57 protein-coding genes and 1 pseudogene (2 of these 58 cut by a window edge) are annotated in these 57,671 nt (G+C 50.4%); 35 read left to right on the top strand and 23 right to left on the bottom strand.

Features of this window, described 5'->3' with window-relative positions:
• The 4 genes from JZI27_RS11120 to JZI27_RS11105 form a co-directional block, all read right to left on the bottom strand.
• A protein-coding gene (locus tag JZI27_RS11120) for a tetratricopeptide repeat protein (protein ID WP_245997245.1) crosses the window boundary here: on the bottom strand, positions 1-134 show its start. It extends 283 nt beyond the left edge of the window; 134 of the gene's 417 nt are visible here — the first part of the coding sequence; its start codon is at positions 132-134; the stop codon falls past the left edge of the window.
• Complete coding sequence (locus JZI27_RS11115) at positions 131-361, bottom strand: hypothetical protein (protein WP_280207550.1); 231 nt, start codon at positions 359-361, stop codon at positions 131-133. The genes JZI27_RS11120 and JZI27_RS11115 overlap by 4 nt, the downstream gene beginning before the upstream one ends.
• Positions 362-467: 106 nt before the next feature.
• Positions 468-1,259, bottom strand: a complete 792-nt coding sequence (locus JZI27_RS11110; protein WP_122910969.1) for a DUF2935 domain-containing protein — start codon at positions 1,257-1,259, stop codon at positions 468-470.
• A gap of 49 nt (positions 1,260-1,308) precedes the next feature.
• Positions 1,309-2,037 (bottom strand): LysM peptidoglycan-binding domain-containing protein, encoded by a 729-nt coding sequence (locus JZI27_RS11105; protein WP_280207549.1) that lies wholly within the window; start codon positions 2,035-2,037, stop codon positions 1,309-1,311.
• Positions 2,038-2,243: 206 nt separating this feature from the next.
• On the opposite strand from JZI27_RS11105, the gene JZI27_RS11100 reads away from it, so the two are divergent.
• Positions 2,244-2,654 carry a TIGR02328 family protein gene (locus JZI27_RS11100; RefSeq protein WP_280207548.1) on the top strand — a complete coding sequence of 137 codons (411 nt, stop codon included), beginning with the start codon at positions 2,244-2,246 and terminating at the stop codon, positions 2,652-2,654.
• Positions 2,655-2,706: 52 nt separating this feature from the next.
• Here JZI27_RS11100 and JZI27_RS11095 read toward each other — a convergent pair whose 3' ends face one another.
• The gene (locus JZI27_RS11095; protein WP_280207547.1) at positions 2,707-2,874 is read right to left on the bottom strand and encodes a hypothetical protein; all 168 of its coding nucleotides are present in this window, start codon (positions 2,872-2,874) and stop codon (positions 2,707-2,709) included.
• A 164-nt stretch (positions 2,875-3,038) separates the two neighbouring features.
• On the opposite strand from JZI27_RS11095, the gene JZI27_RS11090 reads away from it, so the two are divergent.
• The 9 genes from JZI27_RS11090 (at position 3,039) to JZI27_RS11050 (ending at position 12,158) form a co-directional block, all read left to right on the top strand.
• On the top strand, positions 3,039-3,563 hold the full coding sequence (locus JZI27_RS11090) for a GNAT family N-acetyltransferase (protein ID WP_122910971.1): 525 nt from the start codon (positions 3,039-3,041) through the stop codon (positions 3,561-3,563).
• Between the two features lie 14 nt (positions 3,564-3,577).
• Complete coding sequence (locus JZI27_RS11085) at positions 3,578-4,606, top strand: coiled-coil domain-containing protein (protein ID WP_251242999.1); 1,029 nt, start codon at positions 3,578-3,580, stop codon at positions 4,604-4,606.
• Between the two features lie 148 nt (positions 4,607-4,754).
• The gene (gene cysK, locus JZI27_RS11080; protein ID WP_280207546.1) at positions 4,755-5,669 is read left to right on the top strand and encodes a cysteine synthase A; all 915 of its coding nucleotides are present in this window, start codon (positions 4,755-4,757) and stop codon (positions 5,667-5,669) included.
• 411 nt (positions 5,670-6,080) lie between these two features.
• On the top strand, positions 6,081-8,342 hold the full coding sequence (locus JZI27_RS11075; RefSeq protein WP_280207545.1) for an immune inhibitor A domain-containing protein: 2,262 nt from the start codon (positions 6,081-6,083) through the stop codon (positions 8,340-8,342).
• 196 nt (positions 8,343-8,538) lie between these two features.
• On the top strand, positions 8,539-9,369 hold the full coding sequence (locus JZI27_RS11070) for an electron transfer flavoprotein subunit beta/FixA family protein (RefSeq protein ID WP_251242996.1): 831 nt from the start codon (positions 8,539-8,541) through the stop codon (positions 9,367-9,369).
• Positions 9,366-10,388: an electron transfer flavoprotein subunit alpha/FixB family protein gene (locus tag JZI27_RS11065; RefSeq protein WP_280207544.1), complete on the top strand. Its 1,023-nt coding sequence runs from the start codon at positions 9,366-9,368 to the stop codon at positions 10,386-10,388. The genes JZI27_RS11070 and JZI27_RS11065 overlap by 4 nt, the downstream gene beginning before the upstream one ends.
• Positions 10,381-11,676, top strand: coding sequence for an FAD-dependent oxidoreductase (locus JZI27_RS11060; protein WP_280207543.1), 1,296 nt, complete (start codon positions 10,381-10,383; stop codon positions 11,674-11,676). Before JZI27_RS11065 ends, JZI27_RS11060 begins: the two co-directional genes overlap by 8 nt.
• Positions 11,676-11,972, top strand: coding sequence for a ferredoxin family protein (locus tag JZI27_RS11055; protein ID WP_122910978.1), 297 nt, complete (start codon positions 11,676-11,678; stop codon positions 11,970-11,972). Before JZI27_RS11060 ends, JZI27_RS11055 begins: the two co-directional genes overlap by 1 nt.
• 9 nt (positions 11,973-11,981) lie before the next feature.
• A complete protein-coding gene (locus tag JZI27_RS11050) occupies positions 11,982-12,158 on the top strand; it encodes a hypothetical protein (protein WP_280207542.1) in 177 nt (58 codons plus the stop codon).
• A 33-nt stretch (positions 12,159-12,191) separates the two neighbouring features.
• Here the strand turns inward: JZI27_RS11050 and JZI27_RS11045 are convergent, their stop codons facing one another.
• The 5 genes from JZI27_RS11045 to JZI27_RS11025 form a co-directional block, all read right to left on the bottom strand.
• On the bottom strand, positions 12,192-12,695 hold the full coding sequence (locus tag JZI27_RS11045) for a CotH kinase family protein (RefSeq protein ID WP_280207541.1): 504 nt from the start codon (positions 12,693-12,695) through the stop codon (positions 12,192-12,194).
• 201 nt (positions 12,696-12,896) lie between these two features.
• Positions 12,897-13,298: a M67 family metallopeptidase gene (locus tag JZI27_RS11040; protein ID WP_280207565.1), complete on the bottom strand. Its 402-nt coding sequence runs from the start codon at positions 13,296-13,298 to the stop codon at positions 12,897-12,899.
• Between the two features lie 418 nt (positions 13,299-13,716).
• Complete coding sequence (locus JZI27_RS11035) at positions 13,717-14,808, bottom strand: coiled-coil domain-containing protein (protein WP_280207540.1); 1,092 nt, start codon at positions 14,806-14,808, stop codon at positions 13,717-13,719.
• A gap of 169 nt (positions 14,809-14,977) precedes the next feature.
• Entirely contained in the window at positions 14,978-16,222 is a 1,245-nt protein-coding gene (locus JZI27_RS11030) for a BMQ_0737 family morphogenetic spore coat protein (protein WP_280207539.1), read from the bottom strand.
• 137 nt (positions 16,223-16,359) lie between these two features.
• Positions 16,360-17,244, bottom strand: a complete 885-nt coding sequence (locus JZI27_RS11025; RefSeq protein WP_280207538.1) for a glycosyltransferase — start codon at positions 17,242-17,244, stop codon at positions 16,360-16,362.
• A 140-nt stretch (positions 17,245-17,384) separates the two neighbouring features.
• Between JZI27_RS11025 and JZI27_RS11020 the strand changes: the two genes are divergently transcribed.
• The gene (locus JZI27_RS11020) at positions 17,385-18,800 is read left to right on the top strand and encodes a hypothetical protein (RefSeq protein ID WP_280207537.1); all 1,416 of its coding nucleotides are present in this window, start codon (positions 17,385-17,387) and stop codon (positions 18,798-18,800) included.
• Between the two features lie 42 nt (positions 18,801-18,842).
• Here the strand turns inward: JZI27_RS11020 and JZI27_RS11015 are convergent, their stop codons facing one another.
• Positions 18,843-19,928, bottom strand: a complete 1,086-nt coding sequence (locus JZI27_RS11015) for a peptidoglycan-binding protein (protein WP_280207536.1) — start codon at positions 19,926-19,928, stop codon at positions 18,843-18,845.
• Positions 19,929-20,024: 96 nt separating this feature from the next.
• Here JZI27_RS11015 and JZI27_RS11010 point away from each other — a divergent pair, with 96 nt between their 5' ends.
• The gene (locus tag JZI27_RS11010; RefSeq protein WP_122910986.1) at positions 20,025-20,372 is read left to right on the top strand and encodes a DUF1360 domain-containing protein; all 348 of its coding nucleotides are present in this window, start codon (positions 20,025-20,027) and stop codon (positions 20,370-20,372) included.
• A gap of 60 nt (positions 20,373-20,432) precedes the next feature.
• On the opposite strand, the gene JZI27_RS11005 is transcribed toward JZI27_RS11010, so the two are convergent.
• Entirely contained in the window at positions 20,433-22,376 is a 1,944-nt protein-coding gene (locus JZI27_RS11005) for a glycosyltransferase (RefSeq protein WP_280207535.1), read from the bottom strand.
• A 147-nt stretch (positions 22,377-22,523) separates the two neighbouring features.
• On the opposite strand from JZI27_RS11005, the gene JZI27_RS11000 reads away from it, so the two are divergent.
• The 5 genes from JZI27_RS11000 (at position 22,524) to JZI27_RS10980 (ending at position 27,747) form a co-directional block, all read left to right on the top strand.
• Positions 22,524-23,375, top strand: coding sequence for a hypothetical protein (locus tag JZI27_RS11000; protein ID WP_280207534.1), 852 nt, complete (start codon positions 22,524-22,526; stop codon positions 23,373-23,375).
• 169 nt (positions 23,376-23,544) lie between these two features.
• Positions 23,545-24,945 (top strand): sugar phosphate nucleotidyltransferase, encoded by a 1,401-nt coding sequence (locus tag JZI27_RS10995; RefSeq protein WP_251242982.1) that lies wholly within the window; start codon positions 23,545-23,547, stop codon positions 24,943-24,945.
• Positions 24,935-26,020 (top strand): CDP-glucose 4,6-dehydratase, encoded by a 1,086-nt coding sequence (rfbG, locus tag JZI27_RS10990; RefSeq protein ID WP_280207533.1) that lies wholly within the window; start codon positions 24,935-24,937, stop codon positions 26,018-26,020. The genes JZI27_RS10995 and rfbG overlap by 11 nt, the downstream gene beginning before the upstream one ends.
• 31 nt (positions 26,021-26,051) lie before the next feature.
• Positions 26,052-26,822 carry a glucose-1-phosphate cytidylyltransferase gene (gene rfbF, locus JZI27_RS10985; RefSeq protein ID WP_280207532.1) on the top strand — a complete coding sequence of 257 codons (771 nt, stop codon included), beginning with the start codon at positions 26,052-26,054 and terminating at the stop codon, positions 26,820-26,822.
• Positions 26,823-26,832: 10 nt separating this feature from the next.
• Positions 26,833-27,747 (top strand): NAD-dependent epimerase/dehydratase family protein, encoded by a 915-nt coding sequence (locus JZI27_RS10980; protein WP_251242979.1) that lies wholly within the window; start codon positions 26,833-26,835, stop codon positions 27,745-27,747.
• Between the two features lie 105 nt (positions 27,748-27,852).
• Here JZI27_RS10980 and JZI27_RS10975 read toward each other — a convergent pair whose 3' ends face one another.
• The 6 genes from JZI27_RS10975 to JZI27_RS10950 are packed head-to-tail and all read right to left on the bottom strand — an operon-like array spanning position 27,853 to position 33,631.
• Positions 27,853-28,626, bottom strand: coding sequence for an FkbM family methyltransferase (locus tag JZI27_RS10975; protein ID WP_251243070.1), 774 nt, complete (start codon positions 28,624-28,626; stop codon positions 27,853-27,855).
• A 26-nt stretch (positions 28,627-28,652) separates the two neighbouring features.
• On the bottom strand, positions 28,653-29,291 hold the full coding sequence (locus JZI27_RS10970) for a class I SAM-dependent methyltransferase (RefSeq protein ID WP_280207531.1): 639 nt from the start codon (positions 29,289-29,291) through the stop codon (positions 28,653-28,655).
• Positions 29,292-29,303: 12 nt separating this feature from the next.
• Positions 29,304-30,419 (bottom strand): glycosyltransferase family 4 protein, encoded by a 1,116-nt coding sequence (locus tag JZI27_RS10965; protein WP_280207530.1) that lies wholly within the window; start codon positions 30,417-30,419, stop codon positions 29,304-29,306.
• A complete protein-coding gene (locus tag JZI27_RS10960; RefSeq protein WP_280207529.1) occupies positions 30,416-31,372 on the bottom strand; it encodes a GDP-L-fucose synthase family protein in 957 nt (318 codons plus the stop codon). The genes JZI27_RS10965 and JZI27_RS10960 overlap by 4 nt, the downstream gene beginning before the upstream one ends.
• Before the next feature lie 31 nt (positions 31,373-31,403).
• Complete coding sequence (locus tag JZI27_RS10955; protein ID WP_280207528.1) at positions 31,404-32,648, bottom strand: glycosyltransferase family 2 protein; 1,245 nt, start codon at positions 32,646-32,648, stop codon at positions 31,404-31,406.
• The gene (locus tag JZI27_RS10950; RefSeq protein WP_280207527.1) at positions 32,645-33,631 is read right to left on the bottom strand and encodes a GDP-mannose 4,6-dehydratase; all 987 of its coding nucleotides are present in this window, start codon (positions 33,629-33,631) and stop codon (positions 32,645-32,647) included. Before JZI27_RS10950 ends, JZI27_RS10955 begins: the two co-directional genes overlap by 4 nt.
• Positions 33,632-33,911: 280 nt before the next feature.
• Between JZI27_RS10950 and JZI27_RS10945 the strand changes: the two genes are divergently transcribed.
• A complete protein-coding gene (locus JZI27_RS10945) occupies positions 33,912-34,622 on the top strand; it encodes a hypothetical protein (protein ID WP_280207526.1) in 711 nt (236 codons plus the stop codon).
• Positions 34,623-34,627: 5 nt separating this feature from the next.
• Here the strand turns inward: JZI27_RS10945 and JZI27_RS10940 are convergent, their stop codons facing one another.
• On the bottom strand, positions 34,628-36,367 hold the full coding sequence (locus tag JZI27_RS10940; protein ID WP_280207525.1) for a phospho-sugar mutase: 1,740 nt from the start codon (positions 36,365-36,367) through the stop codon (positions 34,628-34,630).
• A gap of 151 nt (positions 36,368-36,518) precedes the next feature.
• On the opposite strand from JZI27_RS10940, the gene gmd reads away from it, so the two are divergent.
• The 9 genes from gmd (at position 36,519) to JZI27_RS10895 (ending at position 47,967) form a co-directional block, all read left to right on the top strand.
• Positions 36,519-37,484, top strand: coding sequence for a GDP-mannose 4,6-dehydratase (gmd, locus tag JZI27_RS10935; protein ID WP_251242972.1), 966 nt, complete (start codon positions 36,519-36,521; stop codon positions 37,482-37,484).
• 266 nt (positions 37,485-37,750) lie between these two features.
• Positions 37,751-38,773, top strand: a complete 1,023-nt coding sequence (locus tag JZI27_RS10930) for an asparaginase (protein WP_251242971.1) — start codon at positions 37,751-37,753, stop codon at positions 38,771-38,773.
• 67 nt (positions 38,774-38,840) lie between these two features.
• Entirely contained in the window at positions 38,841-40,520 is a 1,680-nt protein-coding gene (locus JZI27_RS10925; RefSeq protein ID WP_122910280.1) for a peptide ABC transporter substrate-binding protein, read from the top strand.
• A 69-nt stretch (positions 40,521-40,589) separates the two neighbouring features.
• Positions 40,590-42,674 (top strand): sigma-54 interaction domain-containing protein, encoded by a 2,085-nt coding sequence (locus JZI27_RS10920; protein WP_122910281.1) that lies wholly within the window; start codon positions 40,590-40,592, stop codon positions 42,672-42,674.
• Positions 42,664-44,085 carry a dipeptidase PepV gene (gene pepV, locus JZI27_RS10915; RefSeq protein WP_122910282.1) on the top strand — a complete coding sequence of 474 codons (1,422 nt, stop codon included), beginning with the start codon at positions 42,664-42,666 and terminating at the stop codon, positions 44,083-44,085. The genes JZI27_RS10920 and pepV overlap by 11 nt, the downstream gene beginning before the upstream one ends.
• A gap of 15 nt (positions 44,086-44,100) precedes the next feature.
• Positions 44,101-45,033, top strand: a complete 933-nt coding sequence (locus JZI27_RS10910) for an ABC transporter permease (RefSeq protein WP_122910283.1) — start codon at positions 44,101-44,103, stop codon at positions 45,031-45,033.
• 20 nt (positions 45,034-45,053) lie between these two features.
• Positions 45,054-45,977: an ABC transporter permease gene (locus JZI27_RS10905; protein WP_412850162.1), complete on the top strand. Its 924-nt coding sequence runs from the start codon at positions 45,054-45,056 to the stop codon at positions 45,975-45,977.
• 20 nt (positions 45,978-45,997) lie between these two features.
• A complete protein-coding gene (locus tag JZI27_RS10900) occupies positions 45,998-47,017 on the top strand; it encodes an ABC transporter ATP-binding protein (RefSeq protein WP_280207524.1) in 1,020 nt (339 codons plus the stop codon).
• On the top strand, positions 47,017-47,967 hold the full coding sequence (locus tag JZI27_RS10895) for an ABC transporter ATP-binding protein (RefSeq protein WP_251242968.1): 951 nt from the start codon (positions 47,017-47,019) through the stop codon (positions 47,965-47,967). Before JZI27_RS10900 ends, JZI27_RS10895 begins: the two co-directional genes overlap by 1 nt.
• 4 nt (positions 47,968-47,971) lie before the next feature.
• On the opposite strand, the gene JZI27_RS10890 is transcribed toward JZI27_RS10895, so the two are convergent.
• Together JZI27_RS10890 and JZI27_RS10885 are read right to left on the bottom strand one after the other, a co-directional pair.
• The gene (locus JZI27_RS10890) at positions 47,972-48,352 is read right to left on the bottom strand and encodes a DUF3899 domain-containing protein (RefSeq protein ID WP_122910287.1); all 381 of its coding nucleotides are present in this window, start codon (positions 48,350-48,352) and stop codon (positions 47,972-47,974) included.
• Positions 48,349-48,555 (bottom strand): type 2 periplasmic-binding domain-containing protein, encoded by a 207-nt coding sequence (locus JZI27_RS10885; RefSeq protein ID WP_280207523.1) that lies wholly within the window; start codon positions 48,553-48,555, stop codon positions 48,349-48,351. Before JZI27_RS10885 ends, JZI27_RS10890 begins: the two co-directional genes overlap by 4 nt.
• 118 nt (positions 48,556-48,673) lie before the next feature.
• Between JZI27_RS10885 and JZI27_RS10880 the strand changes: the two genes are divergently transcribed.
• Both JZI27_RS10880 and JZI27_RS10875 read left to right on the top strand, forming a co-directional pair.
• Positions 48,674-49,489 carry a PhzF family phenazine biosynthesis protein gene (locus tag JZI27_RS10880; protein WP_251242965.1) on the top strand — a complete coding sequence of 272 codons (816 nt, stop codon included), beginning with the start codon at positions 48,674-48,676 and terminating at the stop codon, positions 49,487-49,489.
• Between the two features lie 16 nt (positions 49,490-49,505).
• Entirely contained in the window at positions 49,506-50,447 is a 942-nt protein-coding gene (locus JZI27_RS10875; RefSeq protein WP_280207522.1) for a M20/M25/M40 family metallo-hydrolase, read from the top strand.
• 79 nt (positions 50,448-50,526) lie between these two features.
• On the opposite strand, the gene JZI27_RS10870 is transcribed toward JZI27_RS10875, so the two are convergent.
• Positions 50,527-51,588: a superoxide dismutase gene (locus JZI27_RS10870; protein ID WP_280207521.1), complete on the bottom strand. Its 1,062-nt coding sequence runs from the start codon at positions 51,586-51,588 to the stop codon at positions 50,527-50,529.
• Between the two features lie 170 nt (positions 51,589-51,758).
• Between JZI27_RS10870 and racE the strand changes: the two genes are divergently transcribed.
• Positions 51,759-52,583: a glutamate racemase gene (racE, locus tag JZI27_RS10865; RefSeq protein ID WP_122910290.1), complete on the top strand. Its 825-nt coding sequence runs from the start codon at positions 51,759-51,761 to the stop codon at positions 52,581-52,583.
• A gap of 106 nt (positions 52,584-52,689) precedes the next feature.
• A complete protein-coding gene (locus JZI27_RS10860; RefSeq protein ID WP_122910291.1) occupies positions 52,690-53,742 on the top strand; it encodes a GerMN domain-containing protein in 1,053 nt (350 codons plus the stop codon).
• Here JZI27_RS10860 and JZI27_RS10855 read toward each other — a convergent pair.
• Positions 53,739-54,131, bottom strand: a pseudogene (locus JZI27_RS10855) (hypothetical protein); the annotation flags it as partial. The gene JZI27_RS10860 and the pseudogene JZI27_RS10855 overlap by 4 nt on opposite strands.
• A gap of 186 nt (positions 54,132-54,317) precedes the next feature.
• Here JZI27_RS10855 and rph point away from each other — a divergent pair.
• The 4 genes from rph to tig all read left to right on the top strand — a co-directional run.
• On the top strand, positions 54,318-55,100 hold the full coding sequence (gene rph / locus JZI27_RS10850; protein ID WP_122910293.1) for a ribonuclease PH: 783 nt from the start codon (positions 54,318-54,320) through the stop codon (positions 55,098-55,100).
• Positions 55,093-55,698, top strand: coding sequence for an XTP/dITP diphosphatase (locus tag JZI27_RS10845; RefSeq protein ID WP_280207519.1), 606 nt, complete (start codon positions 55,093-55,095; stop codon positions 55,696-55,698). The genes rph and JZI27_RS10845 overlap by 8 nt, the downstream gene beginning before the upstream one ends.
• Positions 55,699-55,727: 29 nt before the next feature.
• A complete protein-coding gene (locus JZI27_RS10840; protein ID WP_122910295.1) occupies positions 55,728-56,252 on the top strand; it encodes a metallophosphoesterase family protein in 525 nt (174 codons plus the stop codon).
• A 141-nt stretch (positions 56,253-56,393) separates the two neighbouring features.
• A protein-coding gene (gene tig / locus JZI27_RS10835; RefSeq protein ID WP_280207518.1) for a trigger factor crosses the window boundary here: on the top strand, positions 56,394-57,671 show its 5' portion. It continues 15 nt past the right edge of the window; 1,278 of the gene's 1,293 nt are visible here — the first part of the coding sequence; its start codon is at positions 56,394-56,396; its stop codon lies off the right edge, out of view.

Raw genomic sequence — 57,671 nt, 5'->3', positions numbered from 1 at the left:
GACAATGCATCGGAAGAGATTGCCTGTTCATAATAGGGAACGGCTTCCTTCTCATGCCCAAGCATGTCGTGTACGCCTGCACACTCGTACGAGATTTTTGCATGGTCCGGATAGAGGGTGGAAAGTTCAATCAACCGTTCCTTCGGGTGCCAGTAGGGAAATCAAGCAGAGGAATGCCACGAGTCGTAATATTCTCACCCATCTGTCCATACGAAACGTCAAAGCCTGCCAGGCGCAGCTCTTCATGCAATTCGGAGTGAATCAGGTGCACTTGGCGCAGGTTGGGTTGAGTCGGGTCCTGAGCTACGCGAGATCGGTGTTTGACGGTCTCACCCAGGTGAGCATCGCCTTCAACTCCCAACCCTGCAAGAAGACGGATAGAGGTTTGATTCGAAGGTGATGGAATTAGTATGGGCTTGTATGGAAGAGAAAAACCCCCGGTAAAGGGGGCGGAGAGCGAGTGATCCCTACTTGGTTGCAGATAATTCGAGCTCAAAGGAATCCAGAATCTCGAGAAAATGCGAGGCTTCTCGAAAGACGTGATCTGCCAACAGGGGAGGGATGATGCTTTTAATCCGGCACGCTTCTATCAATTCGTAAGCAGTCTTCTTGAAATCACGCAACTGGCGGACAGAAACGCGATTTTGATCAACAAACTGATCCAGTAAGGGCTGGGTGAGGGACTCGGGACGCATGGAGTCAAGATCGATGGCCTGGAATAGGAGCTGATCAAAGTCGTGACTAAAATCTCTCGCTTGCTCTACCAATTTTCGTTCTGAGGGATCGAGCAAATGGTTAATAAACTTTGCGTGGTCTGCCATGATTTTAAGGAAGAAGACGTTTTCATTGATAACCGCATCAGGCAAGGGATCAAGGGTCCCGGTATTTAATTGCTCGAGCCGCTTCATGAAATATGCGGCTTCCCGGCTGACATGGTCGACGAGTAAAGGAAAGTTGTTGCCCAGAATTTTGCAATGAATGATCAATTCGAGGACCTTACGCTTGAAGGCCCAAATATGGCAGACGGCTCCATGAACGACTTTGTTAAAATCATAAATCGTTTGTGGATCTGTATCGGATGAGTATGCGAGGGATTGGTTTTCAATGTTTTCGAAAATGCTGTAAAAACGATCAGCTTCCCTGATTAATTGGGTGTCATCACAATTGAAGCCCAATTTGAGAAAGAGGGAATGTTCTTTCATGATCCTGGACCAAAAACGAATTTCTTCTAACGACCGATCAACAAAATGATCTGCCATGTCCTACCTCCGTTTTGTCATTTTTGGGGTGGCGCCTGATTCCAAGCAGCTATTCACAGATAAAATAATTGGGGAATTGCCTGACAATGCCCATGGTGAAAGCATCGGCCATCTCGAGCGCTTGACGTTTAACCTTATCGAACGTAGCAATGTCTACAGCAAAATTACCTGTCAATCGATTGACGGCTTCCGTTTTGGTGAGGGCAAGATGCTCGTGCAGCATGGCTCTAAATGCTTCCTCGGACCAGTAAGGATTGACTCGTTGCAGAAAAACCGCTACTTCATTCGCATTTTCGTACCAGTTTTTTTCGGCTTCAGCTGCAGCCCTGTTATCGCCGGCTTTTGCGGCCTTGACGAGTTGAGCTGCGAAGATGAAATGATCTCTGAACAAAGCTTCAAACGTGGAGGCAATGGCATCGCCATAAAAGGATTTCATTACATTTGCCATATCAACAGCATTTCGAAGCAAGCGTTTGGTTACGAGTTCTTCATCTGACAAGCCTGCCGCAATACTGATGATGAGCATTCTTGTCCATGCGACATGCTGCTCCCAAAGTGTTCGCATCAGATTGTTCAAATCGAGGTAGGCTTTGGTGATACACATGCAAGAATGATGCTGTGAATAGGAGGGTTCAAAGGAAGCAGCGGACTTAGGGTATACCGGTGAATGAGGCTGATTTAGGGAGGGCATAAGCTGGTAAAAGGGATTTCCAGCAAAAGGCACCGGGGGGAACCTTCTCATCTGGTTTAATCCTCCTTTCTTTTGAATGAAATTCATCTATTCAAGCTGCAAGTACAATCGAGGGTTGACTACCTTGCAACAAAAGGGTGAATGCCTAAGCAGTATATGTAAGAAACAGGAACTGGGTATGGGCAGATGTCTATGCTGGTGAAAGGAATTGACAAAAGTCTTGTCTGGTTGATTGGCTTGACATCTCCCCAACCATTGATCATTCTTGAAAAGGAGAAAGGAATGATTTCACCATGCGACTCTGGCATCAGGCATTACTACCAAAGCTGCCCAGACAGCAGCTGCTTGGACAGCATCGAGAATGTGCAGCCTTACGCGGAGCCGGATGGGGGAAGAGACATGCAACTGTAAATTATGTGTTCAATCACAACCCATACAAGCTTTTTCTTTACCATCAGCTTGTCATGCAGGAGATGGCGGCAAGAGGGAATACGCCTGATGCTGTATGGTTCGACCCCATGTATAGAGGGAAGGTCGCAGAACCTTGGGGAGAATCTCAACTGGATGACAGCTTCCAAAGAGGTGGTCTCATCTATGCGGAGCATGACGATACTTACATGCATGAATGTCTGGAAAATTTATCCCAAAAAGGAATTGTGATAGAAGAAGGTTCGGAAAGCGGTGCCTCCGCCCACCAAAAATGAAAGAACCAGCGCTCCCTTGTTTGGGGGAACAGCTGGTTTTTTACAGTCATGTTCAAGAAAACCATTGAATGGCCCAATAAATCACACCACTGACGACAAAAAGCGTTAGAAAAGTAATAATCCGGACCTTCAGTCTATTCGGACTCGGAGACAATAGAAGATCTGCCCCTACCCATACCAAGAGTGAGAGGGCAAGAAGTATTTTGATAAATAAATCCACCACCAACCTCCTACCTCTTCGTTTACCATATAATACCATTTGTTACGGGAAATGAAAATCTCATCTCAACAATTAGACCGTGCGAAATTTTGAAAACAGTTGGACATCCCGTATAATACGAAAGAAAGGGAAAATCATGTCAATTTCATGTATGGAGGATAAAAATGGGCGTACAGGTTTCACTAATCGAGCCAACAGAAGCGTTGCAAGACGAATATCTTCCATTCTACCAGGAGTGGAAAAATAGTGGCGAGCCAATGGTTCCGTATGTGATTGGCAAAGATCCTACTGATTTTGCCAAAATGGTGAGAGAGTTGGAAGAGGAAGGATCAGGGAAGAATCTCCCTGAAGGATGGGTGCCGGCATCGACGTACTGGTTGGTGACCGATCAGAACAGAATCGTGGGAGCGGTGAACATTCGCCATCGTCTGACGGAGGGGTTGTTACAGTCGGGTGGCCATATCGGTTACGGAATCCGCCCATCGGATCGCAGGAAGGGCTACGCCACGCAAATCCTGGCGCTTTCTCTGGAAAAGGCAAAGGAGCTGGGGATCCAAACAGCGCTGGTCGTGTGCGATGCGAGCAATATAGGCTCGGAAAAAACGATTGTCAAAAATGGCGGGGTACCGGATTCGGACTTTGTGGAGGAAGACGGGAACGTCGTGAAGCGATATTGGATTGCGTTGTGAAATGAGGGGCTGACATGAAAAAGAACAAACTCGTGATAATCCTGCTCGCGCTGGTGATCATAGCTGCACTCGGCTACATTGGCTTTCGTGCGCTAGACTCTGTGGATTTGGCGGAAGGCTACCTGTACGAAGAGGAAAATCTGTTGCTCTATGCCAAGGTGACGAACGCAGAGAAGATTGCTGTTGATGTAACGGAATGGAAAGTAGAGAGCGAGCAAGGAATACCAGTTTTGAGAAACAAGCAGGAAGCGTACGGGGGCCGTATCGAGGATGAGAAACTGGTGCTTCAGCAGGATGCGGAAAAGACCTGGAGCGCTACATTTACAAAGGATGAGCTGGTCTTTATCGATCCTGTAAGCGATGCAGTGACAGCCGAAGCCAGATGGAAGGCAGCCACGCTGGCGACCTATGAGGCCAAGCAAAAGGCGTTGGAGGAGAGAATCCAGCAAGAGGCAGAGAAAAAGAAAAAAGAGAAGGCTCTCGAGGAAGAAAGAGTGCAGTTGGCCAAAAAATTGGATCAACTCAAGCGCTTGAAGGCTGATCTGCTGGAAAATACCAATTACCTGAATGAATCACAGTTTTCCGATGAGACGAGTGTGTCCCAGAGCCACATGGAGCAGATGCAGGGGTTGTTGGAGGAAGTCAAAAGCTATGCATCCTCGCCAAGCCTTCATCGGGTGGAGTTCGAGGTGATGGGGGCGACCGTGGAAAGTATGAGTGTGTTAAGAGACGGCGTCCGCATCCTCGAAGAAAATATCGATCGTAAAAAGAAAGCCATGACAAATCTGATCGAGATTCTGGAATCAGATCTAGCCGATTTGGAAAAGACGTGGGAAGCGGTAAAAGAAGAAGTCCAAGATGCCGAAAACCAATTAAAGGAATTGGAAGCCGTGAAAACAGCGACCACGCAAGCCCTTGCTCAAGCGGAGGAACGGATCGTTGCGAGTGAAAAAGAGCTCTCCGCTGCCGAGAAAAAGGCAGATGAGCTTCTCAGACAAGCACAGGGTCTGGTGAATCAGACGAAGGAAAAGCATAAATTCTAAACAAGGATCAAATTGAAGCCTCCCTTTTTCCGAGAAAAGAGGGGGTTTTTCGTTTCCAAGTGCGAGATACTGGTTTTCATACACGAGTATATGTATTATTCTTATAGAAATACTACGTGTTTGAATGGTCTCTCAAGGAGGTTGCACCATGCGTGTTTATCAAAATATAACAGAGCTGATTGGAAATACACCTTTGGTCAGGCTGAATCGACTGGTTCCGGAGGGGGCGGCTGATGTCTATGTCAAGCTGGAGTATTTTAACCCTTCGAGAAGCGTAAAGGACAGAGCAGCCTACAATTTGATTCATACCGCTGAAGAAGCGGGGCTGATTCAGCCTGGTGATACGATTATTGAACCGACGAGCGGAAACACGGGGATCGGTCTGGCGATGAACGCTGCTGCCAAAGGATACCAGGCTATTCTGGTCATGCCAGACAACATGTCCAAGGAAAGGATCAATCTGCTCAAAGCCTATGGGGCAAAAGTCGTCCTCACACCGAGTGAGCTGCGGATGCCTGGTGCGATTGCAAAAGCCGTTGAACTGCAAAAGGAGATTCCCAGAAGCTTTATTCCACAGCAGTTTGAAAACAAGGCCAATCCCGATATTCATCGAACCACGACCGCGAAAGAGATTTTTGAACAGATGGATGGGAAGCTGGACGCTTTTGTTGCGACTGCCGGAACGGGAGGAACCATTACCGGTACGGGTGAAACTTTGCGGGAGCAGCTCCCTGAACTCTATATTGCGGTTGTGGAACCCAAAGGCTCTCCTGTCCTGTCTGGAGGAAAGCCTGGTCCACACAAGCTGGTAGGAACGAGTCCAGGCTTCATTCCGCCGATTCTGAATACGAACATCTACAACGAGATCATGCAAATTGCAGACGAGGAAGCATTGCAAACCATGAGAAACCTGGCAGCGCTGGAAGGAATTTTGGTCGGTCCCTCCTCGGGTGCGTCCGTCTTTGCGGCTCTGGAGGTTGCCAAGCGTTTGGGTGCAGGCAAGCGCGTCGTATGTATTGCCCCTGATACGGGTGAGCGCTACCTGAGCATGAATCTCTTTTAAGCACTGCTAGACTGAAGCAAACCTATCCGAATGATAGGTTTGCTTTTTTTCTTTCAAATATACTGCTCTCGGCAGCTAGAAGACGTTGATCCTGCGAAAACGTTCCTGCATCTATAGTAGGTTTTTTTCTTTGGCTTGCGACAAATGCTGACAGGCTTTTCTGGGTCTTTAGACTGGATTTCTTGGTTGATTCGATCAAGGAATTGGAAAAATCTAGGTCAATTCTCAGAAAGCGATGAAAAATCCCTCCAACGTAATGACTGATTTGACGGATAGGAAGTGAATTTTTGTCGAATAAAAAAATTTGGTTACAAAACGATGACGTGCAATAATTGGGAATAGTCGGAACTCTATTACTTCAAAATCTCTCATACTCCGACAATTCCATAGAGATAGAAGAGGGTGAACGTTGTGAAGAAGGGCAAAAAGATTATACCCATCCTATTTTCCTCTTCGTTGGTGTTTGGCACCTTCATGGCTGTGCCTGCAACAGGCTTGGCGGCCAAATCGAAAGAGGAGAAGAACTCCCTGCATGTGGACTTGTCCACGATCAACCTGGAGCGTCTGACCAATGCCTTGATCGATCAAGGGGTCATTGACGAGGATGCAGACCAGGAGGAAATCGACGAAGCGATTCGGGATTATTTGAAGGATCGCAAAGTTCCGCACGGGATTGATGAATCAACCTCTTTCGGGAAAAAAGCAAGCAAGTCTCAGCAAGCAGCCGTCTCCAAAGCAGCCAATAAGATTTCCAAGCTAAAAGATGAGAAAAAGTTTAGCGCATCTGGAAAAATACATAAGGACAACATCGTGGTCGCTCTGATCGAATTCCCTGATCGCGAGCACAACAATGTGCCAAAGAAAAGCGACTCGCTGTGGACCAAAGACTTCAACGAAAAGCATTATGAAAAAATGCTCTTCGACCGCAAAGGCTACAGAACACCTGAAGGCACCAGCATGACGACAATGGCGAAATTCTACTATGATCAATCAGGACAAACCTGGCAGGTAGATGGCGTCGTGACACCGTGGCTGGTAGCTGAAAAAGGCTACGAGTATTACGGCGGCAATGACAGCAGCGGGAATGACGCCAATCCTCGCGATCTGGTGAAGGAAACGCTGGAAGCCGTTGGTGAAGCGATTGCCGGAAAAGAAGATCTCTATGACCAGCGTGACCCGTATGACCTGGATGGCGACGGTGACCTGATGGAGCCGGATGGCATGCTGGATAACCTGATGCTTGTACACGCAGGTATCGGAGAAGAAACGGGTGAAGATGATGATGCGATCTGGTCGCATCGCTGGACGGTAGGCAGACCGGTTGATATTCCGGGAACCAGTTTGAAGGCCTACGACTACATGATTCAGCCGGAAGATGGAGCGCCTGGCGTTTTTGCCCATGAGTACGGTCACAATCTTGGATTGCCTGACTTGTACGATACGACCAGGCAAGGACATGACTCCCCAGTCGGTGCTTGGTCCTTGATGTCGTCGGGAAGTCATACAGGAAAGATCTTCCAGACGCAACCAACCGGGTTTGATCCTTGGTCCAAAATGATGCTGCAACAGATGTACGGCGGAAAATGGATCAAGCCGGCTGTCTATGATCACAAAGACCTGAAGGGTGCAAAGCGCAGCGTCAAATTGGTGGATGCTAGCAGCATCGGCCCAAATAGCAAAGTGATCAAAATCAATATGCCGGAAGTTGAAAAGAAACCACCGATCCAGCCAAAAGACGGCGACTATGCGTATTTCTCGGATGAGGGCGACGATCTGAATACCAAAATGGTATCGGAAGTCATCGATCTGACCGGAGCAAGCAGAGCGTCCATGAGCTTTGATTCATGGCGTTCGATTGAGGAAGGGTACGATTATTTGTACGTCCATGTCATCGACGCAGACACAGGGGATCGCGAGGAAGTCGCCGCCTTTGACGATGTGACCAAAGGCTGGGACAGGGAAGAAATCAGCCTGAATGAGTTTGCAGGCAAGAATATTCAGGTAGAATTCAATTACGTGACAGATGGTGGTCTGGCGATGGAGGGCTTCTATCTGGATAACTTCGAAGTCGAAGCAGATGGCGAAGTGATCTTTGAGGATGACGCGGAGGGCGACCTGAAATTTGAACTGGATGGCTTCGTCCACTTTGATGGGGAAGGCAAAATGTACGATGCCTACTATCTCGTCGAGATTCGCTCCCATAAAGGCGTAGATGCAGGCCTGGAATTCTTCCGACGTAAAGACACGTTCTTCAGCTATGACCCAGGCATGGTCATCTGGTACTACGATGGCCGTTACGGAAAAACACAAGACAATAACACCAGCCAACATCCAGGCTACGGAATGCTGGGAGTAGTAGATGCCCATCAGGAGGTTCGCTACTGGAACAATGATGAAGACAACAAGGATGCGATTGCGGATTCTCGTTATCAGGTAAACGATGCTGCGTTCAGTCCGAACAAAACCTCGGGAATGAAGCTGGATTACATTTTTGGCACGATGGATTACGAGCCGTTGAAGGGAATCACCATCTTCAACGACAAGGATGACTACCGGATGAAGGAAGTCCCTGAGATTGGAAAAATCCTGCCAAAGATCGGTCTGCAAATCAGACTGAAAAAAGTAGAGAAAGATTTTAGCGGCGGTACGATTGAAATCTCCGTCAAGAAATAAGCGTGCAAGTTCAAACAGGTTGCGCAGACCAAGTTCTGCGCAGCCTGTTTTTTGTTTTAGGTCTAAGCAGGGTTTGTCTGAAATAGGTTATAGCAATGAATAGAAGCTGCCCTCAGCAAGGAAGGAAATGCAGACAACCTGTGAAACAGCCTGAATACAGCAAAGAAAGCTGCCCGGTAGCAAGGAGGGATGTTGGATGTTGCACATTGTTGCTTGTATCAAACAGGTGCCCGACACCAAGATCATCAAGATGAACCCCAAAACCAATACCATGGACCGTTCCAGTGCGCCAGCGATTCTCAACCCCTATGACGCGCATGCAGTGGAAGAAGCGGTTCGGCTGAAGCAGCGGTATGGCGGCGTAGTCTCCGTGGTTACGATGGGCCCCCCGCCCGCTGTCAAAGCCATTCGCAAATGCGTCGAGATCGGGGCAGACGAGGGATATCTGGTCACGGATCGTGCGTTTGCAGGTGCAGATACGCTTGCTACGAGCTATGCATTGACCAAGGCGATCGAAAAAATCAGTGAAACACAGCCGGTTGACCTCGTCATCTGCGGCAAAATGACGATCGATGGGGATACGGGGCAGGTCGGCCCTGGGATTGCCAGACGCCTCGATATTCCCCCGCTCACCAATGTGAATAAAGTGGTAGAAGTGAATCGGGAGCAAGGCTATGTGATCGTCCACCGAAAGCTGGAGGATGGCTATGAAGTGATCCAGTCTACGTTGCCTTGCCTGTTTTCCGTGGAAAAAGAAATCAATGAGGTACCGTACTCCCCTTTGCCCAACATGCTCCGTGCAGCCCGCTATCAGCCTGTGATCTGGGCGGTCAACGACTTGGGAGATATCGATCGCACGCTTTTGGGCCTGAAAGGATCGCCGACGATTGTTGCAAAAGTCTGGCCTCCGGAGAAGCCGAAAGGTGGAGAAAGACTGGAGGGGACCTCCAATGAGCAGGTGTCCAGACTAATGGAGGTCTTGTCGGAGAAACGAGCGTTGTTCCGGGTGAAGGAGGAGCAGGTATGAATTTGGATGAATACTGTGGTGTGTGGGTTTTTCTGGAAGTTTCTGGTGACCGGATAGCGCCTGTCTCCCTGGAGCTTCTGGGAGCAGGTCGACAGATGGCTGACAAGCGGGGAGTTCCGCTTGCAGGTCTGCTGATTGGCGAAGGAGTAGAAGAACTGGCACAGAGCGTGTTTCCTTATGGGGCAGACGAAGTGTATCTCTACGATGACGCCATTTTTCGAAATTACCGCACCGAGTCCTATATGAGAGCTGTTATCGAATGTGTCGAATTGCACAAGCCGGAGATCATTCTTTACGGAGCGACATCTACCGGAAAGGATCTTGCAAGCGCTGTCGCAACTGACCTGCAGACTGGACTTACCGCCGATACCACCATGCTGGACGTAAATGCGGAGACAGGACTTCTGGAAGCGAGCCGACCTGCTTTTGGAGGCAACATCATGGCGACGATACTATGTAAAAAGCATCGACCGCAGATGGCGACCGTTCGCCCCAAAGTCATGAAAGCGCTCCCCCCTGATCCCTCTCGGACCGGTCGAGTCATCCGGGAGAAGATAAGCCTGAGAGAAGAAGACGTCCGGACGAAGGTGTTGGAGATTGTGCGGGAAACCAAGGAAAAGGTTCGTCTGGACGAAGCCGATGTGATCGTCGCTGGCGGCAAAGGCTTGGGCAGCAAGGAGGGCTTTGAGCTGATTCGCCGTTTTGCGGACAAGATCGGAGCGACAGTCGGCGCGAGCCGTGACGCGGTAGAGGCCGGATGGATCGATCATCACCATCAGGTGGGCCAGACTGGTGTGACTGTGACACCGAAAATCTACTTTGCGATCGGGATTTCTGGCGCGATCCAGCACATCGTCGGCATGCAGAACGCCGGGCTGATCATCGCTATCAACAAGGACCCGGATGCGCCTATTTTTCAATCCAGTCACTACGGAATTGTCGGAGATGCCTTTGAAATCGTGCCGATGCTGATGGAGGCGTTCCAAACCATGCCGGACAAGGAGGTTCAATATGGCTGAAAAATTTGATGTCATTATTGTGGGAGCAGGTCCGGCTGGAACAGCTTGTGCGTATACTTTGGCCAAAGCAGGGGCAAACGTCCTGTTGATGGAGCGAGGGGAGTATCCAGGTTCCAAGAACGTGATGGGAGGGGTGCTCTACCGCAAGACGATGGAGGACATCATTCCTGGCTTTTATAAGGAAGCTCCCGTGGAGAGGCCGATTGTGGAACAGCGCTTCATGATGCTGGATCAGGCATCTGCGCTTTCTTTCAGCTACAAGGGCTTGGAATTTGCGCAAGAGCCGTACAACAACTTTACGGTGCTGCGGGCGAAGTTCGACCAGTGGTTTGCGGATCAGGCAGTGAAAGCGGGTGCCTTGCTGCTCAATGAGACGGTGGCGCTGGAATGTATCGTCGAGAATGGCAAAGTCGTGGGCATCCGAACAGACAGACCGGATGGCGATGTCTATGCGGATGTAGTGGTGCTGGCAGATGGTGTGAACTCGCTCTTGGCAAAATCGCTCGGGTTTCATAAAGAGTTTCGCCCTGACGAGGTAGCACTTGCCGTCATGGAGGTACTCAAGCTGGATCGGAAAATCATCGAGGATCGCTTCAGTCTGGAGGGCGACCACGGTTGTACAATAGAGATTTTTGGGGATTCGACCAAGGGCATTCTCGGAACGGCATGGCTGTACACCAATAAAGACAGTCTCAATATTGGAGTAGGAACGATGCTCTCCGGTCTGATCAAACAGAAGATCAAGCCGTACGATCTGCTGGACTACGTCAAGAATCATCCGATGATTCGCCCTTATATCCAGGGCAGCGAGCAGCAGGAATACTTAGCGCATCTGATCCCGGAAGGCGGCTACAAATCCATGCCAAAAGTTGTCGGCAACGGGGTCATCGTAGTGGGAGACGCCGCACAGCTCGTCAACGCGATTCACCGGGAAGGCTCCAACATGGCGATGGCCTCGGGTGTCATGGCCGCAGAGACGATTCTGCAAGCCCAAGAGGCAGGGGACTTTTCGGAGAAAATGCTCGACGCCTATCGGATCAAGCTTCTCGACAGCTTCGTCGGTCAGGATCTGAAGAAATACAAGGATGCGACCCATCACTTTGAGAAATTCCCGCAATACTTTGAGCAGTATATTCCCATGATGAACAGAGCGGCGAGCCAGATGTTTACCGTTGATGGCCATTCCAAATGGGATAAACAGAAAAAAGTATGGCGAGATTTGGGATCAGCCAAAGAAAAGTGGAAAATGGCCCGCGATCTGATGAACGCATGGAGGGTGATGAAGTAATGGCAGACATACCCAAAGGGCAGTCCATCGAGGAAAAACAATATTTAGTCAGGTTTAAGGCAGATACGCAGTCACATCTGCATGTGATGGATGCCGACATCTGTGCTACACGTTGTCCCGACAAGCTATGTACGATATTTTGTCCTGCCGAAGTATACAAGTGGGAAGAGGTGCGGATGCATGTCGGATATGAAGGGTGTCACGAATGCGGAAGCTGCCGGATCGGCTGTCCCTATGAAAACATCAAGTGGGAGTATCCGAAAGGCGGACATGGCATTATCTTTAGACTCGGGTAACGGGTGGCGATGGATGTGATATCGGTAGGGGATCAGGTTGTGTTTCTTCGGGATGGCGCGAGAGGCATTGTGATGCGAATACAAGAAGGGAAGTGCCTCGTCTTGTGGGAGGATGAGTTTGTCAGCTGGGAAAGTGTAGAGCTGCTGCGGAGCGCACAGGTGGAAAGGTCAGAACAGCGGATGTAATTTCCCGCTGTTTTTTTCTGGTCAGAATACCACCTACACGTTCGACTGAAAGGAGACAAGGCATTGGCGCAAGTAATCGCTTCTGTTTTGAATGAAGGATCGTATAAAGTCAGGTTCAGCATCAAAGGATTCCATTTTATCTTTTTTAAAGGGGTCCAGAGGCAGGCAAGGCCGTAGAAGCTGATGGAGTTCAGCTATTCTAGGTTCCAGATGGTCAGGGGTAAAGGAAGTTTCTAAAATGTCTTCAAGAATCAGACTATACCGCTTGCGAAAGTGTGCAACGTCCAGTATTCGGGCGGTTAGCGTGTTGAAGCCATCGATTGGCAGGAAGGTATGATCCATCACTTTTCCATTTACATTGCGGCCCCAGGTAGCATCGTAGTCCCAAGGGATAATGCTGAACTTCTTGGTTTCTTCATTTCGATACAAGGCAAACATGATGTTCAGCCATATCGATAGCGAACTCGGCATATATAATGTAGGAACAGGTAAAGGGACTACCCTGAACAGGCTGGTAGCGTTCATATCCGAGATCATTCCGGAAGCCCTCCCTCCTGTGTATGAGCAGGAACGGCCTGGGGATCTGCGCTGGAATATCCTCTGTGTGGACAAATTAAGAGCGCTGGGATGGCAGCCCCTCGTGAATATGAAAGAAGGTATTTCCAAACTCATATGAACATGCAGCAAAACGAAAGGCTCGCCTTCCCATCAAGCACGACGGGAGGCGAGCCTTTTCATTCAATAAAAGGAGACTTTTTGGGGGGTGACGATTCTTTCTCTGATCTGGTAGCAGGCAAAGGCGGGGTGTTTTCGGGTTAAAGATACGATGATATAGGCTGCTTCCGGGTAGGAAAAAAAGGCAATATCTTCACTGGACGGAACAGGAGGGGCAGTTGGGTGAGAGTGGTAAACGGCAACAAGCCGCTCCCCTCTTGCTCGAATGGCGTGAAATACGGATTGGAGTTGTTCCAGATCCATGGAAAAAGAGACAGGACTTTTATCGATGTTTGCCATCCTCCAGATGGTTTCAGCCCGGCCGTTGCGCCCGGACAATAGTCCGCATGCCTCGTAGGGGCGTTCTGCCTGGCAGTGAAGATACATTTCTTTCCAAACCTTTTTTGATGCGTATAGGACAGGAATGGAATTCGAATTCTTACTTCGAACGTTTCCGGCCGCAGCATCCGCCTGATTTGGGTGTAAAGGTATTCTTGACAGTATGCACAGGTCCTGAGTTGGGCAAGGGTGAGTTTGGTCCCCTTTGAGTGGAATATTCCGTTCTTACAGGTCTAGCTTGTCTTTGGCGGTACAATTCCCGATATTGTTCAGGTGTCATCCTACATTCACTCCTTTCTTCATGTGTAAGAATTTTTAGTGTCACACATATGAATTCCGGAGCTAATATTCACTTTCCGCCAAAAACGCGGTCGTCGTATCGCTCCTCCTTGAGCTCGCCTCGATAGAGGTCATTAGTGGCTCTACAATGGTTTATGCCAAGTTGCCGCGAGAGGGAACGGCAGTTGCACATTGCCAGGAGAGCGAAAGGAGGAAGGGAAAGTCGCTAGGGTTTGGTTTTGAAAGGGTTGAACGTATTGGGGAGTGGAGATTGATGGTTTTTTAAGAAGCTGGCGTGAGATTGGGATGGGAGCTGAATAGAGGAGATGGGAGCTGTTATTCCTGTTGTAGAAGGTGCCTGTGGATTTGCAGGGTTCGCTTTTTGGGTGCGGGCTTCCCTTGTAACATATTCCTGAATGGACTGTTTGTATTTGTTTTCTTTCTCCTGCAAGCCAGCATTTACTTTTCTCAGGTGTTCGATGGTCGTTTGCAGCGTCGTTACTTGGTGCTGCAGTTTAGCAATCAGTTTTTCTTTCTCTTCTAATTGTTTGCTCCATCCGGTTTGTGCCTCTGTATGGGAGCTGGACACCTCTGATAATTGCTGTTCCAAGAGTCGTATTTTCTCTGCATTCGTAGATGCTTGTTGATCCGCTTCCTGCTCGTGTGCAGCGATGACCTGTTGAAGCTCTTGCTGAAGCTCCAGATGAGCTTGTCGAAGGTCTTCGATTGTCTGCAGCCATTCTTGTTCTTTCTTTTGATAATTCTCGATGACGGAAGTATACCGCTGTATATGATCCGTCAGCTTCGCTTCTTTTTCTTTTGCTGCTTTCAACTGATGGTTCGCTTGTTCAAGCGACAGTTTTAAAGTATCCATTTCTTTCATGGAACGAGCGTTGAGCTTTAGCTGCTCTTGAAGCTGCTGTTCGTACTGCTCTGCCTTTTGCTTGGAAGACGAACTCTTCCACTTTTCTTCTTTTTCTTTGTAGTGCGAAATCGTGTTTTCTCTTTGGGACAAAAGTTTGGCTTGCTGAGCCAATCGAGATTCCAAATCACGAATTTGCGTCGAATAACTCTCCAGCTTGTCATTCCACTCCGTCTCGCGTGCTTGCTGTCTGGCAAATGCTTGATTCAAGCCTTCAAGCTGTTTTTGCTGCTCTTTCTCGCGTTCTTCCACTTGCACGACGTGCTCTTGGAGCTGCTGCAGTTCGTGGCTGTACTGAATGGCTTTCTCCTCGTAGTAGGCGGCCTGTCGTTTGAGCAGCAATATCTTCTCTTTATTCGGTGATAGTTTTGTGGGTGTTTTCTTCTTAACAGGCATGGTATCCCTCCGATGTCATGGATTTCCTCTATAGACATATGTAGATAGGCGTGGTTTTGTGCAGGAAATCTTGCAGCATTGGCCTAGGAAATGATAGTTTATGGGCTTGTACGAGAGAAGAAAAAGGGAGAAGAGTGCGCGGTTCTTCTCCCTGAATATATGGGTATGGTTACGGAATGGTAGGTCCGCTGAGCACATCTGGGAATGTGATGCAATCTTGAACAAGCAGCTGTGCATCGGGAACTACAGTGATGGCTGCGGCGAAGGAAACGACTCCCAGAGGATCGGACAAGAGCATGATGATCACATCTGGCAAGCCAATTCCTGTTTCTGCCAATACCAGGGTGTAGTTGAGCGTCTGCTGGGTACCTGTGGATGTAAACGTTTGAACCCCAGTTCCTGTTACGGTCATACCAATCACGATGGCTGGCAGAACGACACCAGGAATAAGCGCTGGCAGAACGGTGATGCAGGTAGGAGAACTGATCGTGGTTGGCGTGAAGTTGAAGCTTTGATCGCCTGGGAAGACATCTGGCAATGGAGTTGGTCCAGGAGTATCGAAGAAGTTGAAGGTAAAGGTGCTGCCTCCAGGGTTGCAGCTCGGGCAAATGTCGGCAATCAATTGTACCGTACCAATCTCTGCAATAGCAGTAGGTGGCAAGCCAAGACTGACGCCGACACCAGGAATCAGTGTATTAACAGTTGCCTGACAATCGCAGTTAGGCCGCGGGAAGATCGCTGGACATTGAGGAGGGAAGGCAAATGGTGGGCAGAAGCCGCCAGGGGTTGGGGATGGAACAGGAATGTCGTTTGGACGTGGAGAGCAGAATTTTGCCAGAACTTCCAGCTTCACTTCTGCTTCTACCTGGACTTCATTACAGAACAGAAGATCCAGTTCGACGCTTCCATCCAGTAAGAGTGAGTACGTTGGGTTACAGTCGAGTGCTGCGATCCGGCAAACGATATTGTCTGCGTCAAGAGGTTCAGGCAAGCACAGAACCATTTCTTGATCGTATTGAATGGTTACTGGGAAATCGCATAACAGTACACCATCGGCGAAGATACGAACTAAAACATTGCCTCCAAAAATGAACCTCACAATACCTACACGTACCGAAACACCTCCGACGAGGATGTTCTCGCGGCGAATGCTCGCAATGCGGCAGTTCAGGTTTGCGGTGCTCTCGATGCATTGGACGCTAATATCTTGACCGGCAGCGACTGCTGCATCTACCAATTCGCGACAATCTGCAGGAATCGAATAACGATTTCGAAACCTGTTGGCACTGACGACCCAGTCGTACACCTTTTGGACGCGGATACACTCTTCTGCTAGGTTGTTGGAGATGGGAGGAGGTGCGGTAGGCGTCGGTGTAGGCACTTGGCGACCCATGATGGGCTTAATGTTTTTCACCGGTTGAATCCTTCCTTTCCTATTGGATTTGCATTTGCATTTACATACTATGGGAGAGGCTTCTCTTTTGCTTGTCAACAAATGCCTATTTTTAGGTAGTTGTACAAGGCGTACTGGCCTACTTCTTCGCTACATGCTTAAAATGGGATTCGGAATTGGCGGAACAACCAGTCATCATCGTACTTTCTCCGCGCATAATATCGGACGCGCTGGGCAGCGGCTCCGTACTCCAATACCTCTCGTTCGATCTCATTGGCATCGGTGTGAAGGATCAATTTTTTACAGGCAGCGATACGCGCTTCGTTGAAATGACTGTACGCCATACGCAGCATGTTGTAGTAGACGTGAGTGTGGGTGACGGTATAAGGATGAAGATTGCGAAACAGATGGAGGATTTTTACATTGGGGTGTACATAGCAGCGATAGCCGAACAACCATAGCTTGATAGAAATCTCGATGTCCTCAAAACCCCATACCTGGAATCCGCGATCAAAGCCGCCTATATCGAGGAAGATCGATTTAGGGATTACAAAACACCCCCCAGGCAAAATGGCAATTGGTACAGGGCGTTGAGGATGAGGATTCCATACGACGCCCAATCGCTGGTCGAGTGTTTGTCCGTATCCTACTTTGTGCGGCTCGTTGATCGAACCGATCGCAGGGGCGATTGCATCAGCAGTGCGATTCAAGATCAACTCCATCAAACGGTCAATCCAATATGGCTCGAACGTGAGATGCGCATCGCAAAAAATCAGATATTCACCTTTTGCATGCTCAGCTCCCAGATTACGTGCAGGTGCTGCACCTATTCCTTGGGTGGTAATCAGCTTGACTGGAAAGGTGTTTTGTTCGGTGGTTAAAAAATGACAGCAATTGTCTGTTGAACCGTCGTCTACCACAATAATCTCAACGGGATACCGTGTTTTATTTTGGAGGAGGGATACCAATGTGGAACGCACATTGTTTCCCTCATTTTTTGCTGGGATGACAATCGAGATCAGTGGCAGTGTTTCCGTGTGCACATAGATCACTCCTTTCTAACTGACATGGTATGCATGTGCCGTTTTTATGGGGATTAGGAATGGAAAATTCGCACATGACGGATCACTTTTGAGGGAGGGCATTCATACTATAGACCGGGTGTACGTAAGAAGGAGTGACGATGATGGATGTTGAGGTGTATTACGAGGGTCAACGAAGAGAAGCCGTTCCTTACTCGGCCCTGCCTGCACTGCATTTGTTCTGCCGACAATATGGCTTCCAGTTTCATTGGGATCCGAAGCAAAAGCGCATCGATCTGGACTCTGGTTTAAAAGGAAAGGTGTGCCTGCTTGTAGCGGGAGGAGCAGAAGAGGGAGGGGGATTGGAGCACGAAGTCCTTTCCTTGGTGGAAACGTTTCTGAGCAGCTTTGGAGCACATGTCTTGGTGCAGCACAAAAAGACAAGGCTTCCTGCTGCCAGTGATAGTGCGCTTCGCTTTACCGTAAAAGAGCTGCGTGCGTTGGACGAACCGCGCCTTATTTTGTTTCAGGGAGAAAATGAACGGCGGAGAGCCCTCTTGAATCACGTCTTTCAAGAGCTCAAGCAAACGGGGGTCTCTTGCCACATTCGCATGAGCAAGCAAGAGAAAACATCATCGATTCTTCCGGTTCAATTGCACATTCCCTTGCAATTCGGACCATCCGAGAAGCAGGACCTCGTAGAGAAGATCGCCTTTTTTTTGGCTTCAGGTGTCCTGTGTTTTTTTCAAGCTGGACAACAAATCAATCCGATATCTTATCTGCCTAGCCATATCGTTCAGGCGCTGTTTGGCAATACGCCACTCTTGGGAAAGGAGCCAGCAGCACAGCCCCACGAAGGAACATCCCAATCTGAGGAGATAACAGAACCCGAAGTCGTGCCAGAGGCTCAGGACATGGACACGTCAACGTTCAATGTGGTGACGGAACCAGAGCAGGTGCCCGAGCCATCGGAGACACCAGTATCAGAAGAAGCTCCAGAGATCAGCACGGAATCAGAAGTCCACGCAACAAAGGAGAGTCCATCTCCTTCGCCCCAACAAAAAGATCCTGTGCTTCAGGAAAGGGCTGTTCCGCTTGAGACAGAAAAGCGGCTTGAGGCAGAGGTTTACTTTGACTATACCCTGATGCATTCCGATACCGAGGACAGACCCTATCTGTTGATTGGCAGTCTTTTCGTCAAAAATACGGGCACGGAGCTTTTGTACAATCCAATCGTCTGTCTGCGAGTCAGTCCACTGAATGGCATCAGGCTAGGCGGTCAAATATTGCCGCCGAATATGCTGGAAACATTGGGAGTACAAAGCTCAGCAGGGATCAAAGGGTGGAAATACTTAGACGACGACTGGTTTTCACAGGCCCAGGAGCGCGGAGAGTATTGGATCGCACCCATTCAACCCATGATGATACCTCCAAAAATGAATGAGTCCTTTCAAAATTTCCAGATTTCTCTACTGAAGCAGGAGACGCGAACATCGCTGACGGTGGAAGGGATGGTCCTGTTTAACGATCAGCAGGTTCATTTTATGACCAATAACCGAATTGCCGTATCCTTTTAAAAAAACCATCTCTTCGCCAGGAAGAGATGGTTTGACTCCGCTTTAGTATTTGACGAACATCTGCACAAAAGTTTTACCATATGGGCCACCGTCAACGACAGCAATGCCGACGTTGGTATAGGTTGCATTTAGAATATTGGCTTTGTGGCCCGAGGAATTCATGAATGAAGAGTGCGCAGATGAGACGCTGCGGTTCTGAGCAATATTCTCGGCAGCAGCGCGGTATTTGATACCGAATGTATTCATCATCGTGAAGGGTGACCCATAGGTTGGTGAGGTATGGCTGAAGTATTGATTGCTGATCATATCTTGAGCTTTCACTCGCGCTACCTTTACAAGATCCATGTCTACCTCAAACGCTTTCAGCCCACGGCTGGTCCGCTCCTGATTGACCAACTGAATCATTTCCTTCTCTTCAGCTGTCAAACCTGCCGGTAGCTTTACCTCAGAAGATTGATCTTTTCCGGAATTTTGCGATGGATCTGGTGTAGAAGGAGTAGCAGGTGTGCTTGGTGCAGTCGGCTTCGCCCCTTCACCAGCGTTGCTTGATTGCTCCTTCGCTTGTTTGGCGATGGCAGCTATCGTTTTGCTGTCAGCTTCACCTGTCATTTTGATGGAATTGCGGTTTTGGAAAATCATGACAGCCAGACGAGTGGGGGCATCGTAGTTGCTGTTCACAGTCAAACTGTAGCCCAAAGCTTTCAAATCCTGCTGCAACGCTTTGACTGCCGCTCCAGAAGAACCAAGCTTTAGCGTGGAAGAGGAGGAAGTCGCTTTGTCACTCGATTCAGGCTTGGTTGTGTTGCTGTTTGTTTTTTGTTTGGCATTGTAAGCTTTTTTCAGCTTGTCATAGGTTAGTTTATTGACAATTCCAGTCTGCTTCAATTTCACAGACTTTTGGAAACGCTTGACGTTATAGGCTGTGTTTTTGTCGTACTGCTTGTCCACTTTCAGCTTGTAGTCAAAATTCAAGGCATTCAGCATTTTTTCAACTTCCTGCACCTTTTGACCCTTCATTCCAGATTTCAATGGAGTAAAGGTGGTTTTGGCGAAAGCAGGTTGTCCGATCACGCTAATAGAGACGGACAGGGAAAGGATCGCCGCAATTTTCACCATATTGCGATTCATGTCATCACGCCTTTCTCTGGGTGTTGTCGCCTTTTATGGTACAGGACTCAAAGTTGACAGAACAAGGGTAAATTACTGGAAAGGGATGGAGTCCAAATGTTTGGCATTTCACTGATCGATTTGCTGATTCTTGTGTTGGCTTGCTTCAGACTTACTCATCTGATCGTTTTTGACACGATAACCTCATTCATTCGCAAACCATTTCTAACCGTTTCCTATGAAGCAGATGTGACGGGTCAGCTTGTCCGAAATGTGCAAGTCAAAGGAACGGGATTGCGCCGCTGGATCGGTGAACTGCTCAGCTGCCACTGGTGTGTAGGGGTCTGGGTTGCTGCCGGGATCGTAGGCCTGTACTTGTTTGTACCGGCGGTATATCCGTTGCTGTTGATTTTGGCAGTAGCAGGAGCAGCGGCCGTGATTGAGACGAAAATGTACTTTGGTTAAGTGTCTCATTCACGGTCGCAACTCAGGTATAGAGATAGAGCGTGTTCAAATGAACAGTATTTACGAAAAGGCGCGAAAGACGATGGCCTCTTCGCGGGAGAGCGGGATGACTTCTTCTGCCATAAACCCGGCAGTCTGCATTGTACCCAAGCGGAGCGCCGCCGGTGACAGCATGCGTGATGCCGCGATGTCCACCACGTTGCTCGCTTTTGTCGGGTCGAGTGGAATTTGAAGCTGGAACGACGCTTGATCGATCGGAAATGCCTTGTAGGGATGCCCGTTGATCAAGGCTGTCAGTGTCAAAGGTGATTTTTGATCAGGAGGAGCAGGGAGTCGTCCCTTGATGACGAACAGCTGGGCGGGAGTGTGAGGTTCCGAAGCGATCTGCACGCGAAAAATCGGCGGCACCCACAGATCAAGAGAGCGGTTCATCGTGACGACGCGTGGCAGTTGATGAGCAGATGCAGTTTTCAGCTTGTTGATCAAGGTGTACACACCTTGACCTTGATATTGGGAGGCATAAGCGACCCAGCTAAACGGGATGCTGCCGTAGTGCTTGGCGAGAGATTTCAATACTTCGGGAATGCCGACCGATTGCCATTTAGTAGCCGATTTGCAATCCCCATGTAGTCTGGCGTTCGCCACATATTCCGGAATATTTCCGATGATGTGCTGTTTGGCAACGCGCATCCAGAGCTCATAGTCCATGCAAAAGTGCAGGTTTTCATCCACGCCGCCCATCTGTTCAAATACGTGTCTGCGGATAAATGCGGCAGGCTGACAGATGCAGCAAGTATTGTACAGCTTTTGGGCATCCGCTTTTTCGGTGGGAAAGGGACTGATGATGCTGTTTACCTCGTTGGTGACGTGGCAATGTCCGTGCACCATGCCCCACTCTGGATGAAGGCGGAGAGCTTCCACCGCTTTTCTGATCGCACCTGGCAAATACGTATCGTCAGAATTCAACCAGCCGATAATCTCTCCTTGCGCCATCGCCAAGCCTTTGTTGATGGCGTGCGACTGACCGCGGTCTGGTTCGGAGATATAGCGCAGCCGACTGTCTGCTTGAGCATTTCTTTGCAGGATGGACAGGGTGTTATCGGTAGAACCACCGTCTACGACGATATGTTCAATATGCCGGTAATCTTGCTGCAGTACGCTGTCAATGGTCTCTTGAATAAATTTCCCCTGATTAAATGACGGGGTAATGATCGTGACCAATGGAAATGGCGAATTCGACACTGGATCACTCCCTTGCATGGAATATCTATCTATCATGATATGTACAAGAAGATCGATTGGTTTTAGGGAAGTTGTATTATTTCGGGGGCGGAACGTGCGCAAGATTTCTGCGTGGGCAGCCGGATCGATCTGGCTTCCTGGTATTGCCTTTGCCACCAAGCTGACACGGCCTGCCTTATAACCGTTGAATTCACCGGACTCCAGCGTACGGATTGTGTGTGGAAGGGGTTCAAACAGTGTATTCTCCAGCATTTCCAAGACGCATGGCACAGTGGGGAGCCACCAGGTGGTATCATCCTGATAGATCCGATTCATTCTTCCAGGGGTTCCGTTCAACACCATTTTGGATTCATTCGAATGAAGGATGGCAGCTGTCTCCAACAGCAAGTGCCCTCCTGTTTTCACGACACTTCGGCATTGGGAGAGGGTCCAGAGCGGATCGCGCACGTGGTAGAGGAGTCCGAGGTGCTGGACGATATCAAACAGGTTGTGGTGGATTTGTTTAGGAAAAGGCATCTTTGTACTCATATCGTCCATGAGAAAAACCTGGAGGCCCTCCCACATGCCGTCGAAGCTGGCCAAATCAAGGACGCGCTTTCCTTCGTAGGAAAGATTCTTTCTGGTCTCGCGAGTCATCGCCCACAAATCTTCAAGGATCGAGATTCCCGGTGTAAAGATACCGGGGCGAAGCTCGATTTTGTGATACCATTTGCGTTTGCTTATTTCTATTAGGATCTCTTCATTTGTCCAGTTGCCACCCAAACTTTCTACCTCCTTCTTGCTAGACAGCGAGCGAACTCTGCTGTATTTAATGTACGGTTGCACCATAGGATACGTGCGGATGCTTGGTACCCCGCCGCGCTCTCGCAACATATGGTAAACAAGAGTGAGTAAAAGGGAGGTACGCGGATGACCTTGCCTATCGTTCTCATCCATCGCGGTGACGATACCTATTTGTCCTACAGCCTGCGGCAGGCAAAAGTGAGTAATCCTGACGCATCTGTTTTCCTGCTAGGGACAGCGATCAATCAACACTTCGCCAGTGATGGCATTACTCATGTCATGATCCATTCCTACATGCAGTCTGCCTCTGCGTTTGCCCCGATCTATAAACACATGCACATTATGCCACTCAGCTACAACCTGTTTTGTTTCCAAAGATGGTTTGTGTTGCGGGACTTCATGCGTGACAACCAGATCCAGGCCTGCTGTTATATCGATTCCGATGTCATGCTGTACGAAAACGTGAACAATCCGATATACCACGATTTCAAGATGGAGTTCGTCTGGACCAACTTTGTCAGTCTGGATTTGCTGGACCGTTTTTGCGCGTTTACGACGACCTATTTTGCCAACACGATGCTCTACGGGCAGCTGGTTCAGGAGACGAAGCAGCTAGGACACCTGAGCAACAACCTGCCGCTCGTCTCAGACATGGTGGTCGGACTTTTATTTTTGCGTCAGTTTCCTCAATATACCTACACACACGGAAGATACGATGACCGGATGTTCGATGAAAATATCAATCGTCCGATTTGGGCAGAGAGTCTGGAGGGGAAACGAAAGGTATATCTGAACGATGGGCAGCTCTACACGAAGGATGTCGCAAGCAAGGCGTATATACGCCTCAACTCTCTGCATTTTCAAGGAACCGTGATGAAAGATTTCATGTCTTTCTTTTTCACGCCGCATCTCTCGAAGAAAGGCAGTTTTTACTTTGATTATCAAACACGTCTGTGGATGCCTACCGTTTTGACGTAACCGCCCAAGGTTTGGGAGAAGCCTAGCGTGGGTTGTAAGTCGGTAGGCTGGTAGGCAGCTATGAAATCCCTACGGGTGAGCTGACCATTTTCATGGAATGGCAGAGCATCTACCTCGTCATGTTCATATGATGCGTTATACACTTTGATAATGGACAGAGGTGGCCGGGATGAAACTGATATTGCTATCAGGGGGGGCCGGCAAAAGACTGTGGCCGCTCTCCAATGATGCAAGGTCGAAACAATTCTTGAAATTGATCCACAATGCACACGGCGAGCCGGAATCCATGGTTCAGCGAGTATGGAGACAGTTGGCCGCTTATCAGTGGTCAAACGAAGCTTATATATCAACGAGTCGTTCACATATGGATCTGCTGCAGAGTCAATTGGGTGAGGATGTACCCTTGATCATCGAACCAGACAAACGGGATACCTTTCCAGCGATTGCTCTGGCAGCCACGTATCTGCATTCCTGCGTCGGAGTCGAACCGGATGAAGTCGTGATCGTCATGCCGGTCGATTCCTATGTCGAGACCTCATTCTGGGGGAAACTCAATGAATTAGAGAGTGCCCTGCTGCAATCCGAAGCCGATCTTGCTCTGATTGGAGTGGCCCCTACTTACGCATCGACGAAATATGGCTATATCGTCCCTAAACAGAAACCAGAAGGCAATAAATCGCCTGCCTTCTATCATCAGGTCGCTAGTTTCAAAGAAAAACCGGATCAGAATCAGGCAGAGGCATTGTTGAAAAAACAGGCTCTTTGGAACTGTGGCATCTTCTCTTTCCGCCTCGGATACCTACTCGATGTGTTGAAAAGCAAAGGAATCCCAACCAGTTACGACCAGCTTCTACAAAACTATCTTGCCTTGCAACCGATCAGCTTCGACTACGAGGTAGTCGAAAAAGCGAAAAAGGTCGTGGTGGTTCCCTATCAAGGATATTGGAAGGATCTGGGGACCTGGAATACGCTGACGGAAGAAATGAATGTCCATTCGGTGGGACGGGTCGTTTGGGATGAAGAATCTAGCAACACTCATGTGATTAACGAGCTGGATATTCCCATCGTGTCGATTGGCCTGTCTGATATGGTGATCGCTGCGAGTCTGGACGGAATCCTGATCGCATCGAAGGAAAAAAGCCATCGGATCAAAGAAATGCCAGTGGATTGGAAGCAAAGACCGATGGTTGAAGAAAAGCGCTGGGGGTATTATCGTGTCCTTCATTACAGGACGACAGAGGAAGGAACAGAGGTACTGACCAAAGCACTGCACGTTTATGCGAACAAGAATTTGAGCTATCAGCTCCATCAGCAGCGCAGTGAAGTGTGGACGATTGTGGCGGGCGAAGGAGAGTTTGTCTTAAATGACCGCATCATTCGGATCGGACCAGGAGATGTCCTGGAAATACCGGTTGGTGCCAAGCATGCGGTACGCGCCAGCAAAGATCTGGAGATCATTGAGGTGCAATTGGGGAGCAAGCTGATCGAAGAGGATATCGTCCGTCTCGCCATGACATGGGAAGAGATCATGGAGCAAGTGAGAGCGGGAGATGAGGAACATGATCAATAAAGCATTTTGGCGAAACAAACACGTATTGATTACCGGACACACCGGGTTCAAGGGCGCTTGGCTGTGCATATGGCTGGAGGCATTGGGTGCCCGGGTGTCCGGTTTTGCTTTGGCGCCGCCTACCAGTCCCAGCTTGTTTCAACTCAGCGGTGTCGAGCAGCGAATTTCCTCGCAAACAGGGGATATTCGCCGTATGGAAGAGCTTGAGCAGGCGATTTTTCGAGCACAGCCTGAGATCGTCATTCACATGGCTGCCCAGCCTCTAGTGAGTTACGGCTATGAGAATCCGCTGGAAACCTATGAAACCAATGTGATGGGCACGGTTCATCTGCTGGAAGCTGTCAGGCGTGCCAGTCTGCAGGGGATGCCGATTCGTGCTGTGCTTATGGTGACGACCGACAAATGCTACGAGAATCGGGAGTGGGTCTGGGGATATCGTGAGCAGGAACCATTGGGAGGACGTGACCCGTACTCCAACAGCAAAGCGTGCACGGAGTTTGTGACGACCTGTTATCGGGAATCTTTCTTCTCGGCGGGCAGTGGTTCACGGGTGGCAGTAGCATCTGCGAGAGCGGGCAATGTCATTGGAGGAGGAGATTGGGCACGCGACCGCTTGATACCGGATTGTCTCGATTCCCTCATGAATCATCGACCGATCATTCTCCGAAATCCGGATGCGGTCCGGCCGTGGCAGCATGTGCTAGAGCCATTGGGCGGCTACCTGATGCTGATTGAGAAGATGTGGGAGAATGCAGCCCGTTTTTCGCAAAGCTACAACTTTGGGCCGAATGAAGAAGATGCTCGTACGGTCGCTTGGATGGTACAGAAGCTATGTGAGAAATGGGGAACAGAGGCTAGCTTTGAAATCGAGCAACAAGCAACCTGGCATGAGGCCAAATATTTGAAGCTCGATTGCTCCAAGGCAAAAGCCGAACTGGGCTGGCACCCGAAATGGACGAGTGAAGAGGCTTTGGATCGAATCATTGAGTGGACTCGCTGCTATCAGCAGGCAGGGAATATACGGGACCTGTGTCTGCAACAAATCACACAGTATATGGACGGGGTGCAGGAGTAGTGAACTGGCGATGAGGAAAGGAGGGGTTGATGTGAAGGTGGTCATTCTAGCTGGGGGGTTCGGGACGCGGATCGGGGAAGAAACGCATTTAAGGCCCAAGCCATTGATCGAGATCGGTGAGAGGCCGATCATCTCCCATATCATGTCGATCTATTCTCATTATGGATACAACGACTTCATCATCTGCCTGGGCTACAAGGGCTATATGATCAAAGACTACTTCGCCCACTATTTCCTGCATCAGTCCGATGTTACGTTTGATTTTCGAAATGACAACGAGATGATTTTGCACAATCGTCGAACTGAGCCCTGGAGAGTAACCTTGGTTGACACAGGCAAGGACACGGGCACGGGAGGACGGATAAAGCGAATCCAGCCTTACGTGGGACAAGAGACCTTCATGCTGACCTACGGGGATGGAGTGGCGGATATTGATATTCGTGCGCTGGTCGCGTACCACCAGGTGCACGGCAAGCTGACGACGATCACAGCTACACAGCCACCAGGAAGATTCGGCTCACTGGACCTGACGTCAGGGCATGAAGTACGCGGTTTTCAGGAAAAGCCAAAGGGCGATGGCGGATGGATCAATGCAGGATTTTTTGTGATGGAGCCAGGAGTGTTCGACTACCTTGGTGATGACACGTCAATCTTGGAAAAGGAGCCCCTTGAATCACTGGCCAGAGCAGGGGAGCTGGTCGCCTATCCGCTAGCGGGCTTTTGGCAGCCGATGGACACGCTGCGGGATAAGAACTATTTGGAGACTTTGTGGAAAAAAGGAGAGGCACCGTGGCGAAGATAGGAGGGACGCCATGCGGGTACTTGTGACAGGGGCTACAGGCTTTTTGGGCAGCCACCTCGTGAAGGCATTGCTGCATGATGGGCATGACGTCCACATCCTGAAGCGAAGGGACTCGAACTGCTGGCGGCTTGCAGATGTGCAAAGCGATCTGTATAGCCATGATCGGGAAGAGACGAAGATCGACAGGCTCTTCCAGGAAGGGGGAGGCTATGATGCAGTCATGCATGCCGCGACCTCCTATGGGCGAAACGGGGAAAGCTATCGCGCCGTACTGGAAGCAAATGTAGCCCTCCCTCTTCAGCTGCTCGAAGCCTGTATTCGCTATGAAACGCCGTTGTTTTTCAATACGGATACCTTTTCGAATACGGCTCAAGGATCGATCGAACGACTGATTGGGTATCATCTGACGAAAAGACATTTCCTGGAGTGGGGACAGCATCTGGTCAAAACGGCCTCCATTCGCTTTGTGAACATGAGGCTGGAGCACTTATACGGCCCCGCAGATTCGCCAGATAAATTCATTCCGTACGTCGTCAAAAGCTGTCTGGAAAACCACATGGAATTGCCGCTGACTGCGGGTGAGCAAAAAAGAGATTTCATTCATGTTCAGGATGCCGTCAGGGCTTATGTCCTTTTGCTCCGGCAAGGTGTGAAAATGCCAACCTCCTTTAGCGAGTTTCAGGTTGGGAGCGGTACTGCTACTCCGATCAAAACGCTCGTGCACAGCATTCATGCCATGACCGGATCTACGACATGCCTTCGCTTTGGCGCATTGCCCTATCCCCTGCAAGAGATCATGCACTCACAGGCGGATGTAGAACCATTGCAGCGCTATGGATGGCATAGTCAAATCAGTCTTGAAGAGGGACTTCTCTCCGTGATCGAGGAGCAAGGGGGAGGCAAGCATGACCATTTTCAAAAATGAAAAAGGCGTGGCGCAGAGGATGAGCGCCACGCTTTTGTATTGCGTATAAGAAAGTTTAAGCACTTCACCGTAGCAAAGCGAAAACTGGACTTGATAAATACTTTCTTATCCCCATGCTTTTTTGTTGGTGCAGTACAGATCACCGTGAAAGGGTTTGATCATCTCCAGGAGCGAGTCGTAATCCGTGACCTTGACTACTTGATCATCACGGCGAATCAAGTACATATTGGCATACATGCTTTGCAGGAGGGTAAACAAATCTAGCGGATTTTTGCCAAAATTGTTGACCATGCTATCCAGGTTGAACTCGATGACCAGATCAGGATCGAATCGTCGAAAGGTTTCTGCACCCCCCTGAAGGACTTCCATCTCAGAGCCTTCTACATCGACCTTGATGATGTCGATTCGCTCCAAAGCACTTGTTATGACCCAATCATCGAGGCGAACACAAGTGATCTGGCTGGAAGAACCGGTGGAATCGGTTTGTTTGGTATCGATAAATGACCACCCGCCACCGTGAGCCACCTCCCGAAAAGAGATGGTACCATTTCGATCAAAGACGCCAAGCTTGAGTGGTTCGATATTCCGAATGCTGTTATCGGCTATGGTTTGCACCAGATAGCCGTAATTGACGTTCGAAGGCTCGAAGGCGTAGACCTTTCCTTTTTTCGCCAGGTGGCTGAAAGCGAGTGAGATCGTACCCAGATTGGCGCCGATATCCAAACAAACCGCATCAGGGGCGACGACACGGCGGAGCAGATTCATGACGTACGCTTCATAATAACCGTTCTCCAGCTCCATATAGTACAGGACGCTTTGATCAGACTCACTGCCGTAGAGGGTGAAAGACTTTTGGTCAAAAGGCAAGTGGAACTCCATCTTCTTCAATGGGGAAATCCCTCCTTTTATGGGAGATGGATGCGGATGATGTCATTCTTCACTGTAAATTGCATGTCAGGGCGTTTTTGCTGGACGTAGTCCTTTAGCTCAGCGATGGTTGGATAGTCTTTCAGAAACGGGTTTTTTCCAATGAAGCACCGCGCATCATCCACGAGAATGACGTGATTCGGAACGGAATGGTTCAAGATGACATCCAGCTCTTGCAGGATGGGGGTGTCTATATCGCCTTTTGCCGCTTCGGTAGACAGGGGGATGTAATGACCATCCAGCCAGAACAGGCAAGGTGTGTGGATGGTCGAGAGCAGCGGAGGCAGCTTCTGCGCACTATCGCCAAGGATGATTTTGACATGGCGGTCAGGTGCAAAATGCTTGGCTGCGTTCTGGTAGAGTGATTTCTCCAGTTCAATAGAGTAGATCCGTTCGAAGTGCTGTTTTGTAGATTCAATCATGGCACCTTGATAGGTTCCCGTTTCAATAAGCGTTCGAAGGGAGAAGGTATTGGCGTGTTCCAGAACGGTATTGACCTTCACGTCGTATGTGGGTGACTCCAGGAGCCAGAAATCCCACGTTTCCTGGGCGCTTAATGCAAAGGGTATGCGGTACTCCGTGCGCCACACCCGCAGAATTTCATCCATTCTTGACATCAGGTGACCTCCTTAACTGCTTGTTTTGCGAAGTACCGATTGAAAGACAGCAAGGGTTTGTCGTGCGCATTTATCCCAGGAGAAAAGGGTTGCTTGTCGCGTACCCTTGGCGACAAGATCGGCTCTGATGGCTGGATCCGACATCGCGGCTATCTTAACGGCAATATCCTCTGGTACGTGGGGGTCAAATAACAGCGCTGCCTGACCTACGACCTCTGGGATGCTCCCTGCGTTGGAGCAGATGATGGGAATATTCGAGCGCATGGCTTCGACGAGCGGGATCCCAAATCCCTCGAATAAGGAAGGAAAGCACAGAAAATGTGCATTTCGATACAGCGAGGGCATTTCGTCCTGCGGAATGTAGTTCAGCCATTTGATCTGATCCCATAATTGATGCTGTGATATCGCGTTGATGACCGTTTGGTGTGCTTCCTGAGGAAAGCCGGTAAAGACCATATTCACCTTGTAATTGTAGGTGTTGCGCAAGATAGCGAGCGCCTGAATCAGGGAGAGATGGTTTTTATGCCGCCAGGTGTTAGCCGGAAAAAGGCCGTAATGATCAGGAAGCTGGTATTTTAGACGGAATACCTGATCCTGTTCAGGGCGCATCGGCAAGGAAAATTCCCCGGAGGAATCCAGGTGAACAGCATGTACTTTGTGCGGAGGCAGCTGGAATTTCTCCAGGATGGATCGACGGGAGAATTCGGACAGGGTCAGGACAGCGCTGCTTTTTTGGGCTGACGACTGGTAGTTCTCACGTCTCCATTGCAGCACAGGCGCATCGAAAAACTGGGGATAAAATTCATGCTGAATATCCGGGATGTTGATGACGCTTGGAATGGTCACATCGATCGGCTGCAAGATCAGCAGGGGGCAGAACCACAAATCGAGTCGCAGGGCTTGAATCTGTTGATGAAAAAGCTCATGCGCTCTCGATATGTCGTGAAACAGGATTTTGTGCAGATGACGGCCTTCCGAAAAAGTGTGGAAGTTGTGCGTGCTTAAAAACAGGTACCACTCATGAGCCTCGTTGTTTTTCTGTGAATACGAAATCAGATTGCGCACGTATTGCTCCATCCCGCCAATTTTTCCAGGTATGACGGCAAGCAGGTTAACGCCAATTCTCAAGACCGGCCCCCTCCTTTGGAAACGGCTGTCCGATACCAATCGATGGTTTGCTGCAAACCTTGTGGCAAGGGCGTCGAGGCTTCGAATTGGAAATATTCCTTGGCTCGCCCTACATCCAGCTTGCGTCTCGGTTGCCCATCAGGCCTGCTTCTGTCCCAAATGATGGTTCCGGTATACCCGCATTTTTCTTTGATCCATTCTGCCAACTGGCGAATCGTCATCTCTTCACCAGATCCAATATTGACGGGTTCGTTTCCATCATAGCGCTCCGTCGCCAGAACGATCGCCCGCGCAGCATCCTCTACATAAATGAACTCTCTCGTTACTTCGCCGCTTCCCCAAAGGACGATGCTGTCTTGACCCGATGCCTGAGCGTCAAGGCATTTTCGGATGATGGCCGGAATGACGTGAGAGGTTTCCAGATCGAAGTTGTCATAGGGTCCGTACAGGTTGACCGGCAACAGATAGATCGAGTTGAAGCCGTACTGCTGCCGATAAGCCTGCGATTGGACCAGCATCATTTTTTTGGCCAAGCCATAGGGGGCATTGGTCTCTTCGGGATAGCCGTTCCACAGCTCTTCCTCCATAAACGGTACAGGCGTGTATTTGGGATAGGAGCATATCGTTCCAATGGCCACGAATTTCTCGATGCCGAACAGACGGGAGTGTTCGAGGAGCTGAGCACCCATGATCAGGTTGTCGTAGAAAAAGGAACCTGGATTTTTTTGATTGGCAGCAATTCCTCCCACCACCGCAGCCAAATGAATGATGATATCCGGTCGATAGGTTTGCAGCATGAGAACGATATCCGCCTCCTTGCGCAGATCAAACTGACTGCTGCGCGGAATGAAGATATGCTCACAGCCCCGCAGGTTCAGCTGCTTCACGACATGTCTGCCCAAAAATCCCGCTCCGCCTGTTACAACGATTCGTTTTCGTGTGAGATCGATCATGGAGTGACACACCGTCCTTTCTTTATGGATGTCAAAAAATAGGCGAGGGTTTTCTTTTTTCTTTCATCCATTGCTGAAGGGTACTGTTCCCTTTGAGAAAATGATGGTAAAAGGCGTATTCCTCGTCAGAAAGAGGCATGATTTGCTCTGCCACAAAGCTGACTGTTCGTTTTCCTAGCTCCGATCGGGGATCTTCCTTGACGAATTGCCTGCTGGACAGGATTTCCACGGAGCAACCTGGACCTGGCGAATCGATAGGGATTTCCAAGGTGAAGTCATTGCCGCCTGAGGTACGGATAGGGACCAGATTCCCGTCGACCAGGACGTGGAATTGCAAGGGCAGTGTGGGAATGGTCTGTGAGCCGTGGACGACGAGCGTATGCAACGGGTACTCGGGGTCAATTTCGAGGTGGATGCGCAAGTATGGGGGAGCCCACTGATCGGCAAAGCGATTAGACGATGCCAGTTTCGGGGTTTTTCCGAATAAATGGTAGGTTTTGAACAGATCCAGGAACCAGAAAACGCCCTTCTCGCGATAATCCTTTAAAAAGTGAAGCAGCCATTCATTGGCTACAGTTCCGAAATGCTTCATACTGGTTTTCATAATTTCAGGGAAGCCGATATCGATCAGGCTGGTCACGGACTTACAGGCATCGTGCAAGCGGGAGGAGGCGAGATAGTCTTCCATCCAACCGATGGTAAACCTGGCGGAGATGCGCAGCCACAGGTCGTAATCCATGCAAAAATGCAGATCTTCATCGACACCGCCAACATCCTCTAGCACGTGCTTGCGAATGAATGCGGTAGGCTGGCAAATAATGCAGTGGTAAAACATTTTTTTGCGATCAAATGGGACCCACGGATATTTGTACATGATTTTATTTTTCTCGTTGATGTGCAGCCCTTTTCCATACACCATCGCCCAATCGGGATGACTGGTCAGGCTGTTGACTGCCTTCGTCACCGCTTGCGGGAAGTACGTATCGTCGGAATTCAGCCAACCGATGATCTCGCCCTTCGCCATTTGTAATCCTTTGTTTATGGCATGCGATTGACCGCGATCAGGTTCGGAGATATAGCGAAAGCGATCACCGAGCTGCTGACTGTACTGCTTCAGAATCGTCTGCGTGCCATCCGTGGAGCCGCCATCGACTACGATATGTTCGATCGCCGGATAATCCTGCCGGCATACACTGTCGATCGTCTGTTGAATAAAAGCAGCCTGGTTATAGGACGGAGTAATAATCGATACCAGTGGCATGGAATGATTGTTCAACAGTTGTCCCTCCCTGACTTCTTGCGGTCATGCAGTACAATGCGCCAGTAATTCAGCAGATCGTGCATTGTGGTTGCAAAAGGGATCTGAGGAGCCCAGCCAGTCTTGGCTCGAAAGGCGGAGGAATCTCCTACGAGAATCTCGACATCAGACGGCCGCAGACGATCCGCATCCACTTCGATGGCGACCTTAACGTCTGTAAAGGAGAGCAGGGTTTGCAGCACTTGTTCAATCGTATACGCCGTGCCGGAAGACAGATTGTAGACTTCACCAGCGTCACCGTGCTCCAGTGCCAGCCAATAGGCTTTGACAATGTCGCGGACATCAGAAAAGTCACGTTTCGCCTGCAGATTGCCAACGAGTACCTTTGGCGGCTGCAACCCTCGTTCAATCTGGGCGATCTGCTTGGCAAAGTTCGAGGTGACGAAGTACTCTCCCCTCCCTGGTCCTGTGTGATTAAACGTACGAGTGCGAATGATTGGGATTCCGTAGCTCTGGAAGTACTGAAAGCCGAGATAGTCTTGTGCGATTTTACTCACTGCATAAGGATTGAGGGGTCTTAGGGGATTGTTCTCTTTGACGGGTGTCTCATGAGGATAGACCAGTCCATACTCTTCACTTGAGCATGCGATATGGATCTTACAGTTCAGATCCAATTTGCGCACGGCTTCCAGGATGTGAATTTGACAGACTAGATTGTTGACCAGCGTCTCGGAGGGAGAGTTCCACGAGGTTGGGACAAAGCTTTGCGCAGCTAGATGGAAGATCAGGTCAGGCTGTATCTCTTTAAGCATGAGATGGACGGAGTGGGGGTCCCGTAATTCACATTCGACGAGATGAATCTGATCGGTCAGGTGTTTGAGAAGATCCATGTTACTTCTCACGCGGAAGGTGCCACATACCTCTACATCTCCTCGGGAGATCAGGTACTCAGCCAGGTGACTGCCAGCAAATCCGGTAATTCCCGTAACCAGTGCTCTCAATGGACAACCTCCTTTTGTCGAGCGCGTGAAGGGTCGACTCTCCTGCATGACAGGTTCGTCCTTGCAGGAGATAGGAATGGAGCAGTCTACCCTGTTATTCATATGGTTTGGAGGAGAACATGCCACGGCACTCGCCTTGCAGCAAGAGGACTTTCAGCGCATACACAGGGCATTCGTCCAGATCGGCTCACATTTTTTGCAATGTTCAACACTTGACCACGCTTTGTCGACGATCGAGCCATACAATAGTTCGAAACGACAGCAGCATAGGAGGTTGAAGATGGCTTCTACGATCAATCTGTATGAAAAAAAAATCTTCTCCCAGAACGGAGAGGATGGAATGATTGAGGAGATTTTCACGCGAATCGGTACGACCAACCGCTTTTTTGTGGAATTTGGTGTAGAAGACGGAATGGAGTGCTTGACGCGTCATTTGCTGGTCCATCATGGGTGGTCAGGAGTGATGATGGAGGGGAGCGAATCACATTTTCGAAATCTGGTGGCGAATACGGCGATGTACCCACAAGTGCATGTCAGTCATCAGTTCATCACACACGACAATGTTCCCGGACTTTTTAAAGCACATGGCGTTCCTAACGAGTTTGACCTGCTGGTGATCGACATTGACGGGAATGACTACTGGGTGTGGCAGGCGCTCGACGCTTACAAGCCAAGGCTCGTCGTGATTGAATACAATGCCTCGTACCCGCCGCCGCAGAAAATGGTCATCCCGTACATGGAGAACTTTTGCTGGGATGGGACTTCTTATTTCGGCGCCAGTTTAAGTTCGCTTGAAGCGTTAGGTAAAAAACTGGGGTATGCCTTGGTCGGTACGGACACGCGTGGGGTCAATGCCTTTTTCGTACGTCAGGATCTTCTCGCAGCTTTAGGTTTTCCAGCCCTTCCAGCGAAGTTAGCGTACCATCCACCGCGATATGGCCCGGACAAAGGGGGACACCCGCATCGCAGTGGCCCGATTTTGGAGATCTAGCATGCCTATGGTGAACCGATCAGTCGGATTAGCTCCTGTTTGAGGAGGGCGAGTTTTTCGGTACTGTCCTCGAGGGAGATTCCTTTCGTTCCGATGTAGAGCTTGATCTTTGGCTCCGTACCAGAGGGGCGAATACAAAACCAGGCATCACCCTCCAATCCGAACTTGAGCACATCCGAGCGGGGGAGCATCAGCGGCTCGCAGCTTCCTTTTTCCAGATCAAAGCGTATGCCCTCCAGGTAATCCTCCCTGTAGATCACGCGATAGCCGAGGAGCGAAGGAAGGGGGGTGCTGCGAAGAGAGGACATCATGGCAGTCATGGACTCCACACCTTGAATTCCTTTGTATGTGAGCGTATGCAGTTCCTCGCAGTAGAACCCGTAGCGATCAAACAGCTGTTGCAAGGCATCGAGGAGACTTTCCTTTCTAGCTTTGTGATAGGTGCACAGGTCAGCGAGCAGGAGCGCACTTTGGACCGCATCCTTGTCTCGGACAAAATCCCCGACCAGCATCCCGTAGCTCTCCTCATACCCGAATTGAAACACATACTGACCGCTTTTCTCGTATTCGGCTATTTTTTCGCCAATGTATTTAAAACCTGTCAAGGTATCTTCGGTCACCAGTCCAAAATCTCGGGCGATCTGACTGCCCAGCTCGGAGGTGACGATGGTCTTCATCATGATCCCGTTGTCTGGGAGCGTGCCTTTGTTTTTCTTTTGGTTCAATACATCGTACAGCAGCAGGGCGCCGATCTGGTTACCCGTGAGTGGCACATAGTCACCTGTCGTGTTTTTGACCAGAACCCCGATACGGTCGCCATCCGGGTCAGTACCGATGATCAGATCTGCATGTGCCGCCTTCGCATCGCGGATCGCCAAGGCAAATGCCTGGGGGTCTTCGGGATTGGGGGAGGAGACTGAGGAAAAGTCAGGGTCCGGATCAGCCTGCTCCTGCACAAGTGCGACCTGCTGATAGCCAAAAGCGGCCAGACCCTTGCTGATGGCTTCACCTGTCGTACCGTGAAGCGGTGTAAAAATGATCCGAACATCGTCACGAGCAGACGCAGACAAATGGGTGTGCAGGCGAATACTCTTTACCTGCTCCAGATATGCCTCAAGGACAGAATCGCCAATCGTAGAAAGCATCCCTGTCTGCCGCAATTCCCTTTCGTCTGCGACCTCGATGGCTAGTTCGTCACCGGTTTCCTGGATAAGCGCCATCAGCTTGTCAGCAGTATCAGGGGTGATTTGTGCACCATCGGAGCCATACACCTTGTAGCCGTTGTATGAAGCAGGGTTATGGCTGGCTGTAATGACGATGCCGGCTATGGCGGCTAGATGGCGCACCGCAAAGGACAGGAGGGGAGTGGGGAATACACGGTCGAAAAGATAGACGCGAATTCCGTGCTTGCCCAGCACTTTGGCCGCTTCTTCTGCAAACAAAGGAGACTTGTGGCGGGAGTCATAAGCGATGACGACCCCCGACTGCCTGGCTTGCTCTCCCTGTGAGAGCAGGTAGCGGGAGAGCGCTTCTGTTGCCTTGCGGATGGTGTAGATATTTATTCGGTTGGTGCCTGGACCCAATTCTCCCCTCATTCCGCCAGTCCCAAAATCGATCGTTCGATAAAAGTGTTCCACGACAAGCGATTCATCTGTTTGAATGGCGTCCAAAGCGGATCGCATTTCCGCGTCAAGAGCCGGGAAGTTCAGCCAGCGTTGATAGGCAGCTCTCCATGTTTCATGCATGTCAAATCTTCCTTTCAAGAATGAATCGATCATGTACCATACTGTTACCTTATTGACAACCTAGAAAATGCGTGCGGCAACAAGGCACAAACGGCTGGCATTCACAATATACAAGTCAGTGATGGCTATTATTCATATTGGGGGGGAGCCGATGAAAACAGCTTTTATCACGGGGATCACCGGTCAGGACGGCGCATATCTGGCTAAATTCCTGCTGGAAAAAGGGTATTGCGTAGTCGGATTGGTTCCCCGTCGGAGCACTGCGAATCTTTGGAGATTGGAGTATCTGCAGATAGCAGATCAGGTGAGATATGAAGATGGGGATTTGCTTGACGTAACCTCGCTGATTCGTGCGATGAAAAGAAGCAAGCCGGATGAAGTGTATCACTTGGCAGCGCAAAGCTTCGTCGGCTCTTCATGGGAACAACCGATCCTGACCGCACAAGCAACGGGGATGGGCGTCCTGCACGTACTGGAAGCGATTCGGGAGACTGACCCTTCCATCCGTATGTACCAGGCCTCTTCCAGTGAGCTTTACGGATTGATTCAGGAGCCCCAGCAATCGGAACAGACGCCCTTTTACCCCAGAAGTCCGTATGCTGTGTCCAAATTGTTCGGCTACTGGATGACGAAAAATTACCGGGAGAGCTTTCAGATGTATACCTGCAATGGAATTTTGTTCAATCATGAATCACCACTGCGAGGTCCGGAATTCGTGACGCGCAAAGTGACACAGGCCGTAGCCCAGATTGTGTCAGGAAGCCAGAAGGAACTGCGGCTGGGTAATATTTTTGCGAAGCGGGATTGGGGTTTTGCAGGAGATTTTGTGGAGGCTATGTGGCTGATGCTGCAGCAGGAAGAGCCGGATGACTATGTGATTGCCACCGGAGAAACGACCACGGTGGAGGAAATGTGCAAGGTTGCATTTGATTACGTTGGGCTGAATTATCAGGATTATCTGGTGATTGATCCACAACTCTACCGACCAGCAGAAGTAGACATTCTATTGGGCAATCCCGCCAAGGCCAAGCAAAAGCTGGGATGGTATCCCAAAACAAAGTGGCAGGATCTCATACACATGATGGTGGAAGCAGATCTGCAACGGAACGGAAAATAACAACACTTGGTAAATAGGCACCCCAAAACGCTGATAAAGCAGGGTATTGGGGTGTTTTGTCTATTGTTTTTTAATAGGGTTACCTATTATGATAAATATACGTGTTATATTCTTTTATGGGCTGACCTGTTATCGGGCGAATTGTATAAGAAGTAAACAGAAACAGCGGAAAAATGGGTGATTTCCACCTTGTTCGAAGATTGGCACAATATTTGCTTATTATCAAACCAACAAGGATTCCAACACATAGAAAAAGGAGACTTGTTATGAATGTGGTAGTCAACGTATACCGGGGGGAACAGGTAGAGAGCTCTCATCTCGGTCACATCGCAGTAGTCGATCAACACGGGACCTTGCTCTATTCTTACGGTGATCCGCAGCGACTTACCTTTGCCCGGTCCAGCATGAAACCCTTGCAGGCGATCCCGATCGTGGAAACAGGAACAGCAGATCGGTACCAGTTGGAACCGGCCGATTTATCTCTTTGCTGCGCTTCGCATAGTGGAGAGCCTCGTCATCGCCAGCGTGCACTGGGCATGCTTGAGCGAGCAGGACAGCTCGAAGCAACGCTGCAATGCGGCACCCATGTGCCAAGGCATGAGGACAGCTACAAGGAGCTGATACTTGCAGGGAAGCAGCTGACCCCTGTGTACAGCAACTGCTCGGGCAAGCACGCTGGAATGATCGCGACAGCCACTCATATGGGAGAGGACGTAGCGACATATCTTCTGCCGGATCATCCCGTCCAGCAGCGGATTATGGATGTTGTGGAAGACATTACGGGATATCCGAAAGAGAAGATTCAGTTGGGAACGGACGGCTGCGGCGTACCTGTACATCGCTTGCCGCTTGCCAACTACGCCTGGGCATTCGCGAAGCTGGCCAAGCCGGAAGCGATCTCCAATCCCGTTCGCCGGGATGCGGCGAAAAGAGTCGTAGAGGCGATGATTGCCCATCCGGAAATGGTCGGAGGAGAAAATCGCTACTGCACTGACCTCATGACAGCGTACAAGGGCAGGATCGTCGGAAAAGCAGGTGCAGAATCCGTCTACTGCCTGGGAGACCGCGAACGGGGAATTGGCATAGCGGTCAAAATCGAGGATGGCGGAGCGCGCGCAATCAACCCGGTGGTCAACGAAGTTCTTCGTCAGCTGGGAATCGATCTGGATGGCGCTTGGAAAGAGCTTCATGCTTACACCAATCCGCCTATTACCAACATGAGTGGTACCGTTGTCGGTCGTATTGAGACGACCTTCCAGCTGAAGCCGGAGAATGTTTCAATCTGTTAATAAATGGCCGATCTTGAAGAAAAGCCATTTGTTATATGTGTTTTTTCAGAATAAAGGGGGTACATGCATGAACATGAAAAAAGGATGGAAAGTGCTGAGCACGGCAGCCCTGCTGGCTGTTCTGGTCGTGACAGGGTGCAGTCAAACAGCGGCTCCAGCGCCACAGGATTCGGGAGCTGGGACGGGCACAGGTCAACAACAGGAGACGGCACCTGCTGGACAAGCTGACATGACCGCAAAGCTGCGCCTCAACCTAAAGACAGAGCCACCTTCTTTGGATCCGCCGAAAGGCTTTGACAGTACGTCCAATGAAGTGCTGAACGCTACGATGGAGGGTCTGGCTCGCCTGGACCAAAACCACGTACCTCAGCCCGCAATGGCTGAGAAGTGGTCGATCAGTGAAGACGGCAAAACGTACACCTTCACCCTGCGCGATACAAAATGGTCCAACGGAGATCCTGTGACCGCGCACGACTTCGAGTTTGCATTCAAACGCATTCTCGATCCGAACAATGCGTTCCCCTCTGCTTTCCTTGCTTATTACATCGATGGAGCTGAGGCTTACAACAAAGGGGAAGGGAATGCGGACGGCGTCAAAGTAAAGGCAGTCGATGACAAGACCTTCGAAGTGCAGCTCAAGGCGCCAGCCGGCTATTTCTTGCATATCATCACGCAGCCAACCTTCTTCCCTGTCAATAAAAAGGTCGTGGAGAGCAATCCGAAATGGGCGGAGAACGCCTCTTCCATCGTGACCAACGGACCGTTCAAAATGGAAGATTGGGTCCATGACCAATCCGTCAAAGTGGTCAAGCATGACGGCTATTGGGACAAGGATTCCGTGAAGTACGCGGGCATTGACTGGGTGATGGTCAATGATGAAAACACGCAGTACCAAATGTACAAGACCGGAGAACTGGACATGATCCAGACCGTTCCGATCGACCTCAAGCAAAAGCTGATTGATTCAGGCGAAGCAAAAGTAGAACCGGAAGCAGCCATCTACTACTATCGTATGAACACCACGATGCCTCCGTTTACCAACGTCAATATCCGCAAAGCTTTTGCCTTGGCTCTCGACCGTCAACTGCTGATCGACAACGTGGTGCAAGGAAAACAGCTTCCTGCTATGGCACACGTGCCAGTCGGCTTCCCAGAGCCAGACGGAACCGATTTCCGTCAAAAAGGCGGAGATTTCTTCAAGGACAATGACGTGGAGCAAGCCAAAGAGCTGTTGAAAAAAGGAATGGAAGAAGAGGGCTGGACTACTCTGCCAACCGTCACCATGACCTTCAATACCAGTGATACCCACAAGGCCATCGCTCAGGTGGTTCAGGAAATGTACAAGAAAAACCTCGGCGTGGAAGTAAAACTGGAAAACAAGGAATGGAACGTCTTCCTTGCTGAGCAGCGCGCTCGTCAGCTGCAGTTCTCTCGCTCCACAATCCCTGCGGATTACGGTGATCCAATCAATTACCTGGAGCTGTTCGTGACCGATCACCCAGGAAACCGCATCAACTACAGCAATAAAGATTACGATGCACTCGTAGAAAAAATCCGCAACACAGCCGATGAAAAAGAGCGCTTTGCTCTAATGCATGAAGCGGAAGCCATGTTCATGAACGACATGCCGCTCGTTCCGATCTACTTCAATACCAAGGTGTTCATGGATCAGCCGAACATCAAGGGAATTCTGCGCCATCCTGTAGGTACGATTGACTATAAATGGGCAGAAATTGAGAAGAAATAGTAAAATACTTGAAGACAAGGGCTAGCTCGGTTTGCCCTTGTCTTCACTTTACCTTTTGGAGCGAATGGAATGGAGAAAAAAACAGTTACCTTTATCGCAAAGATGGATGAATTCCTGCATTCTGCGGTCAGCCAGTGCGTGGAGCTAGGCGTATCGGATGATTTTCACATCGAAGGCATACGCATGGATCAGCTTGCCTACAGACCGATAGCAGAAGGCTCGCTGGTGGTCCTATCTACCTCGATGATTGAAAGCTTTGTAGAGCCGTACTTGCCACCAGGAACCAAAATGATTGTAGCCAAGCGGATGTTCTCCTATCAAAATTTGCGCGGCATGTTGGAGATTCCCAAAGGCGTTAAGGTACTGTTGGTCAGTGACACGCCAGAAACAGCACAGGACAACATTGATTTGATTCGCGCTGCCGGACTGGATTTCGACCTGTATCCGTACTATCCTGGAGCGGAATATCCGAAAGATATCGAGATCGCCGTAACACCAGGGGAAGCAGAGCATGTGCCACCGCATATCCGCAAAGTCGTCGATATCGGCTTTCGCGTCATCGATCTGACTACCTGGCTTGCGATCTACACGCATTTTGACAACGACAATTTTCAAAAAATGACGATGCGTACGCTGCAGTCCTTATTTTTTATCACGAAGGAACTAAACAACGAAATTCAGCACGCTCATCTGTTGAGCAAATACCTGGAAGCCATCGTCAATGGTATCGAGGATGCCGTGATCGCCTTCGATGAAGAAGAAATCATACGCTTCGTCAATCAGAAGGCCGTCGACTCTCTGAATCTGCATGGAGCCCAGATCGTCGGGGAAAAGTCTCTTGCCTGCCTGCCGTCCGATTTTTACGAGCTGTTCATGGACTGCGGGGAAAATGAGGATATTTTGGTAGATTGGGCGAACAAAACCTACTTTTTTCGCAAGACCCACATTTTCATGGAGGGGCGCTTTCTGGGGAGCTTGCTCTTGTTCCGGCAAGCTGTGGAGATCGAAAAGCTCGAGCACGATTACCGCATGCGCCTCTACAACAAAGGGCTGGTGGCTAAATACCAGTTCGATGACATCTACGGGGAAAGCCCTTCCTTTCAAAAGGTCCTGCAGATTGCCCGCAAGATTGCGAGAAGCAACTCTACTGTACTCCTGCTCGGAGAGACCGGGACAGGAAAGGAATTGCTCGCCCAAGCTATCCACAATGCTTCGCCTCGCCGCCGGGAGCCTTTCGTCGGGGTCAACTTTGCCGCCATCTCGGAATCGCTCTTGGAAAGCGAGCTGTTCGGCTACGAAGAAGGGGCATTTACCGGTGCGCGAAAAGGGGGGCATATCGGCTGGTTCGAACTTGCCCACAAAGGGACGATTTTTCTCGATGAGATCGGGGACGCCAGTGGTGCCATCCAAAACCGTCTGCTGCGTGTACTCCAGGAACGGCAGATCATGCGTGTAGGCGGCAACAAGGTCATTCCTACCGATATCCGCGTCATTGCGGCGACCAACCAGGATTTGAAGCAGATGATCGAAGAAGGTACATTTCGTGCGGACCTGTACTTTAGGCTCAACATTCTTCCTATCCATCTTCCGCCCTTGCGTAAGAGGCAGGAGGATATACCATGGCTCGTGGAGCGCTTCATCCGCAGATACGCCTACGATTTGCGCAGACCGCCTTTTACCTTGTCCAAAGAAGCGATGAAAGCGATGCAGGAATACGAGTGGCCAGGCAATATTCGGGAGCTGGAAAATGTGATCGAATATCTGGCTCATGTGGTCGAAGAAGAAGGATACGTCTATCAATTGCCTTTCATGGTAGACCAAGAGAACGGCTCGATCGAACACGATGAATGCGAGGCAGTGTGTGAACAGCTGTATGAAGCGTACAGCCAGCGCGGCTTTTTAGCTGAAATGGTGGCCGTTTTGCAGGAGCTGAAGCAGGAGGGCAGTGGCCGTTACGCTCTCGGAGAGCAGCTCCAGGCACAAGGGATGGAGATTTCCTCACAACAGCTGCGCTATCGCTTGAAGCTTTTACAAAATGATGAATTGATACAGGTAGGAAAAGGAAGACAAGGCAGCAAAATTTCCTCTAAGGGAGAAGAGTTTCTCCGTTATCTAAACCGACGGAATGGAAGGGGAGATCGTCATGAGCTATGACTGGAAGGCGCAGGCACGCCAGCGACAGGATGCTTTTTTGGAGGAGTTGCACACATTTCTAGCAATTAACAGTATCGAGGACATGACCACTGCCGAAGAGGGCAAGCCGTTTGGTCGGGGCGTGGCGCAAGCGCTGGAATACCTGCTGTCTCGTGGGCAGGAAGACGGCTACGAGACCAAGAATCTCGACGGCTATGCCGGAACGATCGAGTACGGTGATGGCGAGGATGATATAGGCGTTCTTGTTCACATTGACGTGGTGACGGTCGGAGAAGGCTGGACGACTCCGCCGTTTGAACCAAGCATCCGGGATGGCAGGATTTATGCCCGTGGTGCTCTTGACGATAAAGGACCTGCGCTGGCTGCTTACTACGCCATGAATATCGTGAAGGACTCGGGCTTGCCACTGTCAAAGCGCGTCCGTTTCATCATCGGGACAGACGAGGAAAGCGGATGGCTGTGCATGCGTCATTTCATGGAAAAGGATTCCCTGCCGCAGATCGGTTTTTCGCCGGATTCCACCTTTCCCATGATTCACGCAGAAAAAGGGCAGATCAATCCGACTCTAACGATTCCGTCTGACGGACAAGCTGAATTTCAGGGTGGATTACAGCTTTTGAGCTTTGTATCGGGAGATCAGGGAAACAGTGTGCCTGAGCTGGCGAAAGCGAGTGTGCGGGCGGATGACTCGACGATCTTAGAGAAGATGCTGACCCAATGGCCTCATTTTTTGGAGGAGCAAGCGACAACAGGTCAGGTTAGCATGGATTCGGCAGGGCATCTTCACCTGTCGTTGAAAGGCAAACCAGCCCACGGCATGGAGCCCCACGTGGGAAAGAATGCGGGGACGACGCTTGCCTGTTTTTTGCAGCAGTTCCCGTTTGAAGGTGCCGCAGCTTCCTACCTTTCCTTGTTAGCGAACATCTTGCATGAGGATTTTTACGCGCAAAATCTCAACCTGGCCTGTGAGGATGGGGTGTCCGGCGCGTTGACGGTAAATGCGGGTATTCTGCGTTACAGTCAGTCGGAAGGCGCAACCGTACGTTTAAATATCCGCTACCCGGCTACCATTTCACGAGAGGAACGGATCCTGCGGTTAGAGGAGAGGGTAGCGGAATTGGGCTGGACGATTTCGGAGCTACGCTCCTCCAAGTCGCATTACGTTCCCAAAGACCATGAAGTCGTGCAAACGCTGTCGCGTGTTTATGAGGAGCAGACAGGTCTGCCAGCCGAGCTGCTTTCTTCTGGCGGGGCGACCTACGCCAAGATGATGCCGTCCGGTGTAGCATTCGGGCCGCTCTTCCCGGGCAAGGAATCAACGGCCCATCAGACGGACGAGTACATCGAGATCGAGGATCTGATGCGTGCGATGGCCATCTATGCCCAATCCATCTATGAACTTGCCAAGTAAACAAGGAGGGCTTCCATGACCAACTATTTAGTGAAACGCGTCCTGATGATGCTGGTGACCCTGTGGATCATCGTGACGCTGACATTTTCTTTGATGCATGCCATCCCTGGCAACCCGTTTGCATCTGAATCCGATCAGCTGCCTGAGCAAATCCTCGCCAATTTGCGTGCCAAATACCATTTGGACGAGCCGTTGCCCGTACAGTACCTGATGTATCTGAAAAACCTGGTCTTCCTCGACCTCGGCCCATCGATCAAGTCCGATTCCCGCAGTGTGAATGACATGATCGCGGACGGATTCGGAGCTTCGGCCTGGTTGGGCGGACAAGCGATATCCATCGCAGTGGTATTCGGTATTCTGTTTGGCATTATTGCGGCACTGAACCGCAATCGGACGCTGGATTACGTCGCTATGGCCTTGGCCGTATTGGGAGTAGCCGTTCCCAGCTTTATCATGGCGCCGCTGTTGATCAACTTTCTGGCCATTAAGTTTCCTCTTTTTCCTGTTGCTACCTGGGGGACTTGGATGCACACAGTCTTGCCTTCCCTTGCTTTGGCATTTGGACCGATCGCAATCATCACGCGCTATATGCGTGCGAGCATGATCGAAGTGATGAATCAGAACTATATCCGCACCGCCGAAGCCAAAGGAATTCCTACTGTTCTCATCGTGATCAAGCACGGTATTCGCAATGCGATCCTGCCTGTCATCACATTTTTGGGGCCTTTGATCGCATCTTTGATTACTGGAACCTTCGTGGTGGAGAAGATCTTTGCCATTCCAGGCATCGGAAAGTACTTTGTCGATGGCATTTTCAATCGGGATTACCCAGTCATTTTGGGGACGACTATTTTCTACAGTGCGATCTTGATTGTGACGATCTTTTTGATCGACATCGCGTACAGTCTGATTGATCCGCGGATCAGGCTCACCAAGAAGGAGGGATAAGTGTGGCGACAGAGGAAAGAATCGACCCGCTATTTCGCCCGTTGACCAAAGATGTGCAGGCCGTAGGCATCACCAGGCCCAGTCTTAGCAATTGGCAGCAAGTGGTCAGAAAATTGGTAAAGAATAAATTGGCGATGCTAGGGTTCTTTATTATCCTGTTTCTCGTCGTGATGGCCATCATCGGACCTTCGCTGGTACCCTATAGCCATTCCGACCAAAGCCTGCTGGATCGTAATAAGGAATTATCGGCAGAGCATTGGTTCGGTACGGATGAGCTCGGGCGCGACATGTTCGCCCGCACTTGGTTTGGGGCCAGGATCTCCCTGACGATCGGCGTAGTGGCGGCACTGATCGATTTGGTTATCGGCGTAACGGTAGGTGGAATCGCCGGATACATGGCGGGAAGAGGGAAAAAAGGAGACCGCATCGACAACATCATCATGAGGATCATTGAGATTTTGTACGGATTGCCGTATCTCTTGGTGGTCATTCTGTTGATGGTCGTGATGGAACCAGGCATTCTGACCATTATTATCGCCTTGTCCGCGACGGGCTGGGTAGGAATGGCACGTCTCGTTCGCGGTCAAATCCTGCAGTTGAAAAACCAGGAGTTCATCATGGCGGCACAGGTGCTCGGGGCGAAGTTTTCCCGTATCCTGCTGAAGCACTTGATCCCCAATACGTTTGGGGTGATCATTGTCAACCTGACCTTTACGATCCCGTCTGCGATCTTCGCCGAATCTTTCCTCAGCTTTTTGGGGCTGGGTGTACAAGCGCCTGATGCCAGCTGGGGAACGATGACGAATGATGCCATGGGTGTGATCCTGACCGGTGACTGGTGGAGACTCTTCTTCCCGGGACTGATGATTTCGCTGACGATGTTTGCGTTCAACGTTTTTGGTGACGGCTTGCAAGACGCACTAGACCCACGTCTGCGGGATTAGAGAGAAGGGAGGATGACAAGATGAATCAGCATCTGCTTACCATAGACAACTTGAAGGTGAATTTTAAGACGTATGGCGGAGAAGTGCAGGCGGTACGCGGCGTATCGTTTCATGTCGACAAGGGGGAGACAGTCGCGATCGTCGGTGAGAGCGGCTGCGGCAAAAGTGTAACAGCACAGGCGATCATGGGCCTGATCCCGAATCCTCCTGGTCGCATTGTCGGCGGCAAGGTCGTATTCGAAGGGACAGAAATCAGCAGCCTGCATAAGAATGAGCTGCTGGGGATTCGTGGAACACAGATCGGAATGGTCTTTCAGGACCCGATGACTGCCTTGAACCCGACGATGAAGGTTGGCGCCCAGATTGTAGAAGGATTTGTCCGCAGTCAAAAAGTATCTCGGGAAGAAGCGCGCAAACGGGCTATCGAGATGCTGCGACTCGTCGGCATCCCCGACCCGGAACAGCGCGTCGATCAGTACCCGCATCAGTTCAGCGGAGGCATGCGTCAGCGCGTCGTGATTGCCATTGCGCTCGCCTGTGATCCCAAGCTGGTGATTGCTGATGAGCCGACAACTGCCTTGGATGTGACGATCCAGGCACAAATCCTGGACTTGCTGAAGAGACTCCAGGAAGAGCAGCAGCTTTCCGTTGTGATCATCACGCATGACCTGGGCGTCGTGGCAGAGATCGCACACCGGATGGTTGTGATGTACGCAGGAATGGTGGTCGAGACGGGAACGGTAGAGGATGTCTTCGCCAATCCGAAGCATCCCTATACGTGGGGCTTGATGCGCTCATTGCCGCGCCTCGACGAGGAGGAAAAGCAACGGCTGGTCCCGATCGAGGGTACCCCTCCCGATTTGTTCAACCCGCCAGTCGGCTGCGCTTTTGCAGCACGCTGCGATTTCGCGATGGAAATCTGCAAGCAGCAAATGCCTCCGACTACTTCGTTTGGTCAAGGGCATGAAGCAGCGTGCTGGCTCCATGACGAACGGGCGCCGCGCATCGAAGAATTGGTGGCAGCAGGGAGGCAGGCATAATGAGTGAAACATTGTTGGAAGTGCGTGATTTGAAAAAATACTTTTCGATTTCAGCCGATTTCGAACTGAAGGCGGTAGACGGCGTCTCTTTTTCCATAAAAAAGGGTGAGACGTTAGGCTTGGTAGGGGAGAGTGGCTGCGGCAAATCCACTCTTGGGCGCACGATTATCCGCCTGTACGAAAATACGGACGGTGAAGTGTTGTTCAAGGGGAAGAATGTCCATCAGCTTCGGGGAAAAGAAATCAACCAATTCAATCGCGATGTGCAAATGATCTTCCAGGACCCGCAGGCAAGTCTCAATCCGCGGATGACAGTCGAAGATATTGTGGCAGAGGGGTTGGATATCCACGGCCTGGGTCGGGGGAAGCGGCGGGAGCGGGTCGCGGAGCTCTTGCAGCTGGTAGGACTGCACAAAGATCATGCGCAGCGGTATCCACACGAATTTAGTGGTGGACAGCGCCAGCGGATCGGGATCGCTCGGGCGCTCGCTGTTGAACCCGAATTCATTATAGCCGACGAGCCGATCTCCGCACTGGATGTGTCCATTCAGGCTCAGGTAGTTAATCTGCTGGAGGATTTGCAGAAGGAACGGGGACTTACCTACCTGTTTATTGCCCATGACCTCTCAATGGTCAAGCACATCTCCAACCGAATTGGCGTGATGTATTTAGGGAAAATGGTAGAACTGGCGCCAAGCGGCGAGCTGTACAAAGAGCCGCTTCACCCGTATACCCAGGCACTGCTTTCATCAGTGCCAGTGCCTGATCCGACGATCAAGAGAGAACGGATCGTCCTGCAAGGCGACTTGCCCAGCCCGGCCAACAAACCGAGCGGATGCGGATTTCGTACCCGCTGTCAGGCAGCGACAGAGCGCTGCGCTGTGGAAGAGCCGGTCTGGAAGGAAGCCATGCCTGGGCACTGGGTAGCCTGCCACCTGCTGGATGCCTAGATTTCTATTTTAGATAGTAGGTGATCGTGAGACCGATTGAGAATAAGGCTAGTGACAGGCCTGCTTCGATCAAAAGGGACGTTCCTCTTTGGAAGAACGTCTCTTTTTTTGATTGAAAGGAAGGATCATCCGTCTGATATAGATCCTCGTCGAGCACGCGTGGCTTGCGGAAGAACATTTGCTTGAGCTGGCGGAAGCCTGCGGCAAACACGCTGAAGAAGCCGGAGCGGACGACAGCTGCCAGACCGCCTGCGATCAACAGGAAGAGACTGAACAGAAAGCTTTGATTTATCACAGTCAGCAGGGTAGCGGAGGAAGCAGTTACGCCTACTCCGAGACAACCAAGTATGGTTATGGCCGACCAGTAGGGGAATCTCTTTTTCACGAAAACAGACACATCCTTATCGATAGGGCTGAGCAGACTAATCCCAATGCTTGGCAGGTTGACTGGATCAGGCGTTCACATCCCGCCATAGGGAGGATGAAGGGCTCTCGGGAGAGCTGCTCCAGCATAATCGATTCTTCCCTGGAAAGGGCATGTCCATGCTCTGCAACTGCAACGAGAACCTCCAATTGAAACAAGGTCATCCGGGTGCTCCTTCCATGAAGAAATGTTCATGCTAAGCATGTTAAGCCTTCATTTTACAGAAAATTCTATTGGTTTTATGATAGAGAACAAGTGCTGAAAAAAAGGAGTGGTAAAAATATGAATCGGTTACCTGTGTACCATGTGGACGCTTTTACGAGTGAAGCTTTTGCTGGCAATCCAGCAGGGGTGATTCCGGATGCCACTACATTGACTGTACAGCAAATGCAGAAAATTGCCAATGAGTTGAACCTTCCAGAGTCCGCTTTTCTGATACCAAGCAGTCATCCGGATGCCGATTTTCGCATTCGCTATTTTTCACCGACGACCGAAATCCCATTCTGCGGGCATGCGACAGTAGCTTCCACCTGGATATTGGCTACAGAGTATGGATGGCTGGAAAAAGCGGAACGCATCGTGTTCGAGACCAATGTAGGACTCATTCCTGTTTCGCTGGAGACGAAAGGGGGCAGGCTGGAGCAGGTAACCATGACACAGATCAGTCCGAGTGTAAGGGAGATTGATGTGAATCCCACAGATGTAGCGAGACTGGTCGGCATACAGCCGCAGGATCTGGATGATCGATATCCGATGAAGCTGGCGTCTACGGGCAGTATGCACCTATTGGTTCCTGTTCGTACACAGCAGGCCATTGATCAGGCACAGCCAATTTTGGCTGAATTAGCTGAATTAAACAGCAAGCACAGTATCACAACGACTCATCTTTTTACCTGGGATGCTCCGGAAGGATACACGATGTACACCCGTGATCCGGGTAGCGGGCAAGGCTCATGTCACGATCGCGGGACAGCTTCTTCTCGGATGACGAAAGGGGGAGACAGACTTGGTGATAGAGGGGCTAGAAAAGTGCATTCAGGAGAGGACAGACCAGTATTTGCAGAAATTGTTCACGCTCCTGCGGCAACCGAGCATTAGTCCTCGAAATGAGGGGGTGAGGGAGTGCGCAGAGCTGCTTCAAACCCTTATGGAAGAGAGCGGCATTTCCACTAGCTTGATTGAAACGCCAGGGGCACCTGTTGTGTATGGAGAGGTGATGCGGGACCCTGAGGCCTTTACCCTGCTCATCTATGGTCACTATGATGTGCAGCCTCCGGAGCCATTGGAAGAATGGGTATCTCCGCCATTTGAGCCTACGATTCGGGACGGGAGAATTTATTGTCGCGGAGTTGGTGACAACAAAGGGCAGCTGATGGCACAGGTGCTGGCGATCAAGACGTATCTCGACGTTGTCGGGGAACTGCCGATCAATGTGAAATTTGTGTTTGACGGGGAAGAGGAAAGCGGAAGTGAGCATCTCGATTCCTTTGTTGCGCAGCATGCAACCAAATTGGCATGCGATCTCGTCTATACGTCTGACGGCCCCATGCATGCAAGCGGGCGACCATCCGTGGAATTGGGGGTCAGGGGCATCCTGGGCATCGAGATGACAGTTACTGGAGCGAAGTGGGACCATCACTCCGGCAATATGGGGAATGTCGTGCCCAATCCTGCATGGAAGCTGATCGATTTATTACGGACGATGCGGGATGAAACGGGGAAAGTCCTGATTGAGGGCTATTACGATCGCATTCGGGAGCCATCCGTACTCGATCGGGAGCTTTTGCAGCTCATGCCGTTTGATTCCGAGCAGGTTCAGACACAGCTCGGACTCAGCGATTTGCAGATGGACGGGGAAACTTATTACCGAAAGCTGGCGATGGAGCCAACGTTCAATATATGTGGCTTTCATAGCGGGTATGGGGGAGAGGGCCTGAATGATGAAGCCAATCACGCTCCGAACGAGAATATGGTGACAGAGCTCTTTTTCAACGGGATTCTGTGCACTTGCCACGTCGTTCACAGGCTTGGTGAATTTGCCGCCCTAAAAGAATAGAGCAACGAATCCAGACAAGCCCCCTCTTCGCCGACAGGTTCGGTTGGATAAGGGGGTGCTTGTTTGTTTCGTCCCATGTTCAATACGGCTGCCAACGCAGCTTGCGCGCTTGTTGAAAGCGCTCTTCCACATAGGGCCAGTTGACGAGCTTCCACCACGCCTCGATATAGTCGGGTCGTTTTTCTTTATACTTGAGAAAATACGAGTGTTCCCAGACGTCTAGCGGCAAGAGAGGAATGACATCCCATTGTGACAGGTTCTGATGCTTTTCTGCTGTCAAAATCTCGAGGTGCTGTGAGCGGGGAGACCAGACGAGAATGGCCCAACCAGGACCCTCTACTTTGGCAGCTGCTTGGGTAAATTGCTTTTGAAAAGCTGAATAGGAGCCGAAGTATCGGTTGATGGAGTCCGCCAGATCGCCTGACGGTTCGCCGCCGCCATTCGGGCTCATCGTAGGCCAGAACAGCGTGTGCAAATAATGCCCTGCACCATTGAACGCCAGCTCCCGTTCCCAGTGGCGGATCAGCTCAAAATCATTTTTTTCGCGGGACTCTGCCAGCTTTCGCTCGGCCGTATTGAGGTCGTCTACATATTTTTTGTGCAGCTTCTCGTGATGGATACGCATGGTTTCCGCATCGATGTAGGGCTCCAGGGCGTCGTACGTATACGGCAAAGGCGGCAATGAATGTCGACCGACCGCAACAGGTCTTGCTACTGGGACTCGTTCTGGCTCTCGCGCAGGAGCAGGGGTAGGAGGTGGACCTGTATCGCGAACAGGCTCAGGCTCGAATGCAGGCTGATCCGCAGCTTGTTCCCACACTGCTTCCACGTGCTCCTGTGCCGGAAGATGAGTGATGGGTTGTAGCTCAGCAGCATCCTGGTCATACTGCTGGACCAGACGTAAAAATTGATGAAACTGTTCCTGCACCTTCTCAGCTTGAATAATCAAGGTAGGGAGTTCCACATCTTTGTTAGCCCGATCCATGCGAGAGGCCTTTTTTCCGATTTGGGTGAACGATTCGTCAAATTTGTGCAAATGGCGCTCCAGTTCGCGGTTGAGCGTGCTGTTTTTGCGTAAATTTTCGATCCATTGACGTCCCCACTGACTCCAGTCCATCAGGTTGCGTGTTTGTTGTTCCACTACTGAGTCCCTCCTACAGATGCGCATCTCCTCTTCAACGTATGATAATCGCCTAGAGAAGGTGCGGCATTCGCGGAGTGCAAGAAATTTCAAGCCCGCATATGGTAGTAGCACAAATGCAGGAAGTGGTATGCTGTACAATATTCACTACAACAGGGGAGACACCATGCATGCATAAAGAACAAGCGATTGCTGTCATTGATTCAGGAGTTGGAGGACTTACGGTAGCCAAGGAAGTCATGCAGCAGTTCCCAAATGAAAGGATTTTGTACGTAGGCGATAATGCGCGTTGTCCCTACGGCTCCAAAACGCCGGAGGAAATACGATCCTACAGCTTTCAGATGATAGATTTTGTTGCACATACGCCACTAAAAGCACTGGTCATAGCCTGTAATACAGCTACGGCGGTTGTGCTGGAAGAGGCACAAGCCACGCTCAAACTCCCTGTGATCGGTGTGATCGAACCTGGAGCGAGAGCAGCTGTCCAAGCCACACGAAACCGAAGAATCGGCGTCATCGGTACAGAGACGACCATTCGCACACAGGCTTACACTCGGGCTCTGCTGCGGCTCCAACCCGACTTGCACGTCTGCGGCTTGGCCTGTCCTGCGTTCGTACCGCTGGTGGAGACACACTTGGCACACACAGAAGAAGCCCGTCGCGTGGTGCAGGAAACGCTGAAGCCTTTGCTGCGAGAGGAATTGGATACGTTGATCTTGGGATGCACCCATTATCCTCTGCTCGCTCCGATTATTCAGGAAGTCATGGGAGATCAGGTGCGATTGATCAGCTCGGCCGAGGAGACAGCCCGTGAGCTGGCGGTGCATATCGGGTCAAAGAATAGAGCGCCCATATCCAGATCTGGTGAAAAAGGGCCAGATCATTTGTTTGTGACCAGCGGAGATGCCGACATGTTCCGAGAGATTGCCGAAGAGTGGCTGGGCACGCAGGTCGCGGTCGAGCATCATTCTCTTGTCAAAACCGTACAGTCGTAACGCCAACTTTTGACTCATCTCGCACTTCGTCCAGACATTCCACGCATAAACACAAGCCCTGCTCGTATACATGGTAGTACAAAGTGTTTGGAGGAGGCTGGATGAGATGAGAATGCAACGCATCGGCAAAATGACGGCCGTGCTGGGAGTTAGTGCTGTGCTGCTTTCGGGCTGCGGTCTCTTTGGCCCGGAAAAGGAAGTGAGTAGCATCGACGCACCTCCACTGTCAGAAGTGGCCGTAGAAGTGCCTGATGTGACAGAGGAAGGTTCGCTTGAGCAGCCTGAGGCAGTGGAGCAGGGTACAGCAGAGCGTACCGTTTACCTGCTCGATGCAAATGGCTATGTCGTTCCTGTATCTCTCACGCTGCCAAAGGTAGAAGGGCTCGCCAAGCAAGCCCTCAGCTACATGGTCAAGGGAGGTCCTGTAGAAACCTTGCTGCAAGGCGGTTTCTCCGCTGTACTGCCGCAAGGAACAGAAGTAAAGGGACTTCTGATCAAAAACGGTGTTGCTACGGTTGACTTTTCCAAAGAGTTTAAAACGTATGAAGAAAAGGATGAAAAGAAGATCCTGGATGCGGTCACGCGTGTCTTGACCGAGTTTGGCAATGTGAAGACAGTACAGATCTGGGTGAATGGGACTCCGCTCAAAGAAATGCCTGTAGCGAGCACACCTATTAACCAGCTGGATCGCAATCTCGGTGTCAACCTTGAGCTTGCAGATGGAGCGATTCCAGGCAGCACCTCTGCAGTCACCGTCTACTTCCAGGGGCAATTGGATGATGCCCGTACGTATTTTGTTCCGGTGACACGCCTGATTCCTACAACGCAAAATGTGGCGAAAGCAACGGTAGAAGAGCTGATTAAAGGACCCAAACAAGATTCCCAGCTGTTCAGTTCTCTCCTCCGAACAACGCGCGTGCTGGATGTGAAGCAGGATAAGGATCTGATCACGGTCAATCTGAGTAGCGACATCCTCAAATACGACGAGGGCAAGGATGCCAATCCAGACGCACTGGAGTCGCTCGTGCTTTCCCTCACCGAAAGCACGGGAGCGAAGCAGGTTCAGCTTTTGGTTGAAGGCAAGCCGCTCACCAGTGAAGCCCACGATTTCTCCAAGCCAGTCGCTCGTCCGCTTCACGTCAACCCGATTCGTTTTTAAAGCAAACTGTCTGGCTCCGCCACGCTCTTTTGAGAGAGCGTGGTTTTCTTCTTTTCGGCTTTTGCAGCATGCCAGATGGTTCGACCGATCCAAAGGGAGGAAAGTGTCACAAAAGCACCTGCGGCAAATCCCACGATTCGTGGTTCGGCAAAGGTCAAGAGCCAGCCGCCGGCCAGCATGGATAGTCCGAGCAGGACATTGGAAAGCGTCCCTTCCATCGCAAAGAATCGACCTTGGTTCCTATGATGAACGTGCTGCATGATCAAGGTGCGCAGACAAGCATTGCCCATGCCGCCAGCTACCGTCGAGAGCGCGTAGAACAAGGCGGTTATGGTAATGGATGGGGAAAAGCTGGTCAACAAAAAAGCAAATCCTTCGACTGCTAGGCTGAGCGCGGCTACTTCATACGTGCGTTTGTGAAAAAGCTCCGCAAGATCTTCTTTTTTTAGGTTTTGCCAGCGATTCGAATATTAGCAATAGTCTCAAATACAGGTACGGGCTCATGTTTAGTGGCAGACCGTTTCCTGCGTTTGGTATAATGAACAAAGTATGAAAGCATGTAGGGGGAACTTGAAATGAGAGTAGATGGCCGCGCGAATGACCAATTGCGCCCAGTAACGATTACGCGCAATTACATCAAGCATGCAGAGGGATCATGTCTGATCGAGATCGGCGACACCAAGGTAATATGCACGGCGACAATCGAGGATCGAGTACCGCCATTCATGCGCAACGGAGGCAAGGGATGGATTACAGCCGAGTATTCCATGCTCCCAAGAGCCACCGCGACACGGAATCCACGTGAATCGTCCAAAGGAAAAGTGGGTGGCCGGACGATGGAGATCCAGCGTTTGATCGGTCGCGCACTGCGTTCTGTTGTCCATCTGGAAGCGATGGGCGAGCGTACAATCTGGCTGGATTGCGATGTGATCCAGGCAGACGGAGGTACGAGAACCGCTTCGATTACAGGTGCTTACGTGGCGATGGTCGATGCGATGCACAAGCTCGTAGAGAACGGAGTATGGAAACAGATTCCACTCCATGATTTCTTGGCTGCGACCTCTGTCGGGGTAGTCGGCGAACATACCGTTCTGGATTTGAACTACAAGGAAGACTCCACCGCCACTGTCGACATGAACGTTGTGATGACCGGAACAGGCAAATTCGTGGAGCTGCAAGGTACCGGAGAAGATGCTCCGTTTTCACCCGAGCAATTGCATGAGATGCTCGCCCTCGCGAAGACCGGGATCGAAACCTTGATCGACAATCAAAAGCAGGCCTTGTCTCATGTGATGCTGCCGTTTGAAGCAAACGATCAGAATAAAGAAGAGACACTGGTGGGTGAAAAAAATGTCTGAGCCCAAACGCATCGTCCTCGCGACGCGCAATCAGGGCAAGGTAAGAGAATTCAATAAACTGTTTGCGCAGCTGGGATGGGAAGGCATCAGTCTGGCAGAGTTCGAGGATGTTCCTGAAGTCGTCGAGGACGGGGATACTTTTGAAGCTAACGCCATCAAAAAAGCAGTCACTATTTCTACATATTTGAACCTGCCTGCAGTAGGCGATGATTCTGGCCTGGAGGTAGATGCTCTGGACGGTGGACCAGGCGTGTATTCAGCCCGCTATGCCGGGGAAGATGCAACAGACGAGGCCAACTGGAAAAAGCTGCTGCAAGAGCTGACAGACGTCCCGGATGAAAAGCGGACAGCGCGTTTTCGCTGCACCCTGGCACTCGTCGAGCCAGGGCAGGAACCGCTGATCGCGACTGGCTCCTGTGAGGGGACCATTGCCAGAGAAGCAGCGGGTACGAACGGCTTCGGGTACGATCCGGTGTTTTATCTGCCCGCGATGGATAAGCGAATGGCCGAGCTCAGCGCAGAAGAGAAAAATCAGATCAGTCACCGGGCGATGGCGATGCAGCAATTGCTGGAAGTCATTCAGAAGAACAAACAATAGGGATATAGAGAGGCAGGAGAGTGGGAGAGATGGCAATTCTGGTGATGAGCGACACCCACGGTCTCGTTCGCGAGGTACAGCAGGTCGTTGGAAGACATAAGGTAGACAAAATCCTGCACTGCGGAGATTTTTGTGTCGATCATCAGAGGGAGCCTTTCTCCCAGATGATCCTGGTGAGAGGAAACTGCGACACCACAAAAGCGGTACCGTCAGAGGAGCAGACCCGGTGGAAAGACTTGAATATCCTGCAGACACATGGACACCTGTACGGCGTAAAAAGCTCCTTGCTGCGCCTTACCTACCGCGCAGAAGAGACGGGGGCCAATATCGTTGTGTTTGGACACTCCCATATTCCAGTGTGCGGGGTCGTGCGGGACGTTCTCTTCCTCAATCCAGGCAGCTTGCAGATGCCCCGCGGCTTTGATGTCCCTACCTACGCTGTTTTGGAGCAGGATGGGACTACCGAAAAGACGGTCGAAGTAACGGTTTCCTACTATGACTATCAAGGCAATTCGGTTTCTTCGTTGGGTGGAAGCTATTCTCTTCGACGCTGAATGAGGGCCTTGTTGAAAATGAAAAGATTTATGCTATACTAGAATGGTTATAATGGCTAGAATATGATCGCCCAAGTCTGCAATGGAGTATTGCATGACTGGCGGTGTTTTCTTTGATCCAATCTAGGAGGGGAAGTTTACGTGGCAGCAAATTGGGAAAAGGTAGAGAATAACCAGGGAGTCCTGACGGTTGAAGTAGATGCTTCGCAAGTAGACGCAGCATTGGACCAAGCGTTTAAAAAAGTAGTACAAAAAGTACAAGTTCCAGGATTCCGCAAAGGAAAAGTTCCACGCAAGATGTTTGAAGCGCGCTTTGGCGTAGAATCTCTGTATCAAGATGCGCTGGATCTCCTCTTGCCAAATGCATACGGACAGGCTGTTCGCGAAGCTGGCATCGAGCCGGTTGACCGTCCGGAAGTAGACGTAGAGCAAATGGAACAAGGCAAAAATCTGATCTTCAAAGCAACTGTAACCGTGAAGCCTGAAGTGAAGCTGGGTGACTACAAAAACCTGAGCATCGAGCCTAAGGAATTCATCGTAACAGATGAAACGCTGGATGCAGAACTGAAGCGCATGCAAGAGCGTCATGCTGAGCTGGTTACCATCGAAGAAGGCACAGCTGAAAACGGCGACCAAGCGGTCATCGATTTCGAAGGCTTCCAAGACGGCGTTGCATTCGAAGGCGGAAAAGCAGAAGACTATGCGCTTGAGCTTGGCACTGGCACTTTCATCGCCGGCTTTGAAGAGCAAGTAGTAGGCATGTCCGTTGGTGAGGAAAAAGAGATCACTGTAACATTCCCAGAAGAATATCATTCTCCTAACCTCGCTGGTAAAGAAGCGGTATTCAAAGTGAAGCTGAATGGCCTGAAGCGCAAAAACCTGCCTGCTTTGGACGATGAATTCGCCAAAGACGTGAGCGAGTTCGATACGCTGGAAGAGCTGAAAGCCGACACGAAAACCAAGCTGGAAGAAAAAACAGCTCAAGAAAAAGACCAGTACATTCGCGAACAACTCGTGTTGAAAGCTGCTGAAAATGCAGAAATCGACCTGCCAGCAGTTATGGTTGAGCATGAGCTGGATCAAATGGTGAACGAATTTGGTCAACGCCTCCAATACCAAGGTATGACACTGGAGCTGTACTACCAATTCTCCGGTATGGATGAAAGCCAATTGCGCGATCAACTGCGTGCAGATGCAACATCCCGCGTGCGCACTTCCCTGACATTGGAAGCGATCGGTAAAGCAGAAAACATCACAGTAACAGAAGAAGATGTAAACGAAGAGCTGAACAAGCTGGCTTCCGTATATGGCCGCCCTGCTGATGAGCTGCGTAAAATCTTCTCTGCTCAAGACGGCTTGGCTGCTCTCGAGCGTGATGTGCAAACTCGCAAAACCGTCGATTTCCTGGTTGCAGAAAAC

Origin of the sequence: Brevibacillus sp. AY1 (assembly GCF_029870785.1) — a bacterium.
In the GTDB taxonomy this organism is placed as follows: domain Bacteria; phylum Bacillota; class Bacilli; order Brevibacillales; family Brevibacillaceae; genus Brevibacillus; species Brevibacillus invocatus.
Note: the sequence above shows the minus strand (reverse complement) of the source record. Positions and strands in the feature narration are given on the sequence as shown.

Bases quoted from the DNA above. Each gene is read 5' to 3' on its own strand.
- rph (WP_122910293.1), top strand. From the start codon at position 54,318: ATGAGAGTAGATGGCCGCGCGAATGACCAATTGCGCCCAGTAACGATT.
- JZI27_RS11015 (WP_280207536.1), bottom strand. From the start codon at position 19,928: ATGAATCGCAATATGGTGAAAATTGCGGCGATCCTTTCCCTGTCCGTC.
- rfbG (WP_280207533.1), top strand. From the start codon at position 24,935: ATGATCAATAAAGCATTTTGGCGAAACAAACACGTATTGATTACCGGA.
- JZI27_RS10885 (WP_280207523.1), bottom strand. From the start codon at position 48,555: ATGACCTTGTTTCAATTGGAGGTTCTCGTTGCAGTTGCAGAGCATGGA.
- pepV (WP_122910282.1), top strand. From the start codon at position 42,664: ATGAGCTATGACTGGAAGGCGCAGGCACGCCAGCGACAGGATGCTTTT.
- JZI27_RS10960 (WP_280207529.1), bottom strand. From the start codon at position 31,372: ATGATCGATCTCACACGAAAACGAATCGTTGTAACAGGCGGAGCGGGA.
- JZI27_RS10910 (WP_122910283.1), top strand. From the start codon at position 44,101: ATGACCAACTATTTAGTGAAACGCGTCCTGATGATGCTGGTGACCCTG.
- JZI27_RS10970 (WP_280207531.1), bottom strand. From the start codon at position 29,291: ATGTCAAGAATGGATGAAATTCTGCGGGTGTGGCGCACGGAGTACCGC.
- JZI27_RS11070 (WP_251242996.1), top strand. From the start codon at position 8,539: ATGTTGCACATTGTTGCTTGTATCAAACAGGTGCCCGACACCAAGATC.
- JZI27_RS11085 (WP_251242999.1), top strand. From the start codon at position 3,578: ATGAAAAAGAACAAACTCGTGATAATCCTGCTCGCGCTGGTGATCATA.
- JZI27_RS11060 (WP_280207543.1), top strand. From the start codon at position 10,381: ATGGCTGAAAAATTTGATGTCATTATTGTGGGAGCAGGTCCGGCTGGA.
- JZI27_RS11055 (WP_122910978.1), top strand. From the start codon at position 11,676: ATGGCAGACATACCCAAAGGGCAGTCCATCGAGGAAAAACAATATTTA.
- JZI27_RS11045 (WP_280207541.1), bottom strand. From the start codon at position 12,695: ATGATCTCGGATATGAACGCTACCAGCCTGTTCAGGGTAGTCCCTTTA.
- JZI27_RS10945 (WP_280207526.1), top strand. From the start codon at position 33,912: ATGGCTTCTACGATCAATCTGTATGAAAAAAAAATCTTCTCCCAGAAC.
- JZI27_RS10980 (WP_251242979.1), top strand. From the start codon at position 26,833: ATGCGGGTACTTGTGACAGGGGCTACAGGCTTTTTGGGCAGCCACCTC.
- JZI27_RS10845 (WP_280207519.1), top strand. From the start codon at position 55,093: ATGTCTGAGCCCAAACGCATCGTCCTCGCGACGCGCAATCAGGGCAAG.
- JZI27_RS11100 (WP_280207548.1), top strand. From the start codon at position 2,244: ATGCGACTCTGGCATCAGGCATTACTACCAAAGCTGCCCAGACAGCAG.
- JZI27_RS11020 (WP_280207537.1), top strand. From the start codon at position 17,385: ATGATGGATGTTGAGGTGTATTACGAGGGTCAACGAAGAGAAGCCGTT.
- racE (WP_122910290.1), top strand. From the start codon at position 51,759: ATGCATAAAGAACAAGCGATTGCTGTCATTGATTCAGGAGTTGGAGGA.
- JZI27_RS11105 (WP_280207549.1), bottom strand. From the start codon at position 2,037: ATGAATTTCATTCAAAAGAAAGGAGGATTAAACCAGATGAGAAGGTTC.
- JZI27_RS10925 (WP_122910280.1), top strand. From the start codon at position 38,841: ATGAACATGAAAAAAGGATGGAAAGTGCTGAGCACGGCAGCCCTGCTG.
- JZI27_RS10880 (WP_251242965.1), top strand. From the start codon at position 48,674: ATGAATCGGTTACCTGTGTACCATGTGGACGCTTTTACGAGTGAAGCT.
- JZI27_RS10995 (WP_251242982.1), top strand. From the start codon at position 23,545: ATGAAACTGATATTGCTATCAGGGGGGGCCGGCAAAAGACTGTGGCCG.
- JZI27_RS10930 (WP_251242971.1), top strand. From the start codon at position 37,751: ATGAATGTGGTAGTCAACGTATACCGGGGGGAACAGGTAGAGAGCTCT.
- JZI27_RS11050 (WP_280207542.1), top strand. From the start codon at position 11,982: ATGGATGTGATATCGGTAGGGGATCAGGTTGTGTTTCTTCGGGATGGC.
- JZI27_RS11035 (WP_280207540.1), bottom strand. From the start codon at position 14,808: ATGCCTGTTAAGAAGAAAACACCCACAAAACTATCACCGAATAAAGAG.
- gmd (WP_251242972.1), top strand. From the start codon at position 36,519: ATGAAAACAGCTTTTATCACGGGGATCACCGGTCAGGACGGCGCATAT.
- JZI27_RS11000 (WP_280207534.1), top strand. From the start codon at position 22,524: ATGACCTTGCCTATCGTTCTCATCCATCGCGGTGACGATACCTATTTG.
- JZI27_RS11010 (WP_122910986.1), top strand. From the start codon at position 20,025: ATGTTTGGCATTTCACTGATCGATTTGCTGATTCTTGTGTTGGCTTGC.
- JZI27_RS10920 (WP_122910281.1), top strand. From the start codon at position 40,590: ATGGAGAAAAAAACAGTTACCTTTATCGCAAAGATGGATGAATTCCTG.
- JZI27_RS10940 (WP_280207525.1), bottom strand. From the start codon at position 36,367: ATGCATGAAACATGGAGAGCTGCCTATCAACGCTGGCTGAACTTCCCG.
- JZI27_RS10975 (WP_251243070.1), bottom strand. From the start codon at position 28,626: ATGGAGTTCCACTTGCCTTTTGACCAAAAGTCTTTCACCCTCTACGGC.
- JZI27_RS10840 (WP_122910295.1), top strand. From the start codon at position 55,728: ATGGCAATTCTGGTGATGAGCGACACCCACGGTCTCGTTCGCGAGGTA.
- JZI27_RS10895 (WP_251242968.1), top strand. From the start codon at position 47,017: ATGAGTGAAACATTGTTGGAAGTGCGTGATTTGAAAAAATACTTTTCG.
- cysK (WP_280207546.1), top strand. From the start codon at position 4,755: ATGCGTGTTTATCAAAATATAACAGAGCTGATTGGAAATACACCTTTG.
- JZI27_RS11065 (WP_280207544.1), top strand. From the start codon at position 9,366: ATGAATTTGGATGAATACTGTGGTGTGTGGGTTTTTCTGGAAGTTTCT.
- JZI27_RS10860 (WP_122910291.1), top strand. From the start codon at position 52,690: ATGAGAATGCAACGCATCGGCAAAATGACGGCCGTGCTGGGAGTTAGT.
- JZI27_RS10900 (WP_280207524.1), top strand. From the start codon at position 45,998: ATGAATCAGCATCTGCTTACCATAGACAACTTGAAGGTGAATTTTAAG.
- JZI27_RS11110 (WP_122910969.1), bottom strand. From the start codon at position 1,259: ATGGCAGATCATTTTGTTGATCGGTCGTTAGAAGAAATTCGTTTTTGG.
- JZI27_RS11090 (WP_122910971.1), top strand. From the start codon at position 3,039: ATGGGCGTACAGGTTTCACTAATCGAGCCAACAGAAGCGTTGCAAGAC.